Raw genomic sequence first — 56,366 nt, 5'->3', positions numbered from 1 at the left:
TGGTCATTCCCGGTTCCAGTTATTGGAACATGGGCTATGGAACCGCTCAGGGCGAAACGGCGCACGATGTGGAAGGGCTGCAGACGATGGATAACCTCGGCGAGAATATGGCTTGGATTATGAAGTGCATCGAAGCTTCAAAGGGAGTCGTTCCCGCGCCTGAAACCAACACCGCCGAGCAGATGAACTTTATCCGCCTCGAAGGCGAATTCTAATTCGCAAGCCGAAGGGGCATCATGAAGAAAACCGAAATGCGCGGGAAGGCCGGAAGAGCAGCCACCGATTAACATGGATTACTAGATTACGGGACTGACCCTTTCGACGCGCTGGTTGGCAAAATTCAATTCATGTATCCTAAGAATAGCAAGAGAGCTACCACTAATACTGCGGTATAAGGGTAAAATTTTTCATTTCTAAAGAGGGCGATGAGCGCGAATACGAAGGAGCTAAAAATGGATAAAATAATTACCAGTCCGAATTGCATCCCATAGAATATTGTTTTCGGTGACATGAAACTCGAGATCGTTCTCGTGAGCCCAGTCGATCAACTTAGATACCTCTTCCATCGAGACCGCACCGGTTTCCCATTGATTCTCTCCTTCAGCGATCCGGATGTGGGCCTGCCAGCCAATGCCGTCAACCCGTAATCCCTGATCTCGCAAATAAACAGGACGAAGGAGGCTACCCGTTTGATGACGTAATCGAGGTGCTGTTGTTTGTTCATTGAGTCCTCTTGTATTTGAACGATTGTTATCTCTATGCTCATAAAGCCAGACCTATTCTTCGAAGACCGACGTCCTGAATCACCGGACTGTGCAAATGACTTTGCCCTAAAAATCGAGCGTTGTCACAGTACGGTGAATTCTCTGGTTAGGCTTTGGTTGAGCTTGCCTCATAGTTTCTGATATTCCGGTTAATGATTAGTGGAGGCTTGAAGCAGCGCTTTCAGCTTTGAGGGGGTTTTCGTGTGAAAAATGCGCACGCCGGCATCGATAAGTTTTATCCAATCCTCCTCGCCACCCTCTGCATGTGTTTCCACAATAAAGCCTGTATCGGTGGCATATCGAATCAGATCGAGCGACTGCTCGTTTGTAGGGACGGCTTTGTTCAGCTTAATTTCGATCGTTGAGGAATCAAACCGCGTCTTGATGTCATCGACCTGTTTTTTCGAAGTGACCTGAAACATAAGTGTATGTTTGGCAATGACACCGCCCTGTTTTCTGTAAATATCATAAAATTCCGCATCTCGGTAAGGCACTCGAAAGATGATTCCCTCAAGGGCGTTGTGATCAGTCACTAACTTCATAATGTCAACAAAATGCTTGCTGACTCCTGGTTTCATATCAGCTTTGAATACCGTGCGCCCTTTGCCTTGCTCTAGAAATTCTTCGAGGGTTGCAATTCGTTCTGGCGACAGGCTGCGATCCCGGTATCGCTTGTGAAGAGCCTTTAGTTCAATAAGGGTCATATCAGATACTTTCCCCACACCAGAAGTTTCTCGATTGATTGTCGGGTCATGAGCCATCACAAAGTGACCGTCCTTCGTTCTCTGGATATCCGTCTCGAAAAGCTCGTAGCCCTTCCGCTGGCTGTTTGTGATGTTGACTACAGAGTTCTCCGGTGCCTTGTCTGTTTTGTCGTTCTCATAGCCTCCGCGGTGAGCCGCGATAAAAACTATCGAGGAAGAGGGATCAAGAAGATCTTTTAAGACGGGGTTCGCGTGTTCGGAACTAGAAGTCACACGATCCATCTGTCCAATCGCGATCACTGTGATGCAACACCACCAGACCAAGCATAATTTTATATGTTTTCTCATAATCATTTCTCAGATAATTTCTTATAGATATTCTATGAACGTTTGAGATGAGGCTGAGTGCAACTGATGTCGACCTAATCGACGGGCGTTGTCACGATAGCCTCAATTGACTGGTTGGCATTTTTTATTCTTCGTAATAGGGATACTGTTCGGGATTTGGTCCGATTCGTTCTAAAACTTGCGGTACTTCAATTTCTGAATCAGCTTTTAACGAACGCATTTTCCTGATTTCAAATATCCAGTCATCGCCAAAATCAAATCTATAATACAGCTTCTTTTCTCCAAGAGGCCAAATGTCCTTCAATAGAGTTTTGTCGAAATAATCTTCTTTCGCTGCCCATCCGTCGGCACTCGTTAGACAAATTCGATTTGCCCTCGGCGAAGGGCTGTTTGCTGTAAAGTATGTAAACGGATGATCATCATCGAACTTCACGGCATCTTGTATTCTGTAGTGTAGATCATACAAAGATTCAGAATCATCCAGCGCAATAATGCGTATGCACTCCTCTTCAAGATAGGCTCCGTATACGCATTCAATTTTGAGTTTTATTATCATGTTCTTTCTGCTGCCAACGTTTCATGGTGAGGGGCGACGAAGGCGTCACTCTCCACCTTCTTGTTAGACTAGTTTTTCTTTAAATTGTTCCAGTTGAGAAATGATCCGCTTAAGTTCCTTGGCAAGATCTCCGGTGTCAAATAAGACAAATGTTCCGTATGACAATGATACTTCGGTTCCCTGTTCAGATATCTTGAATGACAGTTCCAGCGGGATTCTTTTAGTTGTTATTGCCAATGCTGAACCCGACTTCAGAAGGTGAAGCTGATTTCCGTTCTGTTCATGGATATAGAAACCTCTTCGCAGGAAAAACTCCGCAGTAAGGGATAAGTTCAGCTTAAAGGGTAGGATTGATGATTTTGGTTTCATATTATTATCCAAGTCAGACCCTATGGCTGAAGTTGATTCCGCCGCGGTCGTTGTCTTGTTAAAAAAGATGGCGTACCCGCGAACGAATCGCGGGCGGATCCGGTCACCACCGGATCCATTAACAACCTAAACCATAAGGAATACGCCAGATCAGGGGTCAGTCCTTGAAATTTAACATTATCTGCTTCAGCGTCCATAACTCACCCTTGGTTGCGCTCTCCATTAATTTAATGTTTCTCGAAACACTGCTCGGATGCCCCATCGTTATCTGCACAACGTTAAAGCTCAGCCGCTGTGCCTTGTGCTTTGCCTGACTCAACGGGCGTCTTCACAGTAGGCTGAAGCTTCTGGGGTTATTTTGATTTGGGTGGTGGGAAGCCGAACCATATAGATTCGACACATTTCTTCTCATCAAACATGAAAATGAGGTTCTTGTCCGGGTAGTTGATCTTGTACTTGTCGTATTCATCATGGTGGTACAGTACGTGTGGTGCATCACCAGTAAACCACTTCTCTACTTCTTCTTCCGCCGTGTAGTTCCCGTATAGCTTGGTCACCTCGGCCATCGGCGTGCCGACCTTCACGCCGAGAGGGGTCTGACGGTTCGAGCCTTGCTTGATTATATATTGAATAACCTTCTCATCGAGGACGGTCACACTGAGGCCCTGATCGGGATACTCGTGTGTTGAGTGCACAATCTGTCTTGGCTCGCCCAGCTCTTTGCTAAGATCAGACTTCGTCATACCGATCAGATCGGTTTGTTCTGGAGTGGTACAACTTTGAGATGTATCTGTACTTGTGCAACCCAATAGACCGAAGACCATCACTGGAATCATTAGGATATTGATATTCTTCATTTTTATATTTCCTCTTTAATTTTATGAGCCCAACGTTAAGCCTGACCTGCCGTGCGCATAAACGTTGACCGGATCGACGGGCGTTTTCACGGTAAGGTCAAGGCTCTGGTTCGCCCGATTTTTTTTACCGCATTTTATCGAAGTATTGATTCAGCATTTGATTGAGTTCTTCTTCGGTGTCGGCCTCACATGACCACGGTGCGGGTAGTGTATAGAGTTGATTATTGGTTGGGGGTTCCACACGATAAGTATTTGCCTTAATGTCAAAAGCCTTGCTCCCTCTAGTTACCGCAACTCTACCAAATCGCGCGACTAGAGCTTCTTCAAGTTCATTTTTAAACGTGGCATACTCGTAGGTGGCTGGAACAAAACTCTCCGAAAGCTGAGCTTTCACATTATCGTCGGGATACTCAGGGAAATACGTATCAAAACACAGAACACCGACATCAACATCACTGTCTTTTCTTACATTGACACGATTTCGATATGAACCTTGGGTGAAGACCTTTATATTTCTATTTTTTAGCTTCTCACTAGCTTGTATTGCTTGACGGATTTGACGTTCAGCATTTTCAGCTCGTTGTTGCTCTGTTGTACTTGGCCCTTGCGACCATGTCGTGAAAATAGATTCCCAATCTCTACTCATAGTTTTCTCTTATTTTAAATCCGCTAACAGTGTCATCAGTGGAAAATTTTCCATATATGACCCTTATGGGATGGACTCATTTTCCACATATGACCGTATTAAAGGGGTAAACATGGAAAATAGCCCGTTTTGCTTTCCACATATGACCCAAGGTTAAAACATTTTCCACATATGACCGCATTAAAGGGGCAAACATGGAAAATGGACTTTCTTCTTCTCTCAATCATGTTATACTTAATCAGTATTTTTTAGACAGAGTCATATTCATGGAGAGAAGCATGGAAAACAAGAAAAAATTCAAGCCCGACCCAGATCTTAAGCTCATGGAGCAGGTGCGGGAGGTTTTGCGATATCACCATTATGCTTACCGGACAGAGCAGACCTACTGCGACTGGATCAAGCGTTTTCTAAAATTCTATGGAATGAAGCAACATCCAAAGGATATGGGCGCGGCAGAGGTGGAGCGCTGGCTGAGCCATCTGGCGAGCGAGGGCAAAGTGGCGGCCTCGACGCAGCGGCAGGCGTTGAATGCGATCATCTTCTTGTATCGCGAGGTGCTGGACATCGAACTGGGGGAAATCTCGCCGATGCGGAGCAAGAAGCAACGCAAGCCGCCAACGGTTCTGACACAAAACGAAGTTCAGCAGGTACTGCGCAGCATGGAGGGAACGCATCGGCTGATGGCGCAGCTGCTGTATGGATGCGGCTTGAGGCTGATGGAGTGCATCCGACTGAGGATTCAGGATATCGACTTCGGCCAAGGTCGCATTTTCGTGCGTGGCGGTAAGGGCGGGAAAGACCGGACGGTGGTGTTGCCGGAGTCGGTGCGATCGCTGCTGGCGGAACATGTTGAAAAGGTGGCGGATCTTCATGAGACGGATCTGCGTGCAGGGTTTGGCGAGGTATATATCCCCGATGCGCTGGCGCGGAAATATCCGAACGCCTGCCGCGAGACCGGCTGGCAGTATGTTTTCCCGTCGAAGAGCCGTTCGATCGATCCGCGGTCTGGAAAGGAAATGCGGCACCATGTGATGGAATCGGGGTTGCAGAAGGCGGTCAAGGCGGCGGTGCGGAATGCGGGAATCGTCAAGCGGGCGGGATGCCATACGATGCGGCACAGCTTTGCAACGCACCTGCTGGAAAACGGCGTCAACATACGCTTGGTGCAGGAACTGATGGGCCACAAGGATGTGAAGACGACGGAAATCTACACGCATGTGATGAACAAGGACATCGATGCGGTGAAGAGCCCGCTGGATTTGCTTTAGGAGCATGCCGGGGAGAATTCAGACTAATCCCTAATAAAAGGTTCTTCGCAGAATTTAGTGGCAACGAATGAAGGAAAAGCAACGAATGTTCCGGCAGGTTGGGCTCGTTGAGATGAGGGATTCCATGTGTACTGGTCAGTGCTTTTCCCTTGTTAAAGTCCCGTTTTCGGCCCATTGGATTCGTTGCAAACACTCGTTGTCGATCCACGCGCTGCGAAATCGATCATCGCACCATAAAAACCTGCGTAGGGCCTAATGAAAACGGCACTTTAGACGCACTGGAATGACGTGCGGTCAACTCACCCTGGAGGTGAGTATCGGCAGTAGTGCAACTCCTTCACTATTAGTGATGATTAGTGAAAAATAGTGGTTCCATTTTCTTTTCAAGGTTAAACCGACAGCAGCTCCTGCACGTCGTTCCAGGTGAGGGATGAGCTGATGTCGCCGTCTTTCTCGAGGGTGGCGTCGATGACGCTCTTTTTCTTTTGCTGCATCTGCAGCACCTTTTCTTCGACGGTGTTTTTGGTGATGAGCTTGACGCTGTAGACGGTGTTTTTCTGGCCGATGCGGTGCGCGCGGTCGGTGGCCTGGTCTTCGACGGCGGGGTTCCACCATGGATCGAAGTGGATCACCATGTCGGCGCCGGTAAGGTTGAGTCCGCTGCCGCCGGCCTTGAGGCTGATGAGAAAGAGCGGGATGGAGCGGTCGGAGTTGAAGGTGCGCACGCGGGTTTGCCGGTCTTTGGTGGAGCCGTCGAGATAGCAGTATTTCAGCTCCCGCGCTTCGAGCTCTTCACGGATGATGGAGAGCATTGAGGTAAACTGGCTGAAGACGAGGATGCGGTGGCCGGCGTCGAGCGCCTCGTTTACGAGCTCGAAAAACAGTTCGAGCTTGGCGGAGGGATATTCGCTCTTGAGGTTCGGCAGTTTGAGCAGATCAAGGTGGCAGCAGGTTTGCCGCAGCCGCAGCAGCACCTTGAGCACCTCCATGCGGTTTTTGTTGAAGCCCTGTTCGCCGCCGAGATCGTTGATCTTGCGCTTGGCGCTTTCGAGCAGCTGTTTGTAGACCTTGGCTTGGTCGCCGCTCAGCGTGCAGTGGGCGACGCGCTGGATCTTATCGGGCAGATCCTTGGCGACATCTTTCTTGAGGCGGCGCAGGAGGAACGGGTGCAGTTTGCGGCGCAGCTTGATTTGCGCCAGCTCAGCCTCGGGCCCGCCGTTTTGGATCGGCAGTTCATAGTTTTCGCGGAAGGCCTTGTAATGGCCGAGGTAGCCGGGCATCAAAAAGTCCATGATCGACCAGAGGTCGGCCACGCCGTTTTCGATCGGCGTGCCGGTGAGCACCAGCTTGTGGTGGGCCTGAATCTTTTTAACGGCGGTCGAGTTTTGCGTGGTGCGGTTTTTAATGTGCTGCGCTTCATCGAGGGCGGCGACGGAAAAGGTATGCTTCAAATATTCGTCAAGGTCGCGACGGATAAGGGCATAGGAGGTGATCACCAGATCGCTGTCGGCCACGTCGGCCCACAGGCTGTGGCGGTCGGCGCCGTGCATCTTGAGCACGCGCAGGCCGGGGGTAAACTTTTCGGACTCTTCGGCCCAGTTTTCGACGAGGCTGGTGGGGCAGATGATCAGCGCCGGGGCGCCCTGCGCGGCGCCGTTTGCGCGTTGGAGCTGCAGCCACGTGAGGGCCTGCAGGGTTTTGCCCAAGCCCATCTCGTCGGCGAGGATGCCGCAGAAACCTCGTTTTTCCAGGAAGCGGAGCCAGTAGACGCCGTCTTTCTGGTAGTCGCGCAGCGTGTCTTCCAAGTGGCCCAACGGAACCGGTTCGACTTTGGAGTCGCGGTTTTGCGCCTCGGCCTTGGCCGTCCATTCCGGCGCGGTCTCGAGGTCAACGCCGTCGAGCGACAGGAGCGACGACTGGACATAGGCCGCGTGGATGTCGTTCATCTTAAAGGTGCCGGGTTTCTCGCCGGCGCCGGTGGCGCAGTCGCTGAAGACTTCGCGCGCGGTTTCGATGGCGTCGATGTCGAGCAGGATGGTGCGGCCTTTCTTTTCGATGAAGGCCTCGCCCATGTTGATGGCGCGCTGGATGTCGGCGTCGTCGAGGCTTTGGCCTCCGGTGGTTTCGTAGTCGTAGCCGACTTCGAAAAAGCCGGAGCTGGCGGACGAGTTGACGTGTACGACGGGCACGGTGGTTTCGGCCTGGTCCATGAAGGCGCCGGCCATGCCGTCGAGGTCGATGCGCCAGCCGAGGCGGCGCAGGCGCGGAATGCCGCCCCCAAGAAAGTTGAGCACTTCGCGGTTGCCGCGGATCTGCCGGAGCATGTCGCCGCGGTGTCCGCGGAAGCCGACTTCGGTGATCACTTCGAGCGCTTCCTTTTCGGCGTCCATGTTCCGGATTTGGAATTCGAGCAGGTCGTCCTCGGCGGGAATTGAAAAGCTTCCGAGCGCTTCGTCGCGCCCGGCAACGAGCTGGACGATGCCGTATTCAGCATAGAGCGTGGCGGAGAGCACGCTTTGCGTGCCGTCGATGACCAGCCTGTAGCGCGGTTTGGCGAGACTGAGATGCATCATGTCGGGCGTAATGTTGCTTTTGACCTCCATGAGTTTTTCGAGCATGGGGAGCTCTTTTTTCATGAAGGACGGAACGGCGTTGTGCGGAATGCGCACGGGGGCGTCGTAGATGGCGCGCAACGGGCCGGGCAGCACTTTTTCGAGCTTGGTGAAAACCCCGCCCTGCAGCGCCCAGCCGTTGCCTCCGCTCACCACAAAAGCTGGTTCTTCAACACCCGCTTCGCTCAAGGCACAAAGATCACTAAGTTTCGTGTCCTTTGTGCCTTCGTGTTTTAATTCAGCTGGGCAGGAGTGGATGGAGAGCACCAGCTCGCCGGTTTCCTCGTCGAGCTGCATGCGGACGAAGGTCGGGGTGATGCTTTCGTCGACCATCAAATAGTCGTCGCGCCCGCCTTCATAAATTGCCGTGCCGCCGCACAGCTCCAGAATATTGATGAAGTCGGAGAGGGTGGCGGTCAGCTTGCCTTTGGCGGGGCCTTCGGAAATATCTTCGAGCACGAAAAGGAGGTTGTCGTCGGCCTGGCTCAGGGCGAGCGGCGTTTTTTTCGGGAATTCGTTCAGCGGATACGTGGTGCCGACGGCGGTGACGGCGCAGCGCAGCGGCACTTCGCCGCTGGACAGGCGCTCGCGCCAGCTCTGCTTAAGCGTAATGCGCAGCTGGGCCGGAACGCCGTTGGGGTCGCGGGCGTGGTAGGCGGAATCGTCGAACGAGGCAAGGCGGTCGGCGCGCCGCTTTTCCTCCGCCATTTTATCGACCCGCATCGGGTCGGAGTAGAGGCGCACCGCTTCGAGGCCGATCGCGACTAGGTGAGCGCAGATTTTTCCTTCTTCGCGGTTTTCGCGGCAGGGGCAGTGGTTTTCGACGAAGCCGTCTTTGAGGATCTCGAATTTGCTCCGCATCCCGCGGATGCCGATGGAAAGCTGGCCGGTGACAAACGGCGGGTCGAATGTTGCTTTGTCGACCTTGCCCTTTTCAAAGAGGGTCATTCCATCGCGAAAGGTGCGTTTGCCGGCCCAGTCTTCGAGCGTTTTCTGTGTAAATGGTACGTGCATAGTATAGTGATTCGTGAAAGTTGATGCGTGATTCAATATTTCGCAACGAGCCATCACGCTTCATGTTTCACTCGTCACGGTTTCCGTAAAGCGGAGGTTTTAGCACAGGCGGTAAGGCGGTTCCAATCCTTGGAAAGCGCCGATTGATGAAGTAGATTGATGAGATGACGAAAATGAAACCCATCCAAGCGGCTTTTTTTGGCCTGCTGACCGTCCTGCTGGGCGGTGCGCTGGTGTGGTGGCTGCTGGGGCGGCCGGCGACGGGGATCGACGACGCCGACATCTTTTTGGTCTATGCCCGCAACTTTGCAGAGGGCCACGGCTTTGTCTACAACGTGGGCGGAGAGCGTGTGGAGGGTTTCACCTCGATGCTTTGGACATTGATCTGTTCCGTCTTCTGGCACACTTGCGCAAGTGTGCCGGTTCCGCTTTTGCTGCTCAACGTGTTGTTCTGCGGCGCGGCGGCGGCGGCTTGCCTGCGCCGTACGGAACGGCCGGTGCTGTATTTGGCGCTGCTGGGGGCGTCGCCGGCCTGGTTTGCCTGGTGCCAGACGACGCTGATGGAATCCGGACTGTGGTGCCTGCTGGTCACGCTGCTGGTGTTGGCCGTGGCGGAGCGGCGCACGGTGGCGGTTTGCCTGTTGCTGCCGCTGCTGGTGCTCACCCGTCCAGAGTCGATAGCGTGGGGCGCGTGGGCGTGCCTGATCCTTGCTTTTAGCAAAGGGTGGAAGTCCGCGCTTTGGCCTGCGGCGGTATTCGGGGCATCGTTGCTCGCGCTGGTTGGCTTCCGGCTTTCCTATTTTGGCTACCCCGTGCCCAACACCTACTACGCCAAAGTGTCGCCCGATCTGTTTTCCAATATCTGGAGCGGACTGGGCTATCTGTTCGGCTATGCGTTCAGCAATCCGGCGGCGCTGCTGGCCTTGCTTTTTTTGTGCGTGGTGCTGGCTAGGCGCGGGCCGGGATTCTGGGTTGCGCTGGCGCTGCTTCCGGGGCTTGGTATTCCGGTGCTGGTGGGGGGCGACCATTTCGGGGCCTACCGCTTTTTTCAGCCGCTGTGGCCGCTGCTCTGTTTGCTGGTTGCGCGCGAGTGGCTGCAATGGTCCTCTAATTTCTGTCCACGGGTGATGAAGACCGTGCCGGTCGTGCTGTTGGCGGTCGGGTGGCTGCTGTTTCCTGCCACGGCCAACCTGGAGCACGAGTTCAGGATTGCGAGGGAAGGGCGCGCGAACGGGGAGGCGCTGACGGCCATGTTCAGCGATTTGGCGGATTGGCCGACCGTCGCCGTGATTACGGCCGGCGGGAGCAAGCTGGCTTATGCGGGAACCGTACAGGATTTGATGGGGCTCAACTCCACCGAAATGGCGCACGCACCAGGGCCGCACACGGGCTTTAAGAATCATACGGGGTTCAGCAAGGTTGTCTTTTATCGTTGGATGCCCGACGTGCTGCTGTGCGGCGATTCGGCCGAATTTGATGCGCTGGTGCTGCAGGGGCTGCACAGCGAACCGCGTTTTATGGAGCGCTATGAAAAGCGGGCGCTTCGTCGCAACGGGCGTGAATTGGATGCATATTACCGGCGCGGCTTTCTGGCGGGCCTTGGAATTCAAGCGAAGGAATAAGCGGAGATGCTGAGACGGATATTAAGATTCAGACGTTGGAAGACGGGCTTCTCTATCCTGATTGTGTATGGAGCTGTATCGATTACTTACTATCTCTTGCCGTGGAAGGTGAGGGAGCCGGTCTACCGACGCGTGCCGAAGATTGACCGCGCATTGCAGCGCAGCGGATTCAGAATTTTTCAGGGCTGGGATGGGCTGGCGTTGTTCGGCCGAGATGCGCAGGCGGAGCTGGAAAGAAAAGGGCGCGGCGACCATGTGTACGGCGGTTATCCGTCGCAGGGGTTCCAGTTTTGGGGCAAGGCGGAGCGGCTGGACAACCGCGGCTACACGGTGGGCTACAGCGAGTCGATGCGCAATCCGCTGTGGTCGGCATACCGCGTATTTGATGTGCCGCGGCTGTCGTCCGGCAAACGCCCGTCCGGCTTCCCATCGGATGCGCGCACCCGCGCAAAGGTCGTGCAGGGCGACTATACCCACTCCGGCTTCGACCGCGGGCACATGGCGCCGAACTATGCCATCGCCACGCGCTACGGCGAACAGGCCCAGAAGGAAACCTTTCTGATGTCCAACATTATCCCGCAGACGCCGTATGTGAACCGCGGCATGTGGAAGGATCTCGAAATGCACGTTGCCAAGCGCTACGGCCGCTATTTTGGCGAGGTCTGGGTGATCTGCGGGCCGGTCTTTGAAAAAACGGTTGAAAAACTCGACTCCGGCGTGCCCGTTCCTTCGCACTACTACAAGATCATCGCCGACGAGCACGACGGGCGGCTGCGCGTGCTGGCCTTCCTTGTTGAAAAACGCTGCCCGCCCTATACTCGCATCAAAAAGCGCCTCGTAAGCATCGACGAGATTGAGCAGCGCACCGGCCTCGATTTTTTTCCGGAATTGCCGGAGCGGATGCAGCAGGAGCTCGAAGCCGAACCGGCCTCCCGCCTTTGGCCATGGATGGTTTCTGCGGTTCGTTATTATTTTGGTGGACGTCTCAACCCAGAAGCACCTTGAAGCCCTGCTGCGGAGTGTGTTTTAATGTCGCTTTTACGGGGGATTTAAAATGGATATTCGCGCTTGGTTGAAGGGTCAGAAGATTTCGGCGGAGGCCTATGATGCCGACACCTTGTTGGCCCATTTCTTGGATGAAATGGAAAAAGGGCTCAACGGCGAGGCCAGTTCACTGGCCATGATTCCCGCCTATGTCGGCACTGCCGGGCAGGTTCCAGCCGGCAAACCGGTGGCGGTCATTGATGCCGGCGGCACGAACCTGCGCATCTGCATTGCTCGCTTTAACGAACAAGGTAAAATCGAACTTTCCAATTTCACCAAGCAGGCGATGCCGGGACGCGACCACGAAATTTCCATCGTCGAATTCTATGGCGTACTGGTCGATGCGCTGGAGCCATTGAGAGACGAGTTTGAAAACATCGGCTTCTGCTTTTCCTACCCCGCCGCCATTATGCCCGACTTTGACGGGCGGTTGCTGCACTGGACCAAAGAGATCAAGATTCCCGAACTGGTCGGCAAGCACATTGGCGCCGGGCTGATCGATGCCCTGGGAGAACGCGGCATCTTCGAAAAGAGGGTGGTGGTTCTGAATGATACGGTGGCCTGCCTGCTGGCCGGACTTGCGCAGGGACAGGCCTTTTGCGCCTCCTCCTATGTCGGCTTTATTCTCGGCACGGGCACCAATACCGCCTATGTGGAGCAAAACGAAAACATCGGCAAGCTCGATGGCTACCTCGGCGCCGGTTCGCAGGTGATCAATGTTGAATCGGGCGGGTTCGCCTCGTTCAAGCGCGGCGCATTAGACCTGCAGCTCGATGAGCAAAGCGAGAATCCCGGAGGGCATATTTTTGAGAAAACCATCTCGGGCGTCTACATGGGGCCGATTACGCTGGAGCTGCTGCAGGAGCTGGCCTCGGAAAATGTTTTTTCCAACGCCGGCGGTGCAGCGCTCTCCATCATGAAAGACCTCTCCACCATCCATATCGACAATCTGGCGGCAGATAATGGCCGCGACACCGGCGTACTTGAAAGCGAGGCCTTTACGGATGGCGACCGCGAAATCATGAAAACCGTTTTCACTGCGGTGGTCGACCGTGCGGCGCTGCTCACGGCCGTCAACTTGCTTGCTTCGGTGGTTAAGAGCGGCGCCGGGCAGGATCCGGAGCATCCGGTCTGCATCAACATTGACGGATCGACCTACTACAAAACCTATCAGCTCGCCGACAAAGTGCAGGCGCATTTGAAAACGATGCTGAGCGAACGCGGCCTTCACATTCGTTGTATTCAGATTGAAGATGCGCCCGTCGTTGGCGCCGCCATCGCCGGCCTTACGACGTTTTAATGTTGTTGCCGCCGGAGGCGTTGACTCCGGAACTGTAGCCGGAGGCGTTGACTCCGGATTCTGCGCAGCGGAGTCGCCGCCTCCGCCTACAGCATTGCGGGGAGCGGAGTTGCCGCCTCCGCCTACAGCTTTGCATGGCGCGGAGTCGCCGCCTCCGCCTACAGCTTTGCGGGGAGCGGAGTCTATTACTTGTAGTGAATGAATCCGGCGTAGGGCCAGTCGGCCGCAGTCGCCGCCAATCCCGCTCGCACCGGGTTTTGCTCGACGTAGTTCCATTTTTCCGAATAGCTTTCGTGCGAGCGCAGCAGGTGGTCGAAGAACTCTTCCTGCCAAACCGTATCGTCCAGCAGCAACTCCTGCTTGATGCGTTTGCTGGTCCATTCCTTCCAATGCTGCATCAGCTCTGAAAGCTTGCAGGCCTCAGGTGTTGGTTTGCAGAAAAAATGGATATGGTCCGGCATCACGACATACGAGCCGAAGGCCCAGCCGTGACGGTCTAATGCGCCTTCCCACTCTTCGCGCAGGATCTGGTGGACCGTTGGGTTGTCGAGTAGTCTTCGGCGGTTCTTTGTGCAGGTCGTGACGAAATATGCAGGGTCGCTGACGAAAATCTTGGATAGGCGGCGGAGGTGGGAATGTTCTGTTGTAGCCGGAGGCGGTGACTCCGGATTCTGCGCAGCGGAGTCGCCGCCTCCATCTACAGCTTTGCGGGGAGCGGAGCCGCCGCCTCCGGCCACAACATACGGGCGATCATCAGAATTGTTTCTGAAGGGTTCGATCAGCATTGGACCATGGCCTGCGCCTAGGTTGGCGGGGGATTTGAGGCATTGGTTTAGAAATGTTTTTGCCGTTATGACGGCTTCGGCCATTTCCTGCCCGCGCGCCAGCACCGATGCAATGGCTGATGCAAGTATGCATCCGGTGCCGTGTGTAGACGGGGTTTCGATGCGCGGGCTGGAAAGCCAGAGCGTTTGGGTGCCGTCGCTCCAAAAGTCGCGGCACTCGCCGCCTTCGGCATGGCCGCCTTTGATTAGCACCGACTTTACGCCCATCGCTAAAATCAGATCCGCCGCTTGTTCAATGGATTCGATTTTTCTGCCAATCAGTTTTTCCGCCTCGGGAAGGTTCGGGGTAAGGATATCCACCCTTGGAAACAGGCTCTGGACGAGGATGCCGAGGGCCTCGGGGTCGAGCAGGTTGGAGCCGGAGGTGGATTTGAGCACGGGGTCGCAGACGAGGACCGGTGGAACTGGAAACTGGAAACTGGAAACCTGAAGCTTGCCTAAAAAATCGGCTAGGATACTGCAGGTGTCGGCGCTGCCGAGCATGCCGGTTTTGATGACGGCGGGTGGGAGGTCGGTTTCCAGTGACTGAAGCTGGGCGCGGAGCATGGCATCGGAGACGGGTTCTGAGGATTGGACGCCGAGGGTGTTTTGTGCAGTGAGCGCGGTGATGACGGAGCATCCATGCACGCCGAAGGCGCTCATCACTTTGAGGTCGGCCTGAATGCCGGCGCCTCCGCCGGAGTCGGAGCCGGCAATGGCCCAGGCAATGGGGGCGGGGCTATTTTTGATTGCTGAATGCTGATTTTTTATTTGTGGGTCTCCGACAGTTTTTATCTTAGGGGGCGAGGGCACAGCCCATCCGAAAATCGGCAATCTAAAGTCTAAATTCGGAAATTAGCGGGAACCCGTTTCTTCAGGGAAATGGAAAATGGTTTCTCCGGCGCGCGCGTAGCCGACTTCGTGCGCCACTTTTTCAACAAAGGCTGGGTCGGAGAGGAAGCGCCGCTGCTTTTCCTTGAGTTCTCTTTCAGCGGTTACGGTTACATCGATGCGCTGCTGCAGCATGTCGTTGGTGTTTTGGTAGGCCTGCAGCTGCTTGACCTTCGGCGAGAAGGCCAGAATGACGCCCACCAGCAACATTACGGCCACGATGGACATCGCGCCGCGCAAGATCATGTTCCAATATTTTTCCGTTTGTTGCATAAGTTTAATAAGGCAGTAATACGTACTGCGTATTTTGTATTACTGGAATATAGCGCGAATCCGCCGATCAACAAGTTCGTTTTGCCTGATGTTGAATGCGGTTTTTCAAGCCTTTCTCCCCGCCCATGCAAAATCGGCGGATTGGATCTCGAATTGTAGTTATAATGTCATACGCTGTCGTTATGGATAAGGTTAAGTCGATTGGGATGAATCCAAGAGCGAGAGCAATCGAAAGAAGCATGGTGTGTCGTTCGAGGAAGCGCAGACGGTATTCTTTGATGATCGTGCCATTGAGTTCTGCGATGACGAGCACTCGGAATGGGAAGACCGGTTTCTCATGCTCGGTTACAGCGTTAAGCTGCGAATGCTCATGGTCTGCTATTGCCATCGCGGAAATGATTCAGTTATTCGGATCATTTCCGCTCGGAAGGCGACAAACAACGAAAAGAAATTCTACAGGTGATGCTATGAAAAAAGAATATGACCTCTCCAAAATGAAAAGCCGGAAGAATCCCTATGCCAAGCAACTTAAGAAGCAAGTAACCATCCGCATGGGGGAGGATATTATCGACTACTTCAAATCGATGGCGGAAGATACGGGCATACCATACCAAAACTTGATCAACCTCTACCTCCGCGACTGCGTTCCGTCCGACCGCAAGCTCAACATGAAGTGGGCGTCTTAATCCGAACTTCTGAGGAAATACGGCTCCTTCTGCGATGCAATCCTCTCGCACTCAATGAGTTAAACAAAAAGAATGTCCAAGTTTTTCAAAATCTGTACCCATGTAAACATAAACTTAGTGCTTGCATGTTTCGCTATGTCGCATATTGTGCGGCCATGTATATAGAACGAGTGCCCAATCGAAACTCTCCGCCCGCCGTCCTCTTGCGGGAGTCGTGGCGGGAAAATGGAAAAGTCCGAAAAAAAACAGTGGCTAATCTGAGCGGATTGCCCGATGAACTCGTCGAGGCGCTTCGGGCGGCCCTCAAGGGCGAATCGATCCCGGCATCGGAAGGGATTGCATCTCTTGAAAAAGCCATATCCATTCATGACGCCCGCCAGCACGGCCATGTTGCAGCCATCCATTCTGTGCTGAAAAAGTCGGGGCTGCTGGGCATGATCGACTCAAAACGTTCCCGTGAAAGGGATGTGGTTGCGGCGATGATTATTGATCGCATTATCAGCGGGGATTCCAAGCTCGCAACGGTTCGCCATTGCGACCCCCAGACCGCTTCAACCTCTCTGGGCGAGCTACTCTCCCTTGAGGATTTGCATGAAAACGAGTGCTATGCGGCAATGGATTGGCTGCTGGAACGACAGGATAAAATCCAAAAGAAACTTGCGAAAAAGCATCTTGCCGACGGCGCCCCCGTACTGTTCGATCTTTCATCCTCCTATTTCGAGGGGCAATGCTGCGAGCTGGCCCAATTCGGGTATTCCCGCGATCATCGGGGGGATCGCAAGCAAGTGAACTACGGAATCTACTGCAACACCGCTGGTACGCCCGTCGGCGTCGAAGTCCTGGCCGGGAACGAAAGCGACCGCATTGCCTTTCCCATAGCGGTGGAACGGGTGCGAAAGGATTTCAACCACAAGAATGTCATCTTCATTGGCGACCGCGGAATGATCAGCGGAAAAGCCATCGACGAATACCTTCGCGACGAAGAAGGCGCGGACTGGATCACGGCGCTCAATGCCGCCTCCATTGCAAAGCTTGAACGGTGCGGGAGCATCCAGCTCACGTTCTTCGACGAATGCGACCTCGCGAGCATAACCCACCCCGACTACCCGGACGAACGCCTCGTCGTCTGCCGCAACCCCGACCTCGCCAAACGCCGCTCAAAAAGGCGCGAAGCCCTTTTGCAAGCCACCGAAAAACTTCTCGCCGAAATCATCAAAAAGGTCGAACGCAAAAACAAACCCCTGCGCGGCAAGGATGCGATCGGGGTGGAGGTCGGCAAAATCATCAACAAGAAAAAGATGGCGAAACACTTCAACCTCACCATCGAGGACGACACCTTCGCCTTTGACCGCAACGAAGAAAAGATCCGTTCCGAATCCGCCACCGACGGCCTCTATGTCATCCGCAGCAGCGTCGACAAAACCCGTATGACCGACCAGGAACTCGTGGCCAACTATAAAAACCTCGAAATGGTCGAACGCGCCTTCCGCTCCCTCAAATCCATCGACCTAAACGTCCGCCCCATCTATCACCGCCTTGACAACCGAGTCCGCGCGCACATCTTCATCTGCATGCTCGCCTACCACATCGAGCACCAAATGCGCAGCCAGCTAGCGCCCCTGCTTTTCGCCGACGAACAAAAAGAAACCGCGGCCGAACGCGATAGCGTCGTCGACCCCGTCAAACGCTCCGACTCCGCCAAGAAAAAAGACCAAACCCGCCGCACCCCGGACGGGCAGCATCCCATATCGAGCTTTCGCGACATTCTCAACACCCTATCCGCCATCACCCGCTCGCGGGTCAAAGTGGAAGGCCATAAAAAAGGAGACTTCAAAACCACCTCAACCCCGACTCCCTACCAGCAAAAAATACTAGAATGGCTTGGAGCAACGCGAGGAATGTAGCCAGCAGCAAGAAAAGCGTATTTGTGCAACCGACTCACAGTCGGTTAGATACGCATATTCATGCCGAGAAGTTCGGCTTAATTGGCGTAGCTCCGGATTCCAATCCGGAGTTTTCGGTGCATGGATATTCCGAATTAGAGCACACAACGAATGAGATGCCATGCTACGCTTCTCGTGGATTGGCTCATAGAGCCAACTCTACAACACGAACTGGTGTAGTGTCGGCTCTATGAGCTAATGGCACTGACTTAAGGATGAAGAGTGAGACTTCCTATTCATCTGGCCGTTCGTGCAAGCAGGCGGGACGCCTGCGGTACGACCGCTTCCAGCAGTCACCGAAGCCAGTGATACAGAGCTGTGCCGCAGGCGTCCCGCCTGCTCCACGCAGTGCAAAGCTTAAGTCAGTGCCATCAGCCTTCGGCGCCCAATTCCTTAATTGCCTGTTCTAGTGGTATGGCATCCTACTTTTTAGAAACGGCTTTGTCGTAGGCGCGAATGTCGTCCAGTTCCTCCAATTCATCAAGGATCTGCTTCCATTCTGATTCAGGCAGAATGACCGCCTTGCGCTGCTCTTTTTCATCAACAATATATTGTGGGTGCATTGCTGCCATGGCTTGTCTCCGATTGCTTGGAGCTATACTCCCGATAAATTGTTCAACAAGCTCTGGGGAATAAAAAAAGGCGGCCCGGGGGCCGCCTTCGCGAAACGGCCCAGAGGACCGTTCTACTTTCTTTGGTTACGCATCGCCGTAGCGGCTGTCGTCACCGAGCATCTCTTCAATGCGGAGCAGCTGGTTGTACTTGGAGATACGGTCAGAACGGCTCAGCGAACCCGTTTTGATCTGTCCTGCGTTGGTAGCAACCGCGATGTCCGCGATGGTAGTGTCGGAGGTTTCGCCGGAGCGGTGGGAAACCACTGCGGTGAATCCAGCCTTGTGGGCCATCTCAATTGCGTCGAGGGTTTCGGTCAGCGTGCCGATCTGGTTGACCTTGATGAGGATCGAGTTGGCGGAACCTTCTTTGATGCCGCGTGCAAGATACTCGACGTTGGTTACAAACAGGTCGTCGCCCACGAGCTGGCACTTGTCGCCCATCTTGTCGGTGAGGATCTTCCAGCCGTCCCAGTCCAGCTCGTCCATGCCGTCTTCGATGGAATCGATCGGGTATTTGGAGATGAGGTCGGCGAGGTAGTCGCTCTGCTCGGCGGAGGTGCGCTTGGCGCCGTTTTCGCCTTCGAACTTGGCATAGTTGTATACGCCGTCTTCGCAGAATTCAGAAGCTGCGCAGTCGAGGGCGATGGTGACGTCCTTGCCCGGTTCGTATCCGGCATCCTTGACGGCCTGCATGATGGAGTCGAGGGCTTCTTCGGTGCCGCCGGCGAAGTTCGGAGCGAATCCGCCTTCGTCGCCAACTGCAGTGGAGAGGCCTTTGCCCTTAATGATGGCTTTCAGCGCGTGGAACACTTCAGCGCCGCAACGCAGGCCTTCTTTAAAGCAAGAGGCGCCGATCGGACGAATCATGAATTCCTGGAACGCAATCGGAGCGTCGGAGTGGGAGCCGCCGTTGATGATGTTCATCATCGGAACCGGCAGGGCTTTGGCGTTGGTGCCGCCGATGTAGCGGAACAGCGGAATGCCGAGTTCGTCGGCAGCGGCGTGGGCCGCGGCCAGGGAAACACCCAGCATGGCGTTGGCGCCGAGCTTGGATTTGGTCTTGGTTCCGTCGAGTTCGATCATCAGGTTGTCGATGCCGATCTGGTCGATGGCGTCCATGCCGATGATGGCCGGGGCGATGATGTCGTTGACGTTGTCAACGGCCTTTTCGCAGCCCTTGCCGAGGTAGCGGGCTTTGTCGCCGTCGCGAAGCTCGAGGGCTTCGTTGACGCCGGTGGACGCTCCTGACGGAACCGCGGCGCGGCCAGTGGCGCCTGAATCCAGAACGATATCCACTTCGAGGGTCGGGTTGCCGCGCGAATCGAGAATTTCACGTGCCAATACGTCGATGATTTCTGACATAACTTGTCTCCTTGTAGTTGGTTAAATATTTATTGCTTCCCAAAAAATCAAGTAGCCGAATATATCGCTGCCCCCAAGAGGCCGCAATCAAATAAGCCTTAGAATTCCGAGAGCGGATGGCCCCGGATTAGCCGTATTCTTCGGTGTAGTCTTCCATCGCCGCTTCAATTACGGCCAAGGCGTGCTCGCGGTTGTAGATTTTTTCGATGGTGACGTCGGAGGGCTGGCCGGGGACGAGCTTGTAGGTCTCGAAATAGTGGCGCAGGCGTTCCAGCAGGGCGGGGGAAATGTCGGCAATGTCGTGCGCGTCTTTCCAGAACTGATCGTTGTCGAGGACGCCGATGATTTTGTCGTCGGCTTCGCCGTTGTCGATCATCTGCATGCCGCCGATGACGCGTGCCTTGAGGATCACCTCGCCGCGGTTGATGGGGCGCTCGGTGATGACGCAGATATCGAGCGGATCCTTGTCGCCTTGCTCCGAGGTGGGCGAGAGCGCCTGAACACGTGCAGAGCAGTAGGTTTGGGGGATGAACCCGTAGAGGGTGGGGGTCATTGAAGAGGTCAGCTGCGGGCGGTCGACCCGCAGGTAGCCGGTGGTTTTGTCGACTTCGTATTTGACGGCGTCGAACGGTGTCATTTCGATGTAGGCATTCACAATTTTTGGAATGTCTTCACCGGCTTCGAGGCCGTGCCAGGGGTGCGGGCGCCAGCGGTAGAATGTCTTTGGAAATGCCATGGTTTGTTCCCTTTTTTATCGGATTACTAATCGATTCGAACAATATCCGCGCCGAGGGCGGCAAGTCGATCTTCAATTGCCTCGTATCCGCGGTCGATCACCTGCGCGTTCTTGATGACGCTCTCGCCTTCGGCGCAGCAGGCGGCGATGAGCATGGCCATGCCGGCGCGGATGTCGGGGCTCGTCAGCATGCCGCCGCGGAGCTGGGTGGGGCCGATCACGACGACGCGGTGCGGGTCGCACTGGATAATGTTGGCGCCCATGCCCATGAGGTGGTCGACGAAGTACATGCGGCTCTCGAACATTTTCTCGAAAAAGAGGGCCGTGCCCCGGGTCTGCGTGGCGAGGACGATCGAGACGCTCATCAAGTCCGAGGGGAAGGCCGGCCAGATGCCGTCCTCGATCTTGGGCGTGGCGCTGCCTTCGTCTGGACGAAGGCGGCGCTCGGCTTGTTGCGGCACAACCAAGGTGCGGCCGTTGCGGGACCACTCCACTCCTAGTTTTGAAAAGGTGCGCTGCATAACCTGCAAGGTCAGCGGGTCGCCGGCATCCGGGATGGTCAGCTGTCCTCCGGTTACGACGGAAGCGGCGATATAGCTTCCCACTTCGATGTAGTCTGGCTGTACGGTGTATTCTGCGCCATGAAGGTTTTCGACTCCCCTGATGGTCAGATTATTCGTTCCCATTCCGGAGATATCCGCCCCCATCTCGTTCAGCAGGCGGGCAAGGTCCTGTACATGCGGTTCGCAGGCGGCGTTATAGATCGTGGAGGTGCCTTGGGCCAAGGTGGCGGCCATCATGATGTTTTCCGTGGCGGTTACGCTGGCTTCGTCGAAAACCATTTTCCAGGCGTTTAGCGGCCCTGCTTTGAAGCGGTATGCTTGGTCGGTCGAAATTTCTGCACCCAGGGAGCGCATCCCGTAGAAATGGGTGTCGAGGCGCCGTCGGCCGATTACGTCGCCGCCGGGCGGGTAGATGGTCGCTCCGCCATGCCGCGCGGTGAGGGGCCCCGCGAGCAGAATGGACGTGCGCACTCTTGCGCAAAGGTCAGGAGCAAGCTCGGTGGTCTTCAGGCTCTTGGCGCAAAGTGTCACCGAGTGGCCGTCGAGCGCAACCTCGACGCCGATGCTTTCGAGCAGTTCGAGCATGACACGGACGTCTTGAATCAGCGGCACATTGCGCAGCATCACCGGCTGGTCGGTCAGCACACAGCTGGCCAGCATCGGAAGCACGGCGTTTTTGTTGCCGCGCGGATGGAAGGTGCCCCCAATGGGGCGCCCCCCGTTAATGATGAATTTTGCCACTGCTTATTTCCCCTGCAGAGTGAGATTCGGTGAATCGTTCGGATCTTGTAAAAGAGAGTTTTATTTTGGATTGCGGAATTCTTTCTGCCAAATCCAGAGGGTTTTCTTGTCCACGACCCGGTCATCGTGACCGGTGGTGGTGGTTCGGCTGACGCAACTGCTTAGCAGAGAGGCTGTTGCCGCCAAGCAAAAGAGGGCGATGGTTCGTTTCATAATTAGGCTCCTTATTAAAGGCTCGCAGTATCCTTTTCTTCCACACCGCCCTCAAGCACAATGAAAAGGAATTCTTGTCTGCGGGCAGGATATTGCGGATTGCTAGAAAATAGAGAAAGCCAATTTTCAAACGCCGGTTTTTGGTCTATCTTTTCGCGCAATGGACGATTCTAGAGACCAGCTTGATTTTAATTTTGCCGCCGACGATCTGCTTGAATTCCCGCGCGATCTCGGCGAGGAAGGCTGGTTTCAGTTCCTTTCTGAGCAAAAGCTGGCGATCCAGCGGGTGGAGGAAAAGTTCGGCATTGTTCTCAACCGGCGCGTACGGTTGCGCCTGCGCGGATGGGATGAGGTGTTCGAAGGCAAGCTTGTTCTCGATTCGCTCCTGTTTCCGCCGCCCCAAGCCGAATCGCTCCAACTGCGCCTTGGCCGCATGACGTTCGAAAACACCGATATCGACTATTGCGAAAGCTTGTGAATAGGTTCGTTGTCCCGCCTTTAGGCGGTCAGTCCGCAGAAACCGCCTAAAGGCGGGACTGCATACCCTTACGGACTACGAGTCTTCTTTGCGGATGAAGCGGGCGATGAACATGGCGTCGTTGGAGGCATCCCACGGCCAAATCTGCATCTTTCCATCGGTCATTTCGCCAGTGAGCGGATGGACGAAGGGATCGAGTTTGAAATCTGCATGCTGGTCGAGGAAGTTCATGACGACTTCTTCGGTTTCGGGGCGGGTGAGAGTGCAGACGGCATAAACTAAAACGCCACCCGGCTTCACGCACCATTTGGCGTTGTCGAGAATCTTCAGCTGGCGTCCGGCGCATTGGATGACGTCGCGGCGCGAGGCGCGCCACCGGGCGTCGGGATTGCGCGACCAAGTGCCCCAGCCGGAGCAGGGGGCGTCGACGAGCACGCCGTCGAAGGTTTTGCGGAAGGGTTCGTCGTTAATGGCGTTGAAGGGCTGGGAACGGATGTTTTTGATGCCATAGCGCCGGGTCCGCTTCTTGAGTTCCTTGAGCGCGGGGATGCGGATGTCGCTGGCGAGAACCTTGCCCTCCTGCTGCATCAGGTCGATGAGCTGGATGGATTTTCCGCCGGCGCCGGCGCAGCAGTCCCACCAGTCTTCGCCTTTCTGCGGGTTGCAGACGAGGCCGACGCATTGCGAGGAGATGTCCTGCACCACATATTGCGCGTTGTTCGAGCCGAGCGCATGGGTAAGGCTGACGCCGCCTTCGATCGCTACGGCGGCGGCGGCGCGGCTATGTTCCGCTCCTGAAATTTTGTGCTTGGCCAAGGTCTTCATGAATTCGGCCGGATCGGTGCGCGCCCGAGTCCAGGTGGGCGGGCGCTGTTGGAATTCGACGATGCATTGGTCGATCACGTCGGGGTTGAGCACGGCGGCAAAGTCGGGGAGCACCAGATCGGCCAACTCCAACGGCTGGAAGTCCGGCGTGTTTTTAAGCCGTTCGTTGAGGGTGTTGCGTTTTTCGGCGACGCTCATATATCCCATGGGTTCAGCTCTGAAGCCCAGTTTGCAGCGCGTGGCCAGGAATTGAATGCTCTGGCTAAGCTCGTCGGAGTCGAGCGCGCTGCCGAGCAGGCAGGCTTCGGAGGGGCCAAGGCCAAGCTTGTTGACGGTCCAGCCGTACCAGCGGAAATAAGAAAAGATGGCCTGGGAGAGGAAGCGGCGGTCTCGCGACCCCAGTTCCCGGTGGTCTCGCAGGTGCCGGTTGAGCAGCGTATCGGCGGGCCTTCCTTCCTCAATTACAAGGCGGGTCAGCGCGGGCAGCAGCTCGGCAATCATTTCGGCATGGCGGCGCACAACTTTTTCAGGAAGGGCGTTAGGTTTAGTATTTTTATCCATAAAGTCGCATTTCAATGTTGTGCAGGTTATCGTGGGTAGGTATTAAAAACTAGAACGGTTCAATACTGGAGAAGGATGAAAATGTCAAAGGAACTTGGTTATGTATTGGTGACTCCATACACCTTGCGCAAATCGCGCACGGGCGGAGTGCTGGGTCGGTTGTTGAGCACAACCGGTCTGGATTTGGTGGCGGCGCGCATGTTTGGGCCCAGCCCAGAGCTGGTTAAACGCCATGCCGAGCTGATCCGCGGCAACGAAGAAATCTGGCCGGAAATACGCGAGTTGCTCTCCGAATACATCGAGCGCGAGTTTGTGCCCACCAAGGAAGGGCAGGTTCACCGCGTGCTTCTGCTTCTGTTCGAGGGCGACAACGCCGTGCGCAAGCTGCGCGATGCCGTGGGCGGGTTTGAAGACTCCATCGAAAGCGCCGACACCATCCGCGGCACCTTCGGCGACTTCATCAAGGCGCACGACGGTTCCGTGACCTATTTTGAACCGGCGGTGCTGGTGGGCCCGAACACGCAGTCGGTCAAAGAGGTACTCGGCATTTGGGCAGAACATTCCGCCGCCGCCGGCGGCATTCTCGACAACGCCATCAGCTTGGCCGACCAAGAACATGTGCAGAAGACGCTGGTGATCATCAAGCCCGACAACTTTACCTTTCCGAGTTCCCGCCCCGGCAACATCATGGACCTCTTTTCGCGTTCCGGCCTGCGCCTGATCGGTGCCAAGCTGCTCCGCATGAGTCTCGCCGAGGCGCTGGAGTTCTACGGTCCAGTGCAGGCCGTTTTGCGCGAAAAGCTCGGCGGCATGGCCGTGGAGCGCGCCTGCAAGGTGCTGCAGGAGGAGTTTGACTTTGCGATGCCCGACGTCGTAGAGCAGGCGCTTGCCAAGTCTCTCGGTCCGGCTTTCGGCGACCACCAGTTCTACAGCATCATAAATTTCATGACTGGACAATGGGCGCCGGACATTACCGGCGATGAAACCATCGCCGAAGGGAAGGTCCGCTGCATGACGTTGGTTTATGCCGGAGAGAACGCAGTTGAAAAAATCCGCAACATCCTCGGCCCGACCGATCCGAGCAAGGCCGCGCCGGGCTCGGTGCGCAAGGAGTTTGGCACGAACATTATGGTCAATGCCGCGCATGCCTCCGATTCGGCGGAAAACGCGCTGCGGGAAATCGGTATTGTGAAGGTTCAGGAAGACACCGTTAAGCGGTGGTACGAATGTTATTATAATTAACGAATAATCCGTAATGCGTAATTTTTAGGTTACGCATCACGCATTACGCATCACGGAGAAGAAAACAATGTGGAAAAAAATCGAAGCGGCTCCGGCCGATGCCATTCTGGGGCTGACGGAAGCCTTTAAGAAGGATTCGAACCCTCGGAAAGTCAATCTGGGCGTAGGCGTCTATAAAGATGACCAAGGTGTTACGCCGATTCTCAAGAGCATCAAGACCGCTGAGCGGCAGCTGGTCGAAATCGAAGCCTCCAAGAGCTATCTTCCAATTCCAGGAAGTCCGGCGTATGCCGCGAACGTTCAGAAGCTGCTCTTCGGGGCCGACAACGAAGTCATCAGCTCCAAACGGGCCGCCACCATGCACACGCCGGGCGGCACCGGGGCGCTGCGCGTGGGCGCCGACCTGCTTAAAAAGTTTAACCCGACCGCCAAGGTTTGGGTCAGCACTCCGACTTGGGCCAACCATAAAGGGATTTTTACGGCAGCCAAGTTCGAGTTGGCGGACTATCCCTACTACAACCCCGAAACCAAGGACGTCAACTTTGACGCCATGTTGGCCGGACTCGAAGCCGTGCCGGCCGGCGACATTGTCCTGCTGCACGTCTGCTGCCACAACCCCACCGGCGTTGACCTCTCTGCGGAGCAGTGGGACGCCGTCGTGGCCGTGGCCGTGGCCAAGGGTTGGACGCCGTTCCTCGACTTTGCCTACCAGGGCTTCGGCGCCAGCATCGAAGAAGATCGCGCGGCCATTGAAAAATTTGCCGTCGCCGGCATCGACTTTCTGGTGGCCAGCTCCTTCTCGAAAAACTTTGGGCTGTATAACGAGCGCACCGGTGCACTGACCATCGTAACGCCGTCCGCCGAAGAGACTGCAGTGGTCCTCAGCCATGTAAAGCTGACGGTTCGCGTGAACTATTCCAACCCGCCGGCGCACGGCGGCCAAGCGGCCAGTGCCGTGCTCGACGATGCGGCGCTCTACGACCAATGGGTCGGCGAAGTGGCCGAAATGCGTGAGCGCATTAAAGCCATGCGGTCGGCCTTGGTCGACGGCCTCGCGGCGCGCGGTGTGGAACAGGACTTTTCTTTTATCAAGGAGCAGTGCGGCATGTTTTCGTTCAGCGGGCTCTCCAATGAGGTTGTTGCCTGGCTTAAGGAAAACAAGGGCATCTATATCGTGGGCGGCGGCCGGATCAATGTGGCTGGATTGACTTCCGGCAACATCGACTATGTCTGCGACTCCATTGCCGAGGCGCTCAAGGCATAGGGTTTTCTAAGAAGAGGAAAGGCAGCGCCCGGCTTTCCGCCAAGCGTTTTTTTGCGTGTCTGGGTTGATCTCCCAGAGGTGTCAGGAGCTCTCTAGCCGGCGCGTCACGCGCAGAAAGTCCGTGTTCTTTTTGCGTCGCCCCGGAGATCCAGGTTTTTTACGATTGCCGCTTGAGTTTGGGCATTACGGAATTGGAGAAATAATTGATGAAACGGTTTGTGGCTATGCTGACGAATTTAGTTGTGCTGACGTCTCCCGGTCTGGGGGCCACGAACGAAATCCAATTGGACATGCAGGTGATTTCGGCGGGGGAAGTTGCGCTGAAATGGATGGGGCTGGCGGGCACCTACGGGTATGCGGCGAAAGCAACGGCGTCATTAGACGACACGTGGCGGTATGTTCCTCCCGTCGATTTGTGGCCGATTGCCGGCACAGGCTGCACGGTGACCGTTGATGCGGACGCTGGATTTATGCGTGTGGTTGCGGCAAACAGAGGGCGGCTGATCTCGAGCTATAAGCTGATTGGCTCCATGTCTGCCGCAGCTATCAGACAAATGGAACGATCCATTTTCAAAATCGAGCCTACGGCAATCTACGACGTCTCGATTTATCAGTTGATCTACGAGACGTTTGACCACCGTGGGATATCGACATTGGCATTGGGTGCGGTGGCCGTTCCGACGGGCCCCGGTCTCCTCTTGTCTGGGCCGCTCGTTTCCTATCAGCATGGCACCTTATTCAAGAAGGTTGAGTCGCCCTCGAATACTGACTCAGGCGATCACAGCATCGGCTACCTGATGGCGGGGGACGGCTACATTGTCAGCATGCCGGACTATGTAGGACTTGGGGAGGGGGCTCTGGGGCTTCATCCCTATGTGCACGCCCGCTCAGAGGCCGTTGCCTCCGTGGATTTGCTGCGCGCGGTAAAAACATTCCTGTTCAACAACCAGATGATTCAACCCAACGGACAGTGTTTTATTTTCGGGTACTCGCAAGGCGGCCACGCGACGATGGCGCTTCAGCGAGAGATCGAGCTGCACCACGCCACGGAATTTCCGTTGACTGCTTCGGCCCCAATGGCAGGGCCCTACGATTTGTCGAATACGATGGCCGACTCCATGATTCAGCCGGTTCAATATAGTGGCCGGGAGTATGTGCCCTATCTCCTTTTCGCGTATGATGCCATCTACGACCTCTATGAGTCCGTATCGGACGTGCTCGTGTCGCCCTATGACATTACGCTTCTCTCGTTGTTCGACGGGACGCACTCCGGTAATGAGATTGACGCGGCCATGCCGAGAATCCCGCGTGAAATTTTTCAGCCGGCCTGGATCAATGACTTCACGACCAACTCGCTGAATTCGCTGCGGAGTGCACTTGAAGCCAATGACCTGTATCGCGACTGGGTACCCGAAACCCCTACTCGGCTGTACCATTGCTCCGGCGACGAGATCGTCCCATTCCAGAATGCCGTGGTGGCCCAATCCAACTTTGTGGCGCGAGGGGCTGCGAGCGTCCAGCTCGTGGACATGGGTTCCTATACGCATTCGCGAGGGTTCTTTCCTTGCATTATCGCCGCCAAGCAGTGGCTCGATTCGTTGCGATAGCCTCGCGCGGAGGAAGCGATGAAGCGCCTGTTCTTCGCGACTGGACTGTGTTTTTTTGCATCTTTGGATTGATCTCCGAGGCCTATTTACGTAAATAGGTACGCCAATGCCTATTTGGCATGTGGAGAACGATGGCAGATATTATAAAAATTTCAGATGCAACGGCGCTGGCGCTTCATTCGATGGTCCAATTGGCGACCGATCCGCAGGGGCAGTCAACCACCGCCGAAATTGCCGAACTGTTCGATGCGTCTCGGCACCATTTGGCGAAGGTGCACCAGCGGTTGACCAAGGCCGGGCTGATCCATTCCCAGCGCGGTCCGTCGGGCGGTGTGGGGCTGGCCAAGGCGCCCGGAAAGATCACTTTGCTTGAAATTTACGAGGTTATGGAAGGGTCTATGCTTTGCAACCCGTGTCTTTTTGGTAAAGATGTCTGCCCTCGCACCGATTGTGTCTTGGGGGCGCTTTTGCCGGGGTTGGCCCGGCAAGTGCGAGACTACTTTGAACAAACAACGTTGGCGCAGCTGGCGAATGAATCCAATTGGGGAAAAACAACTAAATGAATACGACACTTAAAGAAGGAATCAACTGGGTCGGCTATGTAGACTGGACGGTCCGCGACTTCCACGGCTACAAGACGGAGAGCGGTTCAACCTATAATTCCTATCTGATCGAGGACGAAAAGTGCGCTGTGATCGATGCGGTGAAAGCACCGTACGTTGGAACGCTCATCGAGCACATCAAGGCCTTTATACCCCTCGAAAACATTGACTATGTGGTCTGCAACCATGCCGAGCCCGACCACTCCGGCGGTCTGCCGGGGCTTATGGCGGCCTGCCCGCAGGCTGAGCTCGTCTGTAACGCCAAGTGCAAAACGGCACTCGAAATGCACTTCGACACCTCCAACTGGAAGTGGCGTGTGGTGGGTGACGGCGATGCGATTTCGCTAGGGAAGCGCACGCTTTCATTCGTCAACACGCCGATGGTCCATTGGCCCGAGTCGATGTTCACCTATGTGCCGGAAGAAAAGCTGCTGTTTTCGATGGATGCTTTTGGCCAGCACTATGCCTCGGCGTTCCGTTTCGACGACGAAGAGTCGCTGGACGTCATTCTGCAGGAGGCTAAGTCCTATTACGCCAATATCGTAATGCTCTATGGCCGTCCGATCTCCCAGACGATGGAGCGCGCCGCCGAAATGGACATCGAAATGATTGCTCCGAGCCACGGGGTTATCTGGCGCAGCCACATCAAAGAAGTTTTCGAGGCCTACCAGAATTATGTCGTCTGCAAGCCTCGCCCGAAAATCATCGTGCTCTATGCGACGATGTGGAAATCGACCGAAAAAATGGCCGAAGCGATCCTCGAAGGCGCGCAGGAGTGCGCTGTTGAGGCGCAGTTCTTCAACGTCGATAGCACCCACGCCACGAAGATCGTTACCGAAGTGCTCGACTGCGCGGCGATTGCCATTGGATCGCCGACGCTGAACAACTCGCTGATGCCTAACATGGCCGGCGTGCTTTGCTACATGTCCGGACTTCGCCCGACCAACAAGAAGGGCTTCGCGTTCGGTTCCTATGGCTGGAGCCGTCGTGGCGGTGCGGCCGCCGTAGAGGAATCGATGAAGGAGATGAAGATCGAGCTTATGCGCGATCCGATCCGTGCCCAGTATGTGCCGACCCCTGAAGTGCTCGAGGAGTGCCGGGAGGCGGGACGCATGCTGGGAAAATATGCCGAGCAGTACAAATAACCTAGGAACAGGCTATGGAATGGCTATGTTCAATTTGCGGGCACGTGCATACAGGGGAGGCCCCGCCGGACTCGAAGTACACCCGTTCGGACGCTTAGTGGCGGACAGGGTGAAATTCGGCGCAAAATGGCCTTGCGGCAAAAGCCAAATATGGGAATTATCGGCGCATATTTTCAACCTAAGGAGTAATGACCATGAAGAAATATATCTGCGATGTATGCGGCTGGATCTATGATCCGGAAATCGGCGATCCTGACAGCGGCCTCGCCCCCGGCACCAAATTCGAAGATATTCCCGATGATTGGGAATGCCCCGAATGCGGCGTCGGCAAAGACGACTTCTCCGTTATCGAAGACTAAGTTGGTCGTCGATTGAAGAAACCGTCCTGTTTGCTCAGGGCGGTTTTTTTTGAACACAACGGATTCATCCTTGTCTTGAATACCGTTGCAGAATGAGATAGTAGACATGCCATGCAAAACCAGTACACAGCGCTAACAAAGCAAGTCGATGGTTGGTGGATCGGTTGGGTTGAAGAGGTTCCCGGCGTGAACTGTCAGGAAAAAAACCGCACCGATTTGCTAGAAAGCTTGAAGGTGACATTGCGTGAGGCTCTGGCTTTTAATAAGCAGGAAGCCATCGATGCAGCGCTAACAGGTTACTCTGAGGAAGCTTTGGTGGTATGAAACGTTCGGAGTTGCTGAAGCATCTTCGAAAACATGGATGCTCGTTGATTCGAGAAGGCGGACGGCATTCGTGGTGGGGCAATGTTGAGTTAAACACGAGATCGGCAGTTCCCCGTCATTCGGAAGTTCAGGATATTTTGGCGAATAAGATTTGCAGGGATCTCAGGATTCCAAAAATCAAGAAATGAAATTATTGAAACACATTCTGGTTGTGGTTGCGTTGCTGTTTGCGGCCATGCCGTGCGTTCATGCGCGCGGCCATGCCGAGCATGCCCACGACGCGGCGACCGGAGCAGAACTCTGCGCTTCACATACCTGCTCCTGCCATTCGTGCGACGCGGCCCCATGCGCCGATGCGCCTGAAATGCCGCTGCAACTGACCGTCGCTTCCGCATCGGCCAGCATGCCGTCTTCCCCGATTCAGCTTTTCATCTTCACAGAACTAAAACCTGTCGTTAGGCAGATCCCTCCCTCGGTCTCCGGCTTTCTTGCCTCCCTCCAGACCGTCCAGCTCCTGATTTGATCCGTCTTCGTTTCTCAATACGAACGAAGAAGCATTAATCAGGAGTTCATCATGAAGAAATATATAGTGCTGCTCTGCAGCGTGGCCTTGGTCGGAATCGCGGATTCCGAGCCATTAACTTTGGATCGGGCGTTGGAGTTGGCCCGTCAAAATTCGCCTGAACTGCGGGCCGCGCGTTTGAATACGCAGTCGGCAGAAAAGGCGGTTGGCGCCGCCGGCCGTTGGCTCAATCCCAAACTCGAATTTGAGGCCGAAGGGGTCGGTGGCGATCTCGATGGATTCAACGACACGGAATATACCATCGCGCTCATGCAGACCTTTGAGCGCGGCGGCAAGCGAAAGCATGCCCGTGCCGTGGCGCAGGAATCCATCGGCATAGCCTTCCAGGCCGAGGCCGAAAAGGAACTGATGCTGCTGGCTGATGTGCGGTTGGCCTTCATCGAAGTTCTGGCACAGCAGGAAGTCGGCGGCGTGCGCGAAGAGCAGGAAGAGCTCGGCCGCGCTTTTGTGCAGGTGGCCAAGACCCGATTTGAGGCCGGAGGCGCATCGGAGATGGAACTGGTGCAGGCCGAACTGCAGCTGGAGGAAATCCTCCTTTCCCAGACCTGTTGCTTTGGCGATCTCGAAGCCGCCCGCACCCGTCTCGCTTCCCTGATCGGGATTTCTGAAAAGGAGTTGGGCGAGCTGGCCGGCGGCTATTACACGCTCGATACGGTTGAGACAGGCGCCATTGCTGCATCGCATCCCGCACTCCAACGGATGGATGCGCGCATTGCCGTCACGCGCGCCCAGGCGCAACGGGCAAAGGCCCAGGACGCAACAGATATTACTCTGGCGGCTGGGTACAAGTATGAGGCGGCGGAGGATGTAAACACGTTTGTGCTGGGTGCAAAAATTCCGTTGAACTTTGTCCGTTCTGGTCGTGTTGAAGAGGCGGCGCAGCTGCTGCGTGCCGATGCGCTCGGAGCGGAGCGCGAAGAAGTCCGCCGCAGGCTGCAGCAGGGGCTTTCCGTCATCGCCGCGCTTTACAAAGGTGCGAAGCTTGAGGCGGAAATGACGCGCGACAAACTGATCCCCAAGGCAGAAGAGGCCTATCAGCTCAGCCGGGCCGGCTATGAGGCCGGGCGCTATTCATGGGTTGAGCTAATCGCGTCGCAACAGAACTTGGCCGACATCCGGATCCGCCAGATCGACGCGCTTAAGGATGCTCATCTCGCTCGTGCTGAAATCCATCGTTTTATGAAGGAAGGAATGTAGAAATGAAAAAATATTTACTTATTGCACTGCTTGGCCTAGTTGCTGGCTCTTATGGCCAGCAAACAGAGAAGACAGAATTGGCGTGCGACTGCCCGTCGTGCCTCGAAAAGGCCGCATCCGGGAAGGAATTCACGTTGTCGGGCCTCCAGGGATTGGAAGCCCAGGATGCCGAAGGTGATCACGATCATGGCAGTAATGAAAGCCTCGAGCATGATGAAGATGCCGGAAACGAGCATGCGTCCGGTGCAGTCCCGCACGACCACGATGGCGATGGCAAGCCGGACCACGAAAGCCATGACAGCGAAGCTCTCGAAGAGGAGCATGCAGATCATGCTGGCTGCGATCATGCTGCTGAAGAAGCAGAGCTCGACGCTCATGCCGGCCATGACCACGGCAGCGAAGCGGCTGCTGCGTTGGAGCTTACGGAGGAAATGATCCAGAAGGTGGGTATTCAAATCCACAAGGCCGAAGGTGGAACGATTAGCCTGGCAACGGTCTTCCCGGCCGAGATCAAATTGAACCGCGACCAAACCGCGGCGGTTTCCCCGCGCTATGCGAGCATCGTTCGCCAGGTCTTCGCCGAGATCGGCGACACGGTGAGGAAGGGCGATGTTCTGGCTTCGCTCGAAAACCGCGAAACGATGGCGGTCTATACCGTCTCCGCGCCGCTGGATGGCGTCATCCTTTCCAAGGATCTTGCGGTTGGCGAAACGGCGAACGACGACAAGGTGCTGTTCGAGGTTGGCGACCTCTCCAGCGTCTGGGCCGATATCAGCATCTTTCCCCAATATCAGCACCTGCTGCGCAAGGGCATGCCGGTCAAGTTCATTGCGCATGATGGGCACACCGCATCTGGAACGGTTAAGTATATCAGTCCGATCATATCGCACGAAACCCGAACCTTCACCGCCCGCTGCGTGCTCGAGGGCGCGGACGAGGACTTTACGCCCGGCGCTTTTGTGCGGGCGCGCATCAATGTGGAAACGGCTGACGTTCCGGTCGCGGTGCCGCGCGAAGCCATCCAAAGCCTGGAAGGCGAATCCGTGGTGTTTACTCGCAGCGGCGACGGTTTCGTTACTGCGCCCGTGCGGCTTGGGCTTGCCGATGAGCACCATGTTGAAATCAAGAGCGGCCTGAAGCCCGGTGATGAATATGTGGCGGTCGGCGCGTTTGCGCTGAAGGCTGAAATGGTCACCAGCGGCATGGATCCCCACGCCGGCCATGGACATTGATCAAACTTGAAACCTGAAATGTGAAACTTGAAATCTGAAATGTGAAACTTGAAATCTGAAATGTGAAATTGGAAATCTGATGATTGAAAAATTAATTAATTCGGCTTTAAGGAATCGCGGGCTGGTGCTGCTGGCCCTGCTCGGGGTTGTTGGGCTGGGTGTTTACGAATACCGCCAGCTTGACGTCGAGGCCTTTCCGGACATTTCGCCCATCATGGTGCCGGTGTTTGCGGAAGCCGGCGGCATGGCGCCGGAGGAGGTCGAACAGTTGGTGGCCTATCCGATCGAAACTGCGATGAACGGGCTGCCGAACGTTACGCTGATCAAGTCGACCTCGGCCTTTGGCATGGCGGTGGTCTATGTCTATTTCACCGACGACACCGACATCTATTTTGCGCGCCAGCTGGTTTCGGAGCGGCTCAACGCGGCCATGGCCGATCTGCCGGAGCTGAGCGAGCCGCCGGCGCTGGGGCCGATCTCGACCGGGCTCGGGCAGGTGTTTCTCTACTACCTTGAACTGGAAGAGGGTGCTGATACCGGCGGACTGGAGCAACTGACCTATCTGCGCGACGTCAACGACTGGGTGGTGAAGCGCCAGCTGCAGACCGTGCCGGGCGTGACGGATATTTTGAGCGTTGGCGGCCATGTGCTGCAGTACCAGATTGCGCTGGATCCCTATCTGCTGCACCAGTACGGCCTCGCGGTCGAGGACGTAGTGACGGCCGTGCAGGCCAACAACCGCAACGTGGGCGGACAGTATTTGCAGATGAATTCCGAGGAGCACCTTGTTCGGGGCATCGGCCTGCTGCGCAATCTGGACGATATCCGCGGGATTACCCTGAAAACCTTCAACGGCACGCCGGTCTCCATTTCAGACGTCGCCGAAGTTGAGTATGGCCCGGCGCTGCGCCGCGGCGTGGTGACTATCGGCGAAGGCGAAGAGGTGGTGTCGGGCATTGTGATGAAGCTGTTCGGGGCCAATTCGTCGGAGGTGATTGCAGCCCTCTATGAAAAGGTCGAGCAGGTGCAGGCGGGCCTGCCTGAAGGTGTGAAGCTGGTGCCGTACTATGAGCAGGCGGACCTCGTGGACAATGCAACGCGCACCGTCAAGGTTGCGCTGCTGCAGGGCATGGTGCTGGTGCTGCTGGTGCTGTTTGCCTTCCTCGGCTGCTTCCGCGCCGCCATTATTGTTTCGCTCGCCATGCCGTTCTGCGCCTTGGTGGCCTTCATCGGCATGAGCCGCTTCGGCATCTCGGCCAACCTGATGTCGCTCGGCGGCATTGCCGTTGCACTCGGCCTGCTGGTGGATGGCGCGATTGTGGTGACGGAAAACATCCACCGCTTTCTCGGGCTTAAGCACGGAGGCAAAGAGCATCGGCTGCAGCTGATTCTCAATGCGACGAAGGAGGTCGGCCGGCCGATCGCATTCGCGATCATGATTGTGATCGTGGTCTTCCTTCCCATCCTCTCGCTGGAGGCGGTCGAAGGAAAAATGTTCAAGCCGCTGGCCTTCACCGTCATGCTGGCGCTGGGAGGTTCGATTGTTTTCGCCTTGGTCATCGCGCCGGTGCTCGCGAGCTTCCTGCTGAACGAGAAGCCCTACAAGGAATCAAAGTTTTTCCAAGCATTGAAAAACGGCTACCGCAAGCTGCTCGTGGGGGCGCTGCGGTTCAAGGCCTCGGTTTTTGTGGGCGTTGTCATTTTATCGGTGCTGGCGTTTTCCAATCTTCGGAAAATCGGCACCGAATTTATTCCGGTGCTGGAGGAGGGCTCCATCATGGTTACGGCCAACATGGCGCCGTCGATTGCGCTGGAAGAAGCCGAACGGACCATTAAGCGGCTAACCCGTGAGCTGCTGGAAATCGAAGGCGTGGACGAGGTCATTGCCCGGATTGGACGCCCCGAGGCCGGAAGCCATCCGCACCCGGTCAACTTTGCCGAGCTGCACATTGAACTGGAGCCGGATGCCGACAAGGCCAAGATCGCGGCCGAACTGCGCGGACGGCTGGACGCCTATCCCGGCGTTCAGATCAACCTGTCCCAGCCGATCCAAAACCAGTTCGATGAACTGCTCTCGGGCATCAAGGCGCAGCTGGCCATCAAGGTCTACGGCGAGGAGCTGGAGCAGATCCGCCTCGTGGCCAAAGAGATTGGGAAAGCCATCGAAGGCGTCGACGGCTTGGTCGACCTTTCTGTCGAGCAAAGCTACGGCCAGCCTCAGGTGAAGGTTGTTCTCAATCACGAGGCGCTTGCGCGCTACGGCGTTTCCGGCGAAACGGTGCTGGAGCTGGTAGAAACCGCGGTCGGCGGGCGGGTGGTCGGCACGCTGTATCAAAACACGCGGCGCTACGGCATCCACGTGCGCTATGCCCCCGAGTTCCGCGCTACGCCCGATGCCTTGAGCCAGCTCTTCATCCGCTCGGCCGACGGCGCGCTGCTGCGGCTCGACCAGCTGGCCGATATCGAGATGGTTGAAGGCGCGCTGCAAATCAACCGCGAGCATAACCAGCGCCGCTGGATTGTTCAGGGCAACATAAAAGACCGCGCACTCAGCAAGGTGCTCGCCGACATCCAATCGGCTGTGGCCGAAAAAATCGACCTGCCCGAAGGGGTGTTCCTTGAATACGGCGGCCAGTTCGAGCAGCAACATCGGGCCATGAACCGGCTGACGGTTATCGTGCCCATTGTTGTGGTGGCCATTTTTATGCTGCTGTGGATTGCCTACCGCTGCGTTCGGCATGCGCTTATGATTTTGCTCAACGTGCCGCTGGCGCTGATCGGCGGGGTGATCGGCCTGTGGGCGACCGGGCAGTATTTGTCCGTTCCGGCCTCTATTGGTTTCATTGCGCTGTTCGGCATCGCCATGCAGGACGCCATGGTGCTGCTGACCGACTTCAACGATCTGCGCAAGGAAGGGCAGGGGGTTCACGATGCTGTAGTGAATGGAAGCCTGATTCGCTTCCGCCCGGTGATCATGACCACGCTCACGACGTTGCTCGGCTTGCTGCCCTTGCTGCTTTCCAGCGGCGCCGGCGCGGAGGTGCAGCGTCCGCTGGCGGCGGTGGTGGTATTTGGCCTGACTTCATCGACGTTTCTGACGCTGTTTGTGCTGCCTGCCATTTACGAGTGGGTGGAGCACAGGTTGGAAAATGGATCGAGCCGTATGAAGGCGGGAGGATGCAAATGAAAAAATATATGATGGCGTGTGTGGCCGGCGGAGCGCTCTCGCTCGCCGGCTGTTCCACTATGAAATCGAATTCGGCCATCGCGGTTGAGCCGAGCCGCGAGGTGATGATTACAAATGTTTCGGTGCAGCAAGGGGCCGGCGTCGTCGAGGTTGCGGGGACGTTGCACCCCATGTCGGCCATGGTGCGGCAGGCGGGGCACGTTGATATTGCTTTTTTAGGAGAAGACGGCGAGGTGCTGAAAGAAATGAAGTCCCAGCCTGATATCAACATCTTTTCCCGCAAGAGCCTGCGAAGGCCGGGTTTCGCCGTATCGGCTGAGTTCGTCCAAGCCGGGTTTAAAAAGGTGCAGCTGATCCACCATGCCGGGCTGTATGCGGCATGCCCGCGATAGACAGAGAGTTTTTTTTGAGGGGCGCGATTTTTTGGAGTAGGCGTAAGATGATCATAATAAGCAATATACGGGTTCTGACTGGTCGTTTCATGCGGTGTGGGGCATGTTTTTTAAAAAAAGTGTACAAAAACTCCTGAGCAGCAACGTTATAGTGTACGAAGCTCTTGGTTTGGGTTTCACTTGAGCAGCGCGGGGTTTCCCTCCTCTTTTCCTCGCGCTGTTCTTTTTTTTGCCTAAAGCGATTGTGCGGTTAAATTCGGGTCAGCCTGCGAATCAACAGCTCATGTTCCGGAAAATCCGCCAGCAGACTCGCGCGGGAGGGCATTTCAAAATCGGAAAAATCAAAGCCCGGCGCCACTGTGCAGCCAACCAACGCATAAGCAGTTTCGACGGATGCACCAAATAGATGACCGGCCGGAACAGTGGCCTGAAATGGGCCTTGAGGGCCGAGTTTGGTGGCTGAGAGCGCGCCATCGGGGCTGATCATGTGCAGCATGAGCGGTTCGCCGGAATAAAAGTGCCATTGTTCATCCTGCTTTAGCCGGTGCAGAGCGGAAAAATCACCGGCTTCGAGCAAATAATGGATTGAGGTCATGGCAGGGCGAGAACCGATGCTTAGCTCCGAGGTGTACGTGCGCCGGAACCAGCCTCCTTCCGGATGGCGTTCGAGCTCCAGTTCGTTGATCCAGCGCTGTGCGGTTTCTTCATGCATGAGAACAGATCCCCCACCCGTCGAAATTCAACGGAGATGCGGGCGCTTGTTTAACCGGAGCAAAAGCTTTTGCCGAGATCGCAGGAGGTGAAATGGGAGCAGCGGTCGGCGCAAAACTGATTCCTCAGAAGTTGATAATGTTGGCGAATTGCAAAGTTTCATAACCATAATCCAGCCCGTTCTTTATATTGCGACGGAACCTACGAGAGCCAAGGTTGGAGGGCAACTGAAAATAGGATAAATGTTGCCGGTCGCATTCTTTTTTGGCGCTTTGTTTGCGGATGATTCCAGTAGTGCTCAGTGAAATTTGGCCCAGCGGGCTTGTTCCCGCCGGAGCAGTGAGTCGAACTTTGGGGGGGCATCGATGGATATGGCCAGTTTTTCCTGACTTGCGGGATGCACGAACCGGAGTTCAATCGATGCGAGAAAAAGCCCTTTGCCTTTCAGCACGTTTCCGGCCGTGCCGTATTTCTGGTCGCCGACGATCGGGTGGTTGATGGAGGCCATATGAATGCGAAGCTGGTGTGTTCGGCCCGTGGATGGAAATAAGTCAACCAAAGTGAGGTGCCCGCTGCGGAGCGATGGAACCGTCTCGTGCACAACATAGGTGCTGAGGGCAGGAAGACCGTCCACCGGTTCGTCAATTTCCCCCGATGCTTCCATTCGGCCCGCCACCACGGCGCAATAGCGCTTGTGGACTTGGCGTTCCTCAAACTGCCGGCCCAGAAAAACCTGTGCGCCGGCGGTTTTGGCCGCCAACAGCAAGCCGCTGGTGGAATAATCCAGCCGATGCACCGGCCGAGGCCAGGGCAGGGCATCCGCCGCCGATGAGGACGCCAGACTGCCGCACAGCGCATTTTCAACGGTTTTGAACTTGTTGCCGCTCACCTCGATGCCCGGAGGTTTGTTGATTATCGCCAGATGGTCGTCTTCGAATACCACCTCCAACGGCAGTCGATAGGTTTTTGGGACGCGCTGCTGTAGATCGACCAGCTCAAGAAGCTGCCCCGTTTGCACCCAGTCGCCACTTTGGCCCACACCGCCATCCATCAAAATTTCACCCCGTTTAACCGCCTTTGCAGCGCCTTTGCGGGAGGGGATCGACGGGAACGCCGTCTGCGCATAGTCCGAAAGGCGCACATCGCGTATGTTTTCAGGAACAAGATGGGTTTCTCGGATGATCATTCTACAGCCAGCGGTACATCCAGCGGGTAACGGTAAAGCCGTTGATTTGCTTGCGGGCCTTTTTAATTGAATATTGGACGATGTACGATGTGGAATCGTAGGGCGGATGCTGGATTTCGCTGGTTTCGAGCCGTTGCAGCGCCGGCAATGCCCGTTTGTCGCAAATCTGTCCCAGCGCCCAGATGGCGGTGTTTCTTTTTTCAAAAAGCGCCTGTTCGTCCTCAACCAAGGCAATCAGGGCCGGAACCGGTTCGCCCCCGTAGGAGGCCTGGGCTTCCCGCGCAACCTGTTGAACCTGAGTAAAGATAAGCCGGCACCCAAAGCCGTACAATACGGCGACAGTCAGTGCCATTATGAGCATGGCGATTTTAAATTTGCGGTCTGTCGTCATTCATTTTCCTGTCGTTTTGCGGCAAGCGTATCATGTATTCCAGCCTCAATGAAATAAATCGGGGGAAAAGCCGTGTTTTTTTGAACCTTTTCGGTAGGGGGCAGTCAAACACTATGCAACAACTCCCTGAGACATGCATTGCATGTCGAGAACGGCGCATGGTTCTTCCCCTTTCCATGCGCTGTTTTTTTTGAGGGCTATATTTTTTCGGGGATCTCAATCGGGCTAGGGCTGCAGCGTATGTGAAGCGATGCCGCTCTCGCAGGCGGCGGGCTCATTTAGGCCGTTGTAGCAGCAAGCCGTTCCCATTTGGCTCAGATTGTTCCGGCAGGTGTTGGTGGCGGTTCCTTCCCGAGCCTTGCTGAACGAGGGGATTCCAATGCTGGCCAAAAGCTCAATGACGGCAACCCCGATCATGACTTCAACCAATGTGAAGCCTTGAGATTGCTGATTTTCTGCTCTGTTCTTTCCCTGCATCATGCCAGATAAAGAGCATAAGATACGTCAATGTTCATGCCGGAGTGAACTAAGGGATGGATTCCGGCGTTCTGCGGCTAATCAACGATGTATTTTTCGAGGTGCGCTTCGTCGGCGAGGAATTCAGGGATAAGCTTTTTGCGGGCGGAGGCGCCGTGTTCGTGGACGGAGCGCGGGTCGCCGGTGATGAGCGGGTGCCATTCAGGCAGGGGCTGTCCTTCGTGCATTAGGCGGTAGGCGCAGGTTTCGGGCATCCATTCAAAATATTCGGGTTTGCCGGCCGAGAGCATGGCGCAGTCGGGGACGAGTTCGTGCCGGTTTTCATAGTTCATGCAACGGCAGGTGTTGATGTCGAGCATGCGGCAGGCCACGCAGGTATAGTGGACTTTGCCGGTCTCTTCGACCTCCAGTTTGTGGACACAGCATTTGGCGCAGCCGTCGCAGAGGGCTTCCCATTCGTTTTGATCCAACTCGTGGAGTTTTTTGGCTTCCCAGAACGGCTTCATTGGAGAGGGGCATGCTTGTTGATGAGGTCGATGAGCGCCTGCCGGCTGACGGGCTTCGGGATATAGTCGTCCATGCCGCTGTTGATGCATTTCTGTTCGTCGTCCTTCATGGCGTGGGCGGTGATGGCGATGATGGGAATGCTGCAGAGCGGTTCGGGCATGGAGCGTATCTTCGCGGTAGCCTCATAGCCGTCCATCACCGGCATTTGGCAGTCCATCAGTACAAGGTTGTAGGACTGCTCGCGGATCTGCTGGATGGCGTCCTGCCCGTTGTCCACGGCATCCACCTGGCAGCCGGCCTTGCGCAGAATGGCGATGGCCACCCTCTGGTTGACTTTGTTGTCCTCCACCAGCAGGATTTTCACATCCTTGCGCTCCGCGACGGTTGCTGTTTCGCTTTGAGGCTTCTTGAGGGCGGACGGGCGGTTGGCCTGCGAGAGGGTGAGGTTGAAGTAGAAGGTCGAGCCTTGGCCGATGGAGCTGATCAGTCCGATTTTTCCGCCCATCAGCTCGACGAGCTGCCTGCAAATGGCCAAGCCGAGCCCCGTGCCGCCGTACAGCCGTTTCGCCGAGCCGTCGGCCTGAATGAATTTTTCGAAGATGGTCCGCTGCTTTTCTTTCGAGATGCCGATGCCCGCATCGATGACCTGGAAGTAGAGTTCAGCGCCTGCCGAAGTTTTTTTGTGGCATTCAATGTTGAGTGTAACCGAGCCTTTGTGGGTGAATCTCAGGGCATTTCCAAGAAGGTTTACGAGGATTTGCTCCAGCAGCCCTTCGTCGCCGACGAGGTAGAGCGGCACATCGTCCTGGCAGTTGCAGTTAAAACTGATCCCGGTGCTTTCAGCCTGTGGCTGGAAGCGCCTCCACAGGTTGGCGCAGAGCTCGCGCATGTCGAAGGGGGTCTCGCGGACATCCATTTGGCCCGCCTCGATTTTAGAAATATCAAGCACGTGGTTGATGATTTTCAGCAGTCCGGCGGAGGATTGCTGAATGGTCTCGATGCAGTTTTTTTGTTCGTTGTTCAGTTTGTTGTCGGAGAGGAGCTGCGCCATGCCGACAATGCCGTTGAGCGGCGTGCGGATTTCGTGGCTCATGTTGGCGAGAAATTCGCTTTTAGCCTGGCTGGCGTTTTCGGCGATTTCGCGGGCGTGCTCCGCCATTTCTTTGGCGTCCTCCGCCATGGACCGCGCGGCGTGGATTTTTTCTTCGGCCTCTTTGCGCAGGGTGATGTCGCGTGCGTGCAGCTGCAGCACTTGGCGGCCACCCAGCTGCTGAAGGGTTCCGGTCATTTCGATCGGGCTCACCGAGCCGTCTGCAGCAAGCGCCGCGCCTTCGCATTGCGTCAGTTTGCCGGAAAACCATTGCGCCATGTTGCCGGCCACTTCATCGTAGAGGGCGGATGGCGCGAGATCGTAGATGGTTTTAGCGAGCAGCTCCTGCTTGGACATTTTCAGGCTTTTGCAGGCGCGGGCGTTGGCGCTGACGATGGTTCCGTCTTTTTCGAGCACAAAGACGGCGTCCGGCGAATTTTCAAAAATCTGCCGCAGGCGGTCTTCGCTGTCGGCATACTGCCGGGTCCGCTCCGCCACTTTTTGTTGCAGCTTGCGGTTCCATGCCAGAAATAGAAACAAAACAATGAGCACTGCCATCAGCACAGCCGCTACGGCTTTGAACAGGGTTCCGTGCGGCGGCGGATCGTTCGAATATGCCGATCCCACCCACTTGGCCTGGATGCGGTTAAGGGTGCCGCTCCGCTGTGCCTCGGCAATGCCCTTGTTGAGAATGTTGAGCAGCTCGCGGTTGCCCGCTTTCACCGCCATGCAGAGCCGTACGTTGAAGAGCGGGTCGCCCGCGATCTTCAGCTCGCTCTTTCCCGTGGAATACATGTAGTGCTGGGTGACCAGCTCGTTCGCAATCATGGCGTCCACCTGCCCGGTCTCCACCAGCTTGATGCATTCCATCGTCGTGGACACAAACCGCGTTTTGCAGGAAATGTTCTTTTGCTGCAGGATTTCCAGGACGTGGCCAGAGCCCATGATGGCCGCCCGCCGGCCCTCCAAACTTTCGATGCCGGTAATGTCGCTGCGGTCGTTGTGGACATAGAGGGTGACGGGGGTGACCTTGATGACGTCGGTAAAGTCGAAATCGGCGTCGAGCGAGTCGGAGAAAAAGATGCTGCTGAGGGCATCGGCCTTGCCCGTTTTGACCATCTCCATGGCTTCTGCCAATGGGGCGGTTTCGAAGCGGATCCGTAGGCCCATGTCCGCCGCGATCCATTGCAGCAACTCGACGTTCATGCCGCTGAGATGCTTCTTGCGGACAAACTCGAACGGTGCGTGGCTCGGCTGGGAGACGATAACGATTTCTCCGTGCCGTTCGAGGTAATCGCGGTTCCGTTCGCTGAGTGGCTGGGCGCACGCTGCGCCAACCAGCAACCCTGTGCTGAGGCTCAAAATCAAACGATGGAAGCAAATCGACATAAAATAATCCAAATCACAAAACTATAGGGTTAGTCAAAGATTCGGCAAACAAAAACACGCCGGCGAATTCGCCTGCGAATTCGTCTCGGTCAACTTGGACTTCCACGCGTTGGTGGTTTGCTCTATATTCAGTGGTATGGCGGAGTTGAAAAAAACGGTTCATGTGATGCGGCGGGCTTTCCCTGATAAATGGGGAGGAACCGAAAGCGTTGTTTTCAACGTCGCCCGCGAGCTGGCCCGGCAGGGCGTGGAGAGCGTTGTTTTTTGTACAGCGATGTTTTCTGCGCCGGGCGACGAAGTTCTCGACGGGATTCCGGTAAAGCGCTTCCGTTATGTCTTCCCCTGGTTTGGGCTGTCTGCAGAGGCGAAGGGCCAGCTTAGGCTCAAAGGCGGCAGCCCGCTCTCGCTTCCGCTCTTTTTCGGATTGCTGCGCGAGAAGAACCTCTCGCTTATTCACGTTCACGTGCAGCACCGGCTCGGCGGGATGGTGCGTACAGCGGCGCGCTTGAAGGGCATTCCCTATGTCGTGAGCATCCACGGCGGATGCTTCACGGTGCCGGCCGAGCAAAACCGCCAAATGATGGCGCCGTTCAAGGGCAAGCTGGAGTGGGGCAGGGCGTTTGGCCTTCTTCTCGGCGCGCGCCGGGTGCTCAAGGATGCTGATGCAATCATTTGCGTGGGCGAAAACGAGCGGGCGGAGGTGCAGCGCCGTTTCCCGGGCAAGTCGGTGCTCTATGTACCCAACGGAGTCGATATTCCGCGTTTTGCCGGTGCGGACGCGACGTTGTTCCGCGAAGCCTTCGGCTTTCAATCCACAGAAAAGATCGTGCTGTGCGTCGCGCGCATCGACTATCAAAAAAACCAGCTCGGGCTGGTGCGCGCTTTTGCCCGTTTCGCCCAGCATCATCCCGATCATCGGCTGGTGCTCATCGGGCCGGTCACGGTCGAGGCCTACCGCGATGAGGTCGTCGCCGAGGTCGAACGGTTGGATCTCGCCGGTCGGGTCAAGCTGATCGAGGGGTTGTCGCCTGGTGATCCTTTGCTGCCGAGCGCCTACGCGGCGGCCGAGCAGTTTGTGCTTCCCTCGCATCACGAACCCTTCGGCATTGCGGTGCTGGAGGCGTGGGCGGCCGGCATTCCGGTAACGGCTTGCCGCGTTGGCGGCATCCCCGGCTTTGCGGAGCACGAAGAAAATATTTTGCTCGCGGAGCCGGGTGATGAACCGGTGCTGGCCGACTGCATGGGTCGGCTGGCGGATGACGAGGCGCTCCGGGGCCGCCTTTCGGCAAACGCTTTTACAGAGGTCTCGGCCAAATACAGCTGGTCCGTGGCGGCGGATTCCATTCGTTCCGTTTATGAGAGCGTTATGAGAAACAAGTAAGCGGGCGGTGCGCACAAATTTGCTTATAAAGACTGGCGATTGCGCCGATTAAAACGCATATTCGGCTGCTTACAACCAAACAACGAAGGGGTCACCATGTCGCACAAGGAAGTCAAAAAATCGATTGCCGAACTGAAGAGCGAGCTAGCTCAGACGCCGGAAGAAACTAGCCAGTTTGAAGAAAAGCTGGAACAGGCCAAGGACGGCATCGAGCGCTATACCCCCGAAGCTGTGCAAGAGTTGGTACAAACCTTGCAAAGAGAGGCCGAAGAGTTTGAAGTTGAGCATCCGCGCATCACCGCGTTGATCAATCAGGTGACGACGGCGCTCAGCAATCTTGGGATTTAATGAAGAAGGAGAGAGGTAATGACTAAAATCTGCTGCATCGGAGCCGGTTATGTCGGCGGCCCCACTATGGCGATGATCGCCAAGCAATGCCCCGACGTTCAAGTGAACGTGGTGGACATCAACGAAAAGCGCATCGCCGCCTGGCAGACCGACGACCTGCCCATCTTCGAACCCGGCCTACTGGGGGTCGTGAAGGAAGCGCGCGGCCGCAACCTCTTTTTCTCGACCGACGTCGACCAGGGTATCCGCGATGCCGACATTATTTTCGTGAGCGTCAACACGCCGACCAAAACCTTCGGTGAAGGCGCCGGTTGCGCGTCCGACCTGCAGTATTGGGAGCTGTGCGCCCGTCGCATCAAGGAAGTCTCCATCTCCGACAAGATCATCGTGGAAAAGAGCACTTTGCCTGTGCGCACCGCCGAGGCCATGGAACGCGTGCTGCACGCCGGCGACAACCCCGTCCATTTTGAAGTGCTTTCCAATCCCGAGTTCCTGGCGGAAGGCACTGCGATTGAAGATCTCGAATGCCCCGACCGCGTACTGATTGGCGGGCACGAAACCGAGACCGGGCAAAAGGCGCTGCAGACGCTGGCCGAGATCTACGCCACTTGGATTCCGCGCGAACGCATCCTGACCACCAACCTGTGGTCGTCCGAACTTTCCAAGCTCACCGCTAACGCCTTCCTCGCGCAGCGCGTCAGCTCGATAAACGCCATCTCCGCCTTGTGCGAAGCCACCGAGGCCGACGTTGGCGAAGTCGCCCACGCCATCGGAACCGACAGCCGCATTGGGCCTAAATTCCTCAAAGCCAGCATCGGGTTTGGCGGATCGTGCTTCAAGAAAGACATCCTCAACCTGGTCTATCTATGCGAGTCTTATGGGCTCCCGGAGCCGGCCAACTACTGGCGGCAGGTCGTCACGATGAACGATTATCAGGAAACCCGATTCGTCAAAACCATGCTCCACAACATGTTCAACACCATCGCTAACAAGCGTATTGCCGTATTCGGATTCGCCTTCAAGGCTGACACCGGCGACACCCGTGAAAGCCCAGCCATCAAGGTGTGCCGCGAGCTGGCCTCCGAGCATGCCACGATCGTTGTTTCCGATCCGGAGGCGATGGATAACGCCAAGCTCGAAATGCCTGAGCTGGCCGACCAGATTGAATTTGAAGAAGATCCCTACAAGGCCGCCTTCGGCGCGCACGCCGTTGCTGTGCTTACGGACTGGAAACAATACGGGGAACTCGACTACCAGCGCATCTACGATTCGATGCAGAAGCCGGCCTTCCTGTTCGACGGCCGCAACATGCTTGACCACAATGCGCTGTTTGAGATGGGATTCGAGGTCTATTCCATCGGTAAAGGCCTCAAGACGCACCTAAAGTAGTTTGGGTAGGGCTCGACCGCCGGGCGAGCCGTGCGTGCGCACCGCTCCCGCGTGCGGACAGCCAGGCGGGCTGTCCCTTCCTACTGCGAGAGCATGACTTTCTCGAGCAGCGCTTGGTCATTTTCGCTGAGGAGCTTGATGGGGATCTTGATTTCCTTGCCGTTTTTCTTTTCGAGGTGGGCGTAGCCGTATTTGGCTTTGACGAGCTTGGCGGTGGTGGTGCTCTTTCCGTTCGCGGATTTCCATTCTCGGAAATCGTTGTGGAGTTTCTTCAGCTTCCAGTCCGCCATGGAGCCGTCGGACGGTTCGAGGGTGTAGGCGCGCACCCAGTCGATCAGCGTGGTGTTGATTGCGGGATTGTTGACTTCTTCGGGTGTGGGCGGCGTTTCCCAGTCGTAGGTTTCGGTGACCATGTTGATGTGCATCGGGTGCTCGAACGGGTGGGGGATGAGCGAGGTGTCGAACTCCACCTCGCCCACGAATTTGTTGTTCAGGTAGAAGCGAACCTTGTTGGCATCGACCCACCAGGCGCCATAGACGTTGAAGTCCTCGTGGGATGCACCGGGCAGCTGGGCCTTGTTGCCTACTTGGCGCTTTTCCCGGTTGTGCCAGACATGCGTGTTGGAATTCATGCAGGTCGCGAATTTGGGGTTGTTCTTGGCGCCGCCGACGGTTTCGAGGATGTCGAGCTCCTGCGAAATGCGTCCAATCCCCTTGTAGTGGTGTCCGCTGTTGCTCATCCAGAAGGTGGACGACATGGAAATGTTTGAGGCCTTCAGCCGGCATTCGTAGTAGCCGTAGAACGCTTCGACCTTCTTGGAAACCACGGCGGCGCCGCCAATGGTGAATTCTTGGCCGCGCTCGCTGATCGGCTTGTCTAGCATGCTGTTGGTCTGCCGCAGGCATCCTCCGCTAACGGAAACATTTTCCGGCATGAACCGGGCGGGAGGGCGCCCTTTCCAGCGCGGGTGATGGTCGTGCCACTTTTTCGCGTCGAGCGCGTTGCCGTCGAATTCATCGGAGAATTGGGGGTTTTCTTCCCAACGGAAGCCCTTGGGGGCGGGGGGCGGCTCTCCAAAGGCTGGAAGAACCAGCCCGAACAACAGACTAGACAAGGCACGCTTCATAGTGTCTTGAAACGTTCCTTCGACTGGGTTGTTGGACAGGAGATGATGCCAATGTTCTTTGGCCCCTTGAAGGGGAAGGTGACATGCTCGTAGGAAACCTGATGCTCGCGGTAGTATTTTTCAATGGCTTCGACGAGCTCGTCGCGTCCGAGTTTTTCCTTCGACCAAAAGTTGCAGCACGGCACGATGATGGCCGGGCGGATGCGTGCCGATTCCGCAACAGGGCGGGTGGCTTCGTCGGCGTGGAGGCCGAGGATCAGATCGTAGTAGTCGACCATCGACGATACATATTTCGCCTCGCGGTTCGGCACGTTCTTCATGGTTCAGCCGCGCGGGTCGATGACTTCGGCATCATAGTTGTACTGCTTGCGCAGGACGCGCGAAAGCATGCCTTGTCCACCGGCGACGTCGGCCACATATTGGATCGAGGTACCAAAGTGGCTATGCACCACTTCGGCCATGATCTCGAATCGGGCGGGGTCGCCATGAAATTTTTTCCGCCCCATTAGTGCGTACTCCGTATTGCGTACTGCGTATTGGTCGAGAGCTCACGCCGGCATGCAATGGCAATACGTAATCCGCAGTAAGTAGTAAAATTATTCTGACGTTCCATCGTTCTGCCTATTCCGTAATCAATCTGATTTTTGTGGAGGAAATGAAGGCGTCTGCCTCATCGAACAGGATCTTGATCGTGTTGGTTTCTTCCAGCAGGGAGGGATCGAATTCCATTTCGAAGAAGTCGAAGAATTTTTGCGCGCCTTGGCTGTATGACAGATCGAGCGTTGCAATTTTTTTGCCGTTCACGAATGCGGAAGCCCCTTTCTCGAAGCCGCCTAGACGGTGAAGGCCGATGCGCAGGGTGGCCGCTCTGCGCTTCTTCGCCAGTTCTCTTTTCGGAATTATAATTGTAAATTCCGTTTCGCCGTTGGCTTTAACGGCGGTGTCGGGCGCGTACCAAACCGTTTCGTTCTGCACGGCCTTCAGCTTTGGTGTTTTGGACAGCTTGACGTAGATCAGCTGGGTCACCTCAACGCCGATGTCGACGGCCGAAAGATCGTTGACCGGTTCTTCGATAAACTTCATTTCGCCCTTTTCATAGACGGGCATTTTTCGCGTGGCGGAAACCACCTTGACGCCTCTTGGCAACTTGGTGCTCAGGCTGACGACCGCCCGTTGGTCGGAGCGGTTGTTGAGGGCAATCTTAAGCGTGTCGCCGTCGATGAGCGAGTGCGTGAAAATCTTGCGGTGGCTCGAGGAAGACGCGATGCGCTTTCCGTTGTAGTCGTCCCACAGGTCGAGCAGGTAGGTGTTCTTGGTTTTATAAAACTCGCCGTCGTCATACATGTGGATGAACGATTCGGTGGCGTGGGGATCCCAGTGCATGAACGTCAGAATGAACGGCACGCACATTTCAACATCCTGCGGGCGGCTCAGCAGGTTGAGCATCAGGTTGTTGACGTTCTTGACGTGCACCCAGTAGCCCAAGTCGCCGCGCGGCGCATTGAGGGTTCCGAATTCCGTGATGAGAATCGGCACTTCGTAATCCATCGCGGTCATCTGCGCTTTGACGAGGTCAAGCGTGCATTCCATGATGCCCTGCGCATAGCTGTTGCGTCCGTTCCACTGCTCTTTGTAGGTGTTGTTGGACGAGACTTCGTAGAAGTGGTGCGAATAGAAGTCTACCTTGCCTTTGGTCAGCTCCATGAAGCGCTTGTGGTTTTTCCAAATGTTGAATTGGCCAAGGTGCGGTTGAATGTAGGCGGAGGCCGGACCGCCGACTTTAACATCAGGGAGCGCTGCGTGGATGCCCTCGGCCATCGTGTTGTGGAAGTCGGCCAGCATCTTCCAGCTGTCGTATCCCTTTTGCCCGTGCCACATCCATTCCATCTGAATGTCGCACTCGTTCTTGACCTCCCACCAGGTGGCGGTGCGGCCGCTGTCGCGCACCTGCGCCTTGAGGTATTGGACGGCGAGATCGGTTGCCGCCTCATAATCCTTCGGCGTGCCGGTGGTGTTGGCAATGCCGTTCACGCCGGGTTCCATGAAACTGGGCCAGTTGTCGAAGCACATGGCGAAGGTCAGGTCGGGGTCGACCCCTTCGAAGCGCCAGAAGAAACCCTTGTTTTCTTTGAAGAATTTTGGGTCGGCATAGCCGGGGCGGGCGGCGTCTTCGATGAGATGCGGCATGCGGTCGGCGGCGCCGTAGCGGTCTTCGAGCAGGAAGGAGAGTTTTTCAATCTGACGGCCGGGCAGGAAGCCCTTGCCCTTGAAATAGGGCTCCTTGCCGGCGCGGTCCATGTTGGGCGAGGCGTAGTAGCGGAAATAGCGGTCGCGCTGCAGTTCGCAGATGCCGCCGATGGAGCGGTATTTACGGGCATCGACCTTCACATCCACGTTCATGATCGGTTTATCGAGGCCGGGGGCGATGTAGGGGCTGGGGTTGAACTCGGTGGCAATGCCCTCCCAGTTGGCCAAGTAGATGTTCTTGATCGTGCCCTTGCCCTTGAAAACCATCTTATAGGTGGCGCCTTCCTTAAAGTTGGCCAAAACGGCTTCGAGCAGGAAGCGTTTGTCGGAATGCTGCCCCATCTTGGTTTCGCGGAAGCCGTCGTTGTCGGACACAAAGTCGACGCGGGAGATGCCGAGCAAGCCTTCGCCCTCAACACTGAAGCTGCGGAAGAGCTGGGAGTGGCGCGCGACCTCCGGCGGTACGGGGATGGAAGCTTCGCCGTCCACGACCACGTCGTTTGTGCTGAAGAACACCTTGGTCAGCTTTTCATACTGCGCATTGACCTGAACCTCCGTTTTGTTGGGATAGTTTTTCATGACAACGTTCACCAGGTGCCGGTGGTCGTTGTAGGCCTTGCGACCGGCCGGTCCGAGCTGTTCCACAACGTCGGGACCGAGTTCGCCGGCGGATGCGCTGAGCGCAATAAAGCAGAGGGTTTTCAGAATCAATGTTTTCATGGTTCTCCAATCGTTAAAGTATTCCATCCACAGGGTTGGCATCGATCTCGATGCGGTCCACGTGTTCCAAAATTCCGGGGATTATGGCAAGCCCCTCCGCCGCGTTGGTGCTGAGTTCGGTTCTGCCGCTTTCCAGGCCGTCCGCCTCTGCCGTGAGTATAACCGGCCCGCTTTCGAATGTAGACTGGAGCAAGGCCTGGCACAAACCGTAAAAGGCTTTCCGTTCGCGGCCCTTCGGGGGCTCATGGCTGGTGGGGTTGCCGTTGCCGACGCCGATAATGTTGGCGGGCCCCTCCACGGTAAAACGAATGTTGTGGTCTGCATCCGGAACCAGCCGGCCTTTAGCATCGACGACCTCGACGCGGCACACGGCGGTGTCGCGTGCATCGGCGGCCAACGTTGTGCGGTCAGGAATCAGGCGGATGGCCGCCGGGGCGCCGACGGTTTCGTTGACGGTGCGCAGGATTTCATTTCCGGCAGCGGCGTAGCCGATGGCTTCGAGTGTGCCGGGCTGGTAATCGACCATCGTTTCAAAATATTCGTTGGTGGCCACGGCTTGGCGGACCAGGCTTGTGCTGTTGAGGATCAGCTCGACTTCCGCGCAGTTGGTGTAGGCGCGCACCTTGATCGGCTGGCCTTCCTTGCCCGCCCAGCTCCAGTGCGGGAAGAGGTGCAGTTGAGGCTCCGGGTTCCACCATGCTTTGTAGTAGAAGTAGGCATCCTTCGGGAAACCGCACAGATCCATCAATCCGAAACGGGTGACGGTGGCCGGCCAGTCGAAGGGGTAGGTTTCGCCGCGGTAGTCGAAGCCGGTCCAGAGAAAGGTGCCGGCCATGAAGTCGCGTTCGGCGCAGTGCTTCCATGCGGCGTCAAAGTTGGACCCCCACGGCGTTAGCCCGTTGTTATAGGCGCTGGCGATTCCTTTAAGATGGTTTCCATTCCAGCAGATGCCACCGTGGCCGAAGTCGTTCAGCTCGATGGGCTTTCCATCATAATATTCGGTGTTGTACAGCCCGCGCGTGGCGAACGATCCGCCGGTCTCGCTGCCGATCAGCGGCCAGTCGGGATATTTGGCGTGGAACTTGTCGTAGCGCGATTCATCGACGCCGTCCTCGGTGAAGGTGTAGTTGGCGCCGAATACATCGAGATGGAAATTATGCTCATCGTAAATGTCGGCCACGCCGAGCCAGTCGCAGTTCATGGAATAGGTGGCGGAGCGGGAGGGGTCGAGCTTGTGCACGAGGTGCTGCATGCGGCGCAGCTGCTTAACGCCGACCTCGCTCCACTGCACGTTCATCTCTTCGTTCCCGAGCGACCACATGATGACCGATGGATGGTTGCGGTCGCGTCGCAGCAGATCTTCGAGCTGCTGCATGAATTCGGGCGACGAACCGGTCAGGCGCGTTTCGTCCATCACCAGAATGCCGAGGCGGTCGCAGATGTCGAGCAGGGCGGGGGTGGGCGGATTATGTGAAACGCGCAGGGCGTTGGCGCCCATCTTTTTCATCTGCAGCATGCGCCATTCCTGCAGGCTGTCGGGGATGGCTGTTCCGACGCCGGCGTGGTCCTGGTGGTTGCAGATGCCGCGCAGCTTCAGCGGCCGGCCGTTGAGGAAAAATCCTTTTTCGCCGTCAAAGCGGATGTCGCGTACGCCGAAGGTGGTGGCGTATTCGTCGGTGGTTTCGCCGTTGACGGTGATGATGGTTTTCAGGGTGTAGAGATAGGGGGTTTCGGTGTCCCAGAGAATGGGGGATGGGATGGCCGCAGTTTGCGTCAGTGTTGCGGTTGCGTCAATGCCGATGCTTAGCGGGCCGGATGCGCTGCACTGTTCTTTCCCGTTGGCATCAAGCACGATGGAACGGACTTCGCAGTCCTCGGCACGGTTGAGATCGCTGCGCACTGTGGTCTCGATGGTGAGAGCGTCACCTTCGGTGCGGACAAAGGTGCCGCACCAGTCTACGCGAACAGGGTCGGTTATAATGAGGCGGACATCGCGGTAGATGCCGCCGCCTTCATACGACCAGAGCTCCGCGAGCCGGGCATCGCAGCGGACCGCGATGGAGTTGGGGGCGCCATAGTTGAGCAGTTCGGAAATGTCGCAGCAAAAGCTGGTGTAGCCGCTGAGGTGCCGCCCGACAAAGTGGCCGTTGACCCAGACACTGGAATCGCGGTAGATGCCGTCGAATTCAATGTGGATGCGTCGGCCGTTGTCCTCGGCCGGAAGCTCGAAGGTTTTGCGGTACCACGCCACGCCTTTCGGGATGGAGCCGTGCGCAACTTCGGCCTCGGGGCTGAATCCGTTTTCCTGAAGAAAGTCGTGGGGCAGGTCGAGGATCTGCCAGCTTTCGTCGGGATAGCCGACCTTTGAGAGGCCTTGGTTTCCGGATTTCATCCATTCGGGGGCTTTGTAAAAGCGCTCGTGGATAGACTGAAAGTTGCGTTCTTCGACATCTTGCTGAAGAAAGCGCCAGCCCGGATTCATTGAATATATTTCGCGCATGCTGCTCCGTTTATGAAAAATTGCCGAATTCGGGAGTTACCCACGAATCCGGCATTTCAGCAATCTAACCTTAAGGTTAGTCCACTTTCATGACTGCACCTGAGGAGGTGTTGTATTTTCCGCCAACCATGGCGAAGAAGACATAGTCCGGCTTGCCGTCTTTCATCAGCACCTGGGTGCGTTCGAAGCGGCCTTCACGCTCGAGGCCGTTGGGCGGCTCGGGCAGATAGTTGCGTCCGGCGTAGAAGGCGACGGTGGGCATGCCCCACGTCAGGCCGTCTTCGGATTCGAACATCAGGCCGTATTCGTGGTTCCAGTAGCCCATGTCGCGCATGATCATTTTGAATTTGCCGTCTTCGATCCAGATGTAGGCGTCTTCGCTCTGTGCGTTTTCGCCGAGGTGGCTGAGATCGATGATCGGGCCGTCTCCGACTTTTTCAAACGGGCTGTCGAGATCCTTCGCTACGGCAAGGCCGTACTGGCGGTTGGTGAACTTGCCGACGTCGGAGGTCGCGACGCGCAGGCCGCCTTCGAGGTCCTTCTTCCAGTCGTTGATGCGCCAGGATTTATAGTAGAGCCACAGTTCGCCGTTCGGGTGCTGTACGAAGGCGGGGTTGGTGGTGCAGATCGAGTTCCACGCATCGGGATCGGGATTCGGCTCGATGATCGGCTTGTCGGAGCGCTTCCACGGGCCGTTCAGAGAGTCGGAGGTGGCCATGCCGACGCGTTTGGAGTAGACGGTGCCGTCCTGCGTGCCCATGTAGAAAAGCACATACTTGTCACCGACTTTGTGGATGGTCGGATTGTGGCAGGTCATCGCGTCCCACCAGTCGCCGCCGCGCCCGGTGACGGCCACATCGACGGTTTCGTACGGGCCTTCGGGCGTGTCGGCCACGGCGTGGGCGATCTCGCAGCAGGTGATCCAGCCCTGATGGTGGGCTTCGTTTTTCCAGCGCGAATAGAATACGTGGACTTTTCCGTCCGGGCCCCAGATCGGGGAGCAGCCCCAGACGTTGTAGTCGGGGTCTTCCAAAATGCGCCCAACGGGCTTCAGTCTTTTTTCAAAATCCGAGGAAATCGGGTCGGTTTGCGTCATTTTCATAGTCTTCTCTCCATTAGCATTATGATGACCCTGGTCATCGTTTGAAATCGTGGTGCAGGATGTTAACACGCACATAAAGCTTAAAAATATAGTGGACACGATCCGGTTCATGGTGCATAACCTCCAAAGATGTTTACAGTAACATCCGCGGAATATGGGCATTGGATCTCCGGTTTGTCCAGCGAATTTGAACGATATTTAGGAACAGCAATGAACGATAACAAAACGTATAGCTTTAATGATGAAGAGCGGTCGATCCGCATTAACCGCAGCGATTTGCCCACGCCATGGATCAACTATCTCTCCAACGGCAAGATGCACGCGTTTGTTTCGCAGGCGGGCGGCGGTTTTGCCTGGTGGAAGAGCCCGATCATCTACCGGATGATGCATTACCGCTACCAAAACGTGCCGATGGACGGCCCCGGCTTCTACACCTATGTTCGCGAAAAGGACGGTACCCACTGGTCGCCGACCTTCCGCCCGTCGGAAACGCCGCTCGATTCCTGGCACGCCGAGCACCATGCCGGCTGGTCGCTGTTCGAGGGCACCAAAAATGGCGTGACCGCACGCTTGAAGCTTTATTGCGCGATGGACGTCGATGCCATCTGCTACGACCTAGAAATCATCAACAATTCCGACGAAGAGAAGGAGCTCGGCCTGTTTGCCTATGCCGACCTCGCGCAGCTCGAGTGGTCGACCGACCTGTTCTACGGCTACTATATCCAGAGCCAGGTAACCACCTTCTACGATGAAGACCTTGACGCCATCATCTACCGCTATCAGCACACGCCGCAGCCCTTCGTGGAAGACGTCCCGCTGATCTGGATGGCGGCCGACCGCAAAATGGACAGCTATTCCGGCGACCGCGACAAGTTTCTCGGCCCGTACCGCTATGAGCAGAATCCGATTGCGCTGGAAAACGGCCATTGCGGCAACGATACGATCGAGTGCGGCCACCCCTGCGCCGCGGGGCAGGTGAACGTCACGCTAAAGCCGGGCGAATCCGACCGCGTGGTCTTTACCCTCGGCGTTGCGCCGGGCGGACTGGTCAAGCACAAGGAAACGCTGGCCAACATTAAAACCGATTTGGAAATTTTCCGCAGCCACCAAGCAATTGACGCGCAGTTTGCCAAACTGACCGGCTGGTGGGACAACCACTTGAACAAGTTTGACTGCTCGATTCCGAACAAGGATGTCGAACGCCAGATCAACACTTGGAGCCCGATCCAGACCGTGCACAACGGTCGCTACTCGCGCTCCACCAGTTGGCACGCGCCGGGCTACCGCGGCTTCGGCTATCGCGACACCGCCACCGACATGGTCGGCATCGCCTACCGCGACACCAAGTGGGCGACCGACATGTTCCTCTATCTGCTCTCGCAGCAGTTCGAAGACGGCCACGCGCTGCACACCTGCTACCCGGAAGACGGGCCGAGCATGACCCGCGGCGTAACCAAGCACGCCGACGACCATCTTTGGATGCCGATGGTGGCCTATGCCATTCTCGCCGAAACCGCCGACTACAGCCTGCTCGACCAAGATGTGGCCTGGCTCTCGCCGGAAGACAACTGGACGACCTACGGCAGCGACACCGTCTGGACGCATCTGATGCGCGGCGTTGAGTTCACCGAAAACAATCTCGGCGAAAAAGGATTCCCGCTGACCTTCCACGGCGACTGGAACGACATTATTCTGCGCTTCTCTCGCGCCGGCAAGGGCGAGTCGATCTTTTGCGGGCAGCAGTATGTCATCGTTCTGCGCCAGCTCATCGAAATCGCTACGGAAGCCGGTCGCGACCAAGCCGATATTGATCGGTTGCAGCAGTGTCTCGACAAGATGGTCAACAATCTCGAAACCCATGCGTGGGACGGCGAATACTGGCGCCGCGGCTTTACCGACGAAGGCGACATTGTCGGAACCAAGCAGGCGGAGTACGGCAAAATTTTCATCAATCCGCAGTCGTGGTCCGTCTGGGCCGGTGTCGGCACCGATGAGCAGAACAATTCCGGGATGGACAACGCGATCAAATACACCGCCACCGACTTCGGTCTGCGCCTCGTCTATCCGGGCTTTAAAACCTATCCGCACGATCCCGATCCGTTCACTGGCTACAACCCGGGCTGCGCAGAAAACGGCGCGGTGTTCTGCCAGGCCAACGGCTGGGCCATCATTGCGCTGGCCAAGCTTGGCCGTTCGGAAGACGCATGGAAAATTTTTGGCGACATGGTGCCGCACACCGCGCTGACCAATATCGGGCTCGAGCGCTACGAGGCCGAGCCGTATGCCTACGCCTCCAACATTATCGGTCCGGAAAACAAGCGCTGCGGCTGGGCCAACGTGACGCAGGTCACCGGCACGGCGGCGTGGATGGATCTCGTCGGCACGCAGTATTTGCTCGGTGTGCGCCCAACGCTCCAAGGGTTGGAAATCAATCCGTGCATTCCGGCTGATTGGAAGGAATATTCGATGACGCGGGAATACCGCGGCGCAACATACCAGATTTCGGTCTCGAATCCCGATGGCGTCGTTAAGGGCGTCAAGTCGGTGACGGTTAATGGGGTATTGATCGAAGGGCAGGTTATTGATCCTTCCAGTGTTTCGGGGGAAGCGGTGGTTGAGATTGTGATGGGAGAAGAATAATGACAACAGCGGCGTTGGAAACCAGGGAAGAAGTCGTTTCGGAATTCTGTAAAGAGCTGACCGGTGTCGGGCGCATTCTCGAAGATGCGGACTACAACGTTTGGGGCTGCTCGCCGATCTATGGACCGGACGGCAAGATTCATGTGTTTTATTCGCGCTGGAAAAACGAGGCCGATCACGAAGGCTGGCTGACCTGTTGCGAGATCGCCCATG

At 56.2% G+C, this 56,366-nt stretch carries 53 protein-coding genes and 1 pseudogene (2 of these 54 running past the window's edge); 28 read left to right on the top strand and 26 right to left on the bottom strand.

The window, feature by feature from the left end:
- A protein-coding gene (locus tag SCARR_RS17850; protein ID WP_136063014.1) for a flavodoxin family protein crosses the window boundary here: on the top strand, positions 1-215 show its final stretch. 436 nt of this gene lie to the left of the window's left edge; the window shows 215 of its 651 coding nt (coding positions 437-651); its start codon lies off the left edge, out of view; its stop codon occupies positions 213-215.
- 698 nt (positions 216-913) lie between these two features.
- On the opposite strand, the gene SCARR_RS17845 is transcribed toward SCARR_RS17850, so the two are convergent.
- The 5 genes from SCARR_RS17845 to SCARR_RS17825 all read right to left on the bottom strand — a co-directional run bounded on the left by SCARR_RS17845 (position 914) and on the right by SCARR_RS17825 (position 4,244).
- Entirely contained in the window at positions 914-1,816 is a 903-nt protein-coding gene (locus tag SCARR_RS17845; protein ID WP_168433410.1) for a glycerophosphodiester phosphodiesterase family protein, read from the bottom strand.
- Positions 1,817-1,940: 124 nt separating this feature from the next.
- Positions 1,941-2,372 (bottom strand): plasmid pRiA4b ORF-3 family protein, encoded by a 432-nt coding sequence (locus tag SCARR_RS17840; protein WP_136063012.1) that lies wholly within the window; start codon positions 2,370-2,372, stop codon positions 1,941-1,943.
- 63 nt (positions 2,373-2,435) lie between these two features.
- Complete coding sequence (locus SCARR_RS17835) at positions 2,436-2,741, bottom strand: hypothetical protein (RefSeq protein ID WP_136063011.1); 306 nt, start codon at positions 2,739-2,741, stop codon at positions 2,436-2,438.
- Positions 2,742-3,094: 353 nt separating this feature from the next.
- Positions 3,095-3,598 (bottom strand): hypothetical protein, encoded by a 504-nt coding sequence (locus tag SCARR_RS17830; protein WP_136063010.1) that lies wholly within the window; start codon positions 3,596-3,598, stop codon positions 3,095-3,097.
- Positions 3,599-3,722: 124 nt separating this feature from the next.
- Entirely contained in the window at positions 3,723-4,244 is a 522-nt protein-coding gene (locus tag SCARR_RS17825; RefSeq protein WP_222846360.1) for a nucleotidyltransferase domain-containing protein, read from the bottom strand.
- A 278-nt stretch (positions 4,245-4,522) separates the two neighbouring features.
- Between SCARR_RS17825 and SCARR_RS17820 the strand changes: the two genes are divergently transcribed.
- Complete coding sequence (locus tag SCARR_RS17820) at positions 4,523-5,512, top strand: integron integrase (RefSeq protein WP_136063009.1); 990 nt, start codon at positions 4,523-4,525, stop codon at positions 5,510-5,512.
- Between the two features lie 389 nt (positions 5,513-5,901).
- Here the strand turns inward: SCARR_RS17820 and SCARR_RS17815 are convergent, their stop codons facing one another.
- A complete protein-coding gene (locus tag SCARR_RS17815; RefSeq protein ID WP_168433409.1) occupies positions 5,902-9,138 on the bottom strand; it encodes a DEAD/DEAH box helicase in 3,237 nt (1,078 codons plus the stop codon).
- Positions 9,139-9,302: 164 nt separating this feature from the next.
- Between SCARR_RS17815 and SCARR_RS17810 the strand changes: the two genes are divergently transcribed.
- The 3 genes from SCARR_RS17810 to SCARR_RS17800 are packed head-to-tail and all read left to right on the top strand — an operon-like array spanning position 9,303 to position 13,104.
- Positions 9,303-10,760, top strand: a complete 1,458-nt coding sequence (locus SCARR_RS17810) for a hypothetical protein (RefSeq protein ID WP_136063007.1) — start codon at positions 9,303-9,305, stop codon at positions 10,758-10,760.
- Between the two features lie 6 nt (positions 10,761-10,766).
- Positions 10,767-11,765 carry a DNA/RNA non-specific endonuclease gene (locus SCARR_RS17805; RefSeq protein ID WP_136063006.1) on the top strand — a complete coding sequence of 333 codons (999 nt, stop codon included), beginning with the start codon at positions 10,767-10,769 and terminating at the stop codon, positions 11,763-11,765.
- A 49-nt stretch (positions 11,766-11,814) separates the two neighbouring features.
- Positions 11,815-13,104: a hexokinase family protein gene (locus SCARR_RS17800; protein ID WP_136063005.1), complete on the top strand. Its 1,290-nt coding sequence runs from the start codon at positions 11,815-11,817 to the stop codon at positions 13,102-13,104.
- 185 nt (positions 13,105-13,289) lie between these two features.
- Here SCARR_RS17800 and thiD read toward each other — a convergent pair whose 3' ends face one another.
- Together thiD and SCARR_RS17790 are read right to left on the bottom strand one after the other, a co-directional pair.
- Positions 13,290-14,741, bottom strand: a complete 1,452-nt coding sequence (gene thiD, locus SCARR_RS17795) for a bifunctional hydroxymethylpyrimidine kinase/phosphomethylpyrimidine kinase (protein ID WP_168433408.1) — start codon at positions 14,739-14,741, stop codon at positions 13,290-13,292.
- Positions 14,742-14,783: 42 nt separating this feature from the next.
- Positions 14,784-15,092: a septum formation initiator family protein gene (locus tag SCARR_RS17790; protein WP_136063003.1), complete on the bottom strand. Its 309-nt coding sequence runs from the start codon at positions 15,090-15,092 to the stop codon at positions 14,784-14,786.
- 199 nt (positions 15,093-15,291) lie between these two features.
- Here SCARR_RS17790 and SCARR_RS29330 point away from each other — a divergent pair.
- The 3 genes and pseudogenes from SCARR_RS29330 to SCARR_RS17775 form a co-directional block, all read left to right on the top strand.
- Positions 15,292-15,555: pseudogene (locus SCARR_RS29330) on the top strand (BrnT family toxin); the annotation flags it as partial.
- A 4-nt stretch (positions 15,556-15,559) separates the two neighbouring features.
- Positions 15,560-15,778: a CopG family antitoxin gene (locus SCARR_RS17780; protein ID WP_136063001.1), complete on the top strand. Its 219-nt coding sequence runs from the start codon at positions 15,560-15,562 to the stop codon at positions 15,776-15,778.
- Positions 15,779-16,026: 248 nt separating this feature from the next.
- Positions 16,027-17,682 (top strand): IS1634 family transposase, encoded by a 1,656-nt coding sequence (locus tag SCARR_RS17775; protein WP_222846255.1) that lies wholly within the window; start codon positions 16,027-16,029, stop codon positions 17,680-17,682.
- 461 nt (positions 17,683-18,143) lie between these two features.
- Here the strand turns inward: SCARR_RS17775 and SCARR_RS28290 are convergent, their stop codons facing one another.
- From SCARR_RS28290 to SCARR_RS28285, 5 genes are all read right to left on the bottom strand, one after another.
- Positions 18,144-18,293: a hypothetical protein gene (locus tag SCARR_RS28290; protein ID WP_168433292.1), complete on the bottom strand. Its 150-nt coding sequence runs from the start codon at positions 18,291-18,293 to the stop codon at positions 18,144-18,146.
- 126 nt (positions 18,294-18,419) lie between these two features.
- Positions 18,420-19,697 carry a phosphopyruvate hydratase gene (gene eno / locus SCARR_RS17770; protein ID WP_136063000.1) on the bottom strand — a complete coding sequence of 426 codons (1,278 nt, stop codon included), beginning with the start codon at positions 19,695-19,697 and terminating at the stop codon, positions 18,420-18,422.
- 127 nt (positions 19,698-19,824) lie between these two features.
- Positions 19,825-20,433 (bottom strand): inorganic pyrophosphatase, encoded by a 609-nt coding sequence (locus SCARR_RS17765; protein ID WP_136062999.1) that lies wholly within the window; start codon positions 20,431-20,433, stop codon positions 19,825-19,827.
- Between the two features lie 26 nt (positions 20,434-20,459).
- Positions 20,460-21,737, bottom strand: a complete 1,278-nt coding sequence (gene murA / locus SCARR_RS17760; RefSeq protein WP_136062998.1) for a UDP-N-acetylglucosamine 1-carboxyvinyltransferase — start codon at positions 21,735-21,737, stop codon at positions 20,460-20,462.
- A gap of 60 nt (positions 21,738-21,797) precedes the next feature.
- The gene (locus SCARR_RS28285; RefSeq protein WP_168433406.1) at positions 21,798-21,950 is read right to left on the bottom strand and encodes a hypothetical protein; all 153 of its coding nucleotides are present in this window, start codon (positions 21,948-21,950) and stop codon (positions 21,798-21,800) included.
- A 160-nt stretch (positions 21,951-22,110) separates the two neighbouring features.
- On the opposite strand from SCARR_RS28285, the gene SCARR_RS17755 reads away from it, so the two are divergent.
- Positions 22,111-22,428 carry a hypothetical protein gene (locus SCARR_RS17755; RefSeq protein WP_136062997.1) on the top strand — a complete coding sequence of 106 codons (318 nt, stop codon included), beginning with the start codon at positions 22,111-22,113 and terminating at the stop codon, positions 22,426-22,428.
- Between the two features lie 75 nt (positions 22,429-22,503).
- Here the strand turns inward: SCARR_RS17755 and SCARR_RS17750 are convergent, their stop codons facing one another.
- Positions 22,504-23,814: an RsmB/NOP family class I SAM-dependent RNA methyltransferase gene (locus tag SCARR_RS17750; RefSeq protein WP_136062996.1), complete on the bottom strand. Its 1,311-nt coding sequence runs from the start codon at positions 23,812-23,814 to the stop codon at positions 22,504-22,506.
- A gap of 75 nt (positions 23,815-23,889) precedes the next feature.
- On the opposite strand from SCARR_RS17750, the gene SCARR_RS17745 reads away from it, so the two are divergent.
- From SCARR_RS17745 to SCARR_RS17685, 14 genes are all read left to right on the top strand, one after another.
- Positions 23,890-25,056 (top strand): nucleoside-diphosphate kinase, encoded by a 1,167-nt coding sequence (locus SCARR_RS17745; RefSeq protein ID WP_222846359.1) that lies wholly within the window; start codon positions 23,890-23,892, stop codon positions 25,054-25,056.
- Positions 25,057-25,123: 67 nt separating this feature from the next.
- Positions 25,124-26,320 (top strand): amino acid aminotransferase, encoded by a 1,197-nt coding sequence (locus SCARR_RS17740; RefSeq protein WP_136062995.1) that lies wholly within the window; start codon positions 25,124-25,126, stop codon positions 26,318-26,320.
- Positions 26,321-26,526: 206 nt separating this feature from the next.
- On the top strand, positions 26,527-27,927 hold the full coding sequence (locus tag SCARR_RS17735) for a lipase family protein (protein ID WP_136062994.1): 1,401 nt from the start codon (positions 26,527-26,529) through the stop codon (positions 27,925-27,927).
- Positions 27,928-28,058: 131 nt separating this feature from the next.
- Positions 28,059-28,490, top strand: a complete 432-nt coding sequence (locus tag SCARR_RS17730; protein ID WP_168433405.1) for an RrF2 family transcriptional regulator — start codon at positions 28,059-28,061, stop codon at positions 28,488-28,490.
- Positions 28,487-29,674 (top strand): FprA family A-type flavoprotein, encoded by a 1,188-nt coding sequence (locus tag SCARR_RS17725; RefSeq protein WP_136062992.1) that lies wholly within the window; start codon positions 28,487-28,489, stop codon positions 29,672-29,674. Before SCARR_RS17730 ends, SCARR_RS17725 begins: the two co-directional genes overlap by 4 nt.
- A gap of 14 nt (positions 29,675-29,688) precedes the next feature.
- On the top strand, positions 29,689-29,772 hold the full coding sequence (locus SCARR_RS29575) for a rubredoxin-like domain-containing protein (protein WP_407984854.1): 84 nt from the start codon (positions 29,689-29,691) through the stop codon (positions 29,770-29,772).
- Between the two features lie 96 nt (positions 29,773-29,868).
- Complete coding sequence (gene rd, locus SCARR_RS17720; protein ID WP_136062991.1) at positions 29,869-30,033, top strand: rubredoxin; 165 nt, start codon at positions 29,869-29,871, stop codon at positions 30,031-30,033.
- A 111-nt stretch (positions 30,034-30,144) separates the two neighbouring features.
- Entirely contained in the window at positions 30,145-30,357 is a 213-nt protein-coding gene (locus SCARR_RS17715; protein ID WP_136062990.1) for a type II toxin-antitoxin system HicB family antitoxin, read from the top strand.
- Positions 30,354-30,545 carry a type II toxin-antitoxin system HicA family toxin gene (locus SCARR_RS29325; protein ID WP_136062989.1) on the top strand — a complete coding sequence of 64 codons (192 nt, stop codon included), beginning with the start codon at positions 30,354-30,356 and terminating at the stop codon, positions 30,543-30,545. Before SCARR_RS17715 ends, SCARR_RS29325 begins: the two co-directional genes overlap by 4 nt.
- Positions 30,542-30,880 carry a hypothetical protein gene (locus SCARR_RS17705; RefSeq protein WP_136062988.1) on the top strand — a complete coding sequence of 113 codons (339 nt, stop codon included), beginning with the start codon at positions 30,542-30,544 and terminating at the stop codon, positions 30,878-30,880. Before SCARR_RS29325 ends, SCARR_RS17705 begins: the two co-directional genes overlap by 4 nt.
- A 51-nt stretch (positions 30,881-30,931) precedes the next feature.
- Positions 30,932-32,137 (top strand): TolC family protein, encoded by a 1,206-nt coding sequence (locus SCARR_RS17700; RefSeq protein WP_136062987.1) that lies wholly within the window; start codon positions 30,932-30,934, stop codon positions 32,135-32,137.
- A gap of 2 nt (positions 32,138-32,139) precedes the next feature.
- On the top strand, positions 32,140-33,369 hold the full coding sequence (locus SCARR_RS17695; protein ID WP_136062986.1) for an efflux RND transporter periplasmic adaptor subunit: 1,230 nt from the start codon (positions 32,140-32,142) through the stop codon (positions 33,367-33,369).
- 79 nt (positions 33,370-33,448) lie between these two features.
- Positions 33,449-36,556: an efflux RND transporter permease subunit gene (locus tag SCARR_RS17690; RefSeq protein ID WP_136062985.1), complete on the top strand. Its 3,108-nt coding sequence runs from the start codon at positions 33,449-33,451 to the stop codon at positions 36,554-36,556.
- On the top strand, positions 36,553-36,948 hold the full coding sequence (locus SCARR_RS17685; RefSeq protein ID WP_136062984.1) for a putative periplasmic lipoprotein: 396 nt from the start codon (positions 36,553-36,555) through the stop codon (positions 36,946-36,948). Before SCARR_RS17690 ends, SCARR_RS17685 begins: the two co-directional genes overlap by 4 nt.
- 250 nt (positions 36,949-37,198) lie before the next feature.
- Here SCARR_RS17685 and SCARR_RS17680 read toward each other — a convergent pair whose 3' ends face one another.
- The 6 genes from SCARR_RS17680 to SCARR_RS17655 form a co-directional block, all read right to left on the bottom strand.
- Positions 37,199-37,660, bottom strand: a complete 462-nt coding sequence (locus SCARR_RS17680; protein WP_136062983.1) for a cupin domain-containing protein — start codon at positions 37,658-37,660, stop codon at positions 37,199-37,201.
- Positions 37,661-37,957: 297 nt separating this feature from the next.
- Entirely contained in the window at positions 37,958-38,845 is an 888-nt protein-coding gene (locus SCARR_RS17675) for an RluA family pseudouridine synthase (protein WP_136062982.1), read from the bottom strand.
- A gap of 1 nt (position 38,846) precedes the next feature.
- A complete protein-coding gene (locus SCARR_RS17670; RefSeq protein ID WP_136062981.1) occupies positions 38,847-39,236 on the bottom strand; it encodes a HEAT repeat domain-containing protein in 390 nt (129 codons plus the stop codon).
- Positions 39,237-39,461: 225 nt separating this feature from the next.
- Positions 39,462-39,713: a type II secretion system protein gene (locus SCARR_RS17665; protein WP_136064674.1), complete on the bottom strand. Its 252-nt coding sequence runs from the start codon at positions 39,711-39,713 to the stop codon at positions 39,462-39,464.
- A gap of 77 nt (positions 39,714-39,790) precedes the next feature.
- On the bottom strand, positions 39,791-40,219 hold the full coding sequence (locus tag SCARR_RS17660) for a YcgN family cysteine cluster protein (RefSeq protein WP_136062980.1): 429 nt from the start codon (positions 40,217-40,219) through the stop codon (positions 39,791-39,793).
- Complete coding sequence (locus SCARR_RS17655) at positions 40,216-42,699, bottom strand: response regulator (protein ID WP_136062979.1); 2,484 nt, start codon at positions 42,697-42,699, stop codon at positions 40,216-40,218. The genes SCARR_RS17660 and SCARR_RS17655 overlap by 4 nt, the downstream gene beginning before the upstream one ends.
- Before the next feature lie 145 nt (positions 42,700-42,844).
- On the opposite strand from SCARR_RS17655, the gene SCARR_RS17650 reads away from it, so the two are divergent.
- The 3 genes from SCARR_RS17650 to SCARR_RS17640 all read left to right on the top strand — a co-directional run bounded on the left by SCARR_RS17650 (position 42,845) and on the right by SCARR_RS17640 (position 45,817).
- The gene (locus SCARR_RS17650) at positions 42,845-44,080 is read left to right on the top strand and encodes a glycosyltransferase family 4 protein (protein ID WP_168433404.1); all 1,236 of its coding nucleotides are present in this window, start codon (positions 42,845-42,847) and stop codon (positions 44,078-44,080) included.
- Between the two features lie 96 nt (positions 44,081-44,176).
- Entirely contained in the window at positions 44,177-44,428 is a 252-nt protein-coding gene (locus SCARR_RS17645) for a DUF4404 family protein (protein ID WP_136062977.1), read from the top strand.
- An 18-nt stretch (positions 44,429-44,446) separates the two neighbouring features.
- Positions 44,447-45,817, top strand: coding sequence for a UDP-glucose 6-dehydrogenase (locus SCARR_RS17640; RefSeq protein ID WP_136062976.1), 1,371 nt, complete (start codon positions 44,447-44,449; stop codon positions 45,815-45,817).
- An 80-nt stretch (positions 45,818-45,897) separates the two neighbouring features.
- Here SCARR_RS17640 and SCARR_RS17635 read toward each other — a convergent pair whose 3' ends face one another.
- The 6 genes from SCARR_RS17635 to SCARR_RS17610 form a co-directional block, all read right to left on the bottom strand.
- Positions 45,898-46,944 (bottom strand): SHD1 domain-containing protein, encoded by a 1,047-nt coding sequence (locus SCARR_RS17635; protein WP_136062975.1) that lies wholly within the window; start codon positions 46,942-46,944, stop codon positions 45,898-45,900.
- A complete protein-coding gene (locus SCARR_RS17630) occupies positions 46,941-47,264 on the bottom strand; it encodes a hypothetical protein (protein WP_136062974.1) in 324 nt (107 codons plus the stop codon). Before SCARR_RS17630 ends, SCARR_RS17635 begins: the two co-directional genes overlap by 4 nt.
- Before the next feature lie 3 nt (positions 47,265-47,267).
- Positions 47,268-47,450 (bottom strand): hypothetical protein, encoded by a 183-nt coding sequence (locus SCARR_RS17625; RefSeq protein WP_136062973.1) that lies wholly within the window; start codon positions 47,448-47,450, stop codon positions 47,268-47,270.
- 115 nt (positions 47,451-47,565) lie between these two features.
- Complete coding sequence (locus SCARR_RS17620; protein WP_136062972.1) at positions 47,566-49,911, bottom strand: glycoside hydrolase family 5 protein; 2,346 nt, start codon at positions 49,909-49,911, stop codon at positions 47,566-47,568.
- A 13-nt stretch (positions 49,912-49,924) separates the two neighbouring features.
- Entirely contained in the window at positions 49,925-52,411 is a 2,487-nt protein-coding gene (gene galA, locus SCARR_RS17615) for a beta-galactosidase GalA (RefSeq protein WP_136062971.1), read from the bottom strand.
- A gap of 76 nt (positions 52,412-52,487) precedes the next feature.
- Positions 52,488-53,513 carry a glycoside hydrolase family protein gene (locus tag SCARR_RS17610; RefSeq protein WP_136062970.1) on the bottom strand — a complete coding sequence of 342 codons (1,026 nt, stop codon included), beginning with the start codon at positions 53,511-53,513 and terminating at the stop codon, positions 52,488-52,490.
- A 210-nt stretch (positions 53,514-53,723) separates the two neighbouring features.
- On the opposite strand from SCARR_RS17610, the gene SCARR_RS17605 reads away from it, so the two are divergent.
- Both SCARR_RS17605 and SCARR_RS17600 read left to right on the top strand, forming a co-directional pair.
- Positions 53,724-56,153: a GH36-type glycosyl hydrolase domain-containing protein gene (locus SCARR_RS17605; RefSeq protein WP_168433403.1), complete on the top strand. Its 2,430-nt coding sequence runs from the start codon at positions 53,724-53,726 to the stop codon at positions 56,151-56,153.
- Positions 56,153-56,366 carry the 5' portion of a glycoside hydrolase family protein gene (locus SCARR_RS17600; protein ID WP_136062968.1) on the top strand. Its footprint extends 806 nt past the window's final position, so only the first 214 of its 1,020 coding nucleotides appear in the window; it begins with the start codon at positions 56,153-56,155; the stop codon falls past the right edge of the window. The genes SCARR_RS17605 and SCARR_RS17600 overlap by 1 nt, the downstream gene beginning before the upstream one ends.

This window comes from Pontiella sulfatireligans (genome assembly GCF_900890705.1).
Lineage (GTDB): Bacteria > Verrucomicrobiota > Kiritimatiellia > Kiritimatiellales > Pontiellaceae > Pontiella > Pontiella sulfatireligans.
The sequence above is the reverse complement of the archived record's forward strand: the minus strand, read 5'-3'. Positions and strand labels throughout refer to the sequence as shown.

Bases quoted from the DNA above. Each gene is read 5' to 3' on its own strand.
- SCARR_RS17845 (WP_168433410.1), bottom strand. From the start codon at position 1,816: ATGAGAAAACATATAAAATTATGCTTGGTCTGGTGGTGTTGCATCACA.
- SCARR_RS17840 (WP_136063012.1), bottom strand. From the start codon at position 2,372: ATGATAATAAAACTCAAAATTGAATGCGTATACGGAGCCTATCTTGAA.
- SCARR_RS17835 (WP_136063011.1), bottom strand. From the start codon at position 2,741: ATGAAACCAAAATCATCAATCCTACCCTTTAAGCTGAACTTATCCCTT.
- SCARR_RS17830 (WP_136063010.1), bottom strand. From the start codon at position 3,598: ATGAAGAATATCAATATCCTAATGATTCCAGTGATGGTCTTCGGTCTA.
- SCARR_RS17825 (WP_222846360.1), bottom strand. From the start codon at position 4,244: ATGAGTAGAGATTGGGAATCTATTTTCACGACATGGTCGCAAGGGCCA.
- SCARR_RS17820 (WP_136063009.1), top strand. From the start codon at position 4,523: ATGGAAAACAAGAAAAAATTCAAGCCCGACCCAGATCTTAAGCTCATG.
- SCARR_RS17815 (WP_168433409.1), bottom strand. From the start codon at position 9,138: ATGCACGTACCATTTACACAGAAAACGCTCGAAGACTGGGCCGGCAAA.
- SCARR_RS17810 (WP_136063007.1), top strand. From the start codon at position 9,303: ATGACGAAAATGAAACCCATCCAAGCGGCTTTTTTTGGCCTGCTGACC.
- SCARR_RS17805 (WP_136063006.1), top strand. From the start codon at position 10,767: ATGCTGAGACGGATATTAAGATTCAGACGTTGGAAGACGGGCTTCTCT.
- SCARR_RS17800 (WP_136063005.1), top strand. From the start codon at position 11,815: ATGGATATTCGCGCTTGGTTGAAGGGTCAGAAGATTTCGGCGGAGGCC.
- SCARR_RS17790 (WP_136063003.1), bottom strand. From the start codon at position 15,092: ATGCAACAAACGGAAAAATATTGGAACATGATCTTGCGCGGCGCGATG.
- SCARR_RS17780 (WP_136063001.1), top strand. From the start codon at position 15,560: ATGAAAAAAGAATATGACCTCTCCAAAATGAAAAGCCGGAAGAATCCC.
- SCARR_RS28290 (WP_168433292.1), bottom strand. From the start codon at position 18,293: ATGGCAGCAATGCACCCACAATATATTGTTGATGAAAAAGAGCAGCGC.
- eno (WP_136063000.1), bottom strand. From the start codon at position 19,697: ATGTCAGAAATCATCGACGTATTGGCACGTGAAATTCTCGATTCGCGC.
- SCARR_RS17765 (WP_136062999.1), bottom strand. From the start codon at position 20,433: ATGGCATTTCCAAAGACATTCTACCGCTGGCGCCCGCACCCCTGGCAC.
- SCARR_RS28285 (WP_168433406.1), bottom strand. From the start codon at position 21,950: ATGAAACGAACCATCGCCCTCTTTTGCTTGGCGGCAACAGCCTCTCTG.
- SCARR_RS17755 (WP_136062997.1), top strand. From the start codon at position 22,111: ATGGACGATTCTAGAGACCAGCTTGATTTTAATTTTGCCGCCGACGAT.
- SCARR_RS17750 (WP_136062996.1), bottom strand. From the start codon at position 23,814: ATGGATAAAAATACTAAACCTAACGCCCTTCCTGAAAAAGTTGTGCGC.
- SCARR_RS17745 (WP_222846359.1), top strand. From the start codon at position 23,890: ATGAAAATGTCAAAGGAACTTGGTTATGTATTGGTGACTCCATACACC.
- SCARR_RS17740 (WP_136062995.1), top strand. From the start codon at position 25,124: ATGTGGAAAAAAATCGAAGCGGCTCCGGCCGATGCCATTCTGGGGCTG.
- SCARR_RS17735 (WP_136062994.1), top strand. From the start codon at position 26,527: ATGAAACGGTTTGTGGCTATGCTGACGAATTTAGTTGTGCTGACGTCT.
- SCARR_RS17730 (WP_168433405.1), top strand. From the start codon at position 28,059: ATGGCAGATATTATAAAAATTTCAGATGCAACGGCGCTGGCGCTTCAT.
- SCARR_RS17725 (WP_136062992.1), top strand. From the start codon at position 28,487: ATGAATACGACACTTAAAGAAGGAATCAACTGGGTCGGCTATGTAGAC.
- SCARR_RS29575 (WP_407984854.1), top strand. From the start codon at position 29,689: ATGGAATGGCTATGTTCAATTTGCGGGCACGTGCATACAGGGGAGGCC.
- rd (WP_136062991.1), top strand. From the start codon at position 29,869: ATGAAGAAATATATCTGCGATGTATGCGGCTGGATCTATGATCCGGAA.
- SCARR_RS17715 (WP_136062990.1), top strand. From the start codon at position 30,145: ATGCAAAACCAGTACACAGCGCTAACAAAGCAAGTCGATGGTTGGTGG.
- SCARR_RS29325 (WP_136062989.1), top strand. From the start codon at position 30,354: ATGAAACGTTCGGAGTTGCTGAAGCATCTTCGAAAACATGGATGCTCG.
- SCARR_RS17705 (WP_136062988.1), top strand. From the start codon at position 30,542: ATGAAATTATTGAAACACATTCTGGTTGTGGTTGCGTTGCTGTTTGCG.
- SCARR_RS17700 (WP_136062987.1), top strand. From the start codon at position 30,932: ATGAAGAAATATATAGTGCTGCTCTGCAGCGTGGCCTTGGTCGGAATC.
- SCARR_RS17695 (WP_136062986.1), top strand. From the start codon at position 32,140: ATGAAAAAATATTTACTTATTGCACTGCTTGGCCTAGTTGCTGGCTCT.
- SCARR_RS17690 (WP_136062985.1), top strand. From the start codon at position 33,449: ATGATTGAAAAATTAATTAATTCGGCTTTAAGGAATCGCGGGCTGGTG.
- SCARR_RS17685 (WP_136062984.1), top strand. From the start codon at position 36,553: ATGAAAAAATATATGATGGCGTGTGTGGCCGGCGGAGCGCTCTCGCTC.
- SCARR_RS17680 (WP_136062983.1), bottom strand. From the start codon at position 37,660: ATGCATGAAGAAACCGCACAGCGCTGGATCAACGAACTGGAGCTCGAA.
- SCARR_RS17675 (WP_136062982.1), bottom strand. From the start codon at position 38,845: ATGATCATCCGAGAAACCCATCTTGTTCCTGAAAACATACGCGATGTG.
- SCARR_RS17670 (WP_136062981.1), bottom strand. From the start codon at position 39,236: ATGACGACAGACCGCAAATTTAAAATCGCCATGCTCATAATGGCACTG.
- SCARR_RS17665 (WP_136064674.1), bottom strand. From the start codon at position 39,713: ATGCAGGGAAAGAACAGAGCAGAAAATCAGCAATCTCAAGGCTTCACA.
- SCARR_RS17660 (WP_136062980.1), bottom strand. From the start codon at position 40,219: ATGAAGCCGTTCTGGGAAGCCAAAAAACTCCACGAGTTGGATCAAAAC.
- SCARR_RS17655 (WP_136062979.1), bottom strand. From the start codon at position 42,699: ATGTCGATTTGCTTCCATCGTTTGATTTTGAGCCTCAGCACAGGGTTG.
- SCARR_RS17645 (WP_136062977.1), top strand. From the start codon at position 44,177: ATGTCGCACAAGGAAGTCAAAAAATCGATTGCCGAACTGAAGAGCGAG.
- SCARR_RS17640 (WP_136062976.1), top strand. From the start codon at position 44,447: ATGACTAAAATCTGCTGCATCGGAGCCGGTTATGTCGGCGGCCCCACT.
- SCARR_RS17635 (WP_136062975.1), bottom strand. From the start codon at position 46,944: ATGAAGCGTGCCTTGTCTAGTCTGTTGTTCGGGCTGGTTCTTCCAGCC.
- SCARR_RS17630 (WP_136062974.1), bottom strand. From the start codon at position 47,264: ATGAAGAACGTGCCGAACCGCGAGGCGAAATATGTATCGTCGATGGTC.
- SCARR_RS17625 (WP_136062973.1), bottom strand. From the start codon at position 47,450: ATGGGGCGGAAAAAATTTCATGGCGACCCCGCCCGATTCGAGATCATG.
- SCARR_RS17620 (WP_136062972.1), bottom strand. From the start codon at position 49,911: ATGAAAACATTGATTCTGAAAACCCTCTGCTTTATTGCGCTCAGCGCA.
- galA (WP_136062971.1), bottom strand. From the start codon at position 52,411: ATGCGCGAAATATATTCAATGAATCCGGGCTGGCGCTTTCTTCAGCAA.
- SCARR_RS17610 (WP_136062970.1), bottom strand. From the start codon at position 53,513: ATGAAAATGACGCAAACCGACCCGATTTCCTCGGATTTTGAAAAAAGA.
- SCARR_RS17605 (WP_168433403.1), top strand. From the start codon at position 53,724: ATGAACGATAACAAAACGTATAGCTTTAATGATGAAGAGCGGTCGATC.